The organism is Streptomyces sp. MUM 2J, from assembly GCF_022414535.1.
Classification (GTDB): Bacteria; Actinomycetota; Actinomycetes; order Streptomycetales; family Streptomycetaceae; genus Streptomyces.
Genome location: NZ_JADWYM010000054.1, coordinates 1 through 41,266 on the forward strand (window position 1 = coordinate 1; position 41,266 = coordinate 41,266).

A 41,266-nucleotide genomic window follows, 5' to 3' on the forward strand; every position below is an offset into this window, starting at 1 on the left:
GAAGCGACTGTGCTGGTCGCAGCCATCAACGAGTGGCTGTGACCAGCACTTTCGAAACACGCCCTAGCACTCGCATGGCGGCCAAGCGCTCGTGAGCAGGGGCGGAAGACCGTCCGTCGTGGCCACGGCTTGCTCCGGCCCCCAGGTCTGCCCTGAGTCGCGAGAGACCCGCATGGTCATCACAGGGCGGTCGGCGAAGAGCCTTGAGCCCGTTCCCTTGCTCATGACGCGTGCGCTTCTGCGTGGTGCCGGCGCATCCGTACGTTGGCGTCGGATACGGCGCTGTGGTCGAACGTGGAGCGGGCGTTCTCGCGGGCTACCGATATGGACAGGCAGTCAGCGCAACCGGGTTTGGGTGACGGCTCGCGAGGTGACTCCGACAGGCACGTTCGTGCTGTCGTGTGGGTTCCAGGATCGGAAGTTCTCTCTTCGCTCTCCATGGCGCCATCTTCGGCGGGCCGCGGATGCGGCTCTAGCCTGTTTCCTGTTCCCGCAAAAAGTCGTCACGGATACCTTCGACCAGGCCCCGCATGTGGTCACCGGACAATGCCGCTCGTTCGAATCCCTCGAACTTCTCGACGTGGAGGCCAACGTCCCTTGGGTCCCTCACGACTACCTCAGCGTGGACGGTCTCAACCGTGACCATTCGATCGTCGCGGATGACGAACGCATGATTCGCAATGTCGCGCTGCCGAATCCGCAACGGGACTATGCGGATGTCCACATGAGACAGGCGGGAAATGGAAACGATTCGGTCGAGCTGTGCCGCCATCATCTGTGGCGGGACAATGCGCCACCGCCGGACAGGTTCTGTGACTATGAACCGCAGCGACTTGGTGTTGTCGTAGAGGACCGCTTGACGTTCAAGCCTACCGTTGATCGTCCGGGAGAGAGTCCTCACTCAGATCATGCCGCTGGAGGACGGCACGGATGTACTCCGGTGTCTGGAGCAGCCCCGGCACCAGGGCCGGTTGGAACAGCCGGAGCGTGGACATCCGGGCCTCAAGGGCCTTGGCGGCTTGCTGGCCCTTGTGGACTCCGATGCGCTTCAACAGGCGCCATGCCGTCGCTTCCGTTGCCGATGCCCGCGCAGCCTCGGTGTACTCCGCCTTCACCTCGTCCGAGACGCCGATGGCGGTCAGGATGCGCTCTACGTCCGTCGCGCTGGCCGCGAGCTTGGCATTCTCGATCTTGGAATGCTTGGACGGAGACATGAGGGCGCCGCGGGCCACTGCTTCGGCTTCCTTGCCGGATGCCACTCACAGGGCCCGCAGCGCGGTCCCAAGCTGTGCCCTGTTCACGCCCTGTGCTTGGCCCACCATTCGGTGAACGGCTCCGCGTGCGCCAGCACCAAGTCACGGTGCCCGGCGAATTCCGGCGCGCGTTTCGGTGGCAGGACTTCCGAACCCAGGTACTTTCCGGTGCCGTCGTAGTTCATGACGGCCACGGACTCGGAGTCGAAGAGCCGGAAATCAGGTACGTTCTCTAGGGGGTTCGGCCTATCGGTGATGTCGAGAATGAAGAACTCCTCACCCCCGGACATGTTGTTCTGGTACCCCCACCCGAGTTCGAACCTAAGGTAGTCCGTGAGTGGGCGCCGTAGGATGTGAACCCGGTAGACTCGTTTCCCTTTTCCGGTGTGTGAGCGGAGTTCTTCGACCCAGCCCGCGTTGTAGTCGTCCGGCTGCGGCTCCCCGGCCAGGAACGCGTGATAAGCGTCGACGTTCCCGGACTTGCTGTAGTCGTCCAGGGTTTCCAGCCGGAACGCCTCACGCTCGAACGCGTCGAAGAGGTCGCCGAGAATCCTAGATGAGGTTGTCACGGATGGCCTTCTGGATCAGTTCCACCGGGATCTCGACGAGGGTTTCGTGAGCGGGAATCTGAAGCCCGTGATCGGTCGGAGTCTCGCCCTGCACCAGCAAGGTGCCGCGATCCGTCGCGTAGATCGTCGGGCAGTCCTTGATGTCGCACGTGCTGACCAGCTTGGTGACCTTCATGGTCCTGGTTCCCCTCTCGCGTGCTGCTGCCATTAGCCCCGCGTGTGGCTCGATGCTCCCGAGGGTGAGGTGCGTGGGTCAAGCGATCACGGTTGATGGAACAGGAAACCGCGTAACCTGCCACGAGGCCGCTCGTCTGTCGCGCGGCGTGTGGTGGCGTCTCTGGTACGGCGCCCCCTGGGCAGACTGCTGACGATCATGGGGAAATGCTGGGGAGGCCCCTCCGGGGAGGGGTGTCCGTGCAGGTCAGCGCCGTATAACCCGTAAAGCACGCAGATTTACGAGGGCACGAACCAGGTCCAGCGGATCGTGGTGGCGAGGAACCTGCCGTAGCAAGGTTTTTGCAGGTCAGCGGCACTTTTGAGGGTGCGGAGGGATGACCTCGGGCTCTTGGTCGTCTGCGTCCCGATCAGGGTCGTTCCCGGGTGTCACGCCGGGGACCGCCGGGCGCAGTCCCGGCTGGAGACGACCACTGGCCAGCACAGGCAAACAGCCCCCGGCGCGACGCCGGGGGCTGTTGCTTGTAGGAAGTCCGGCCGGCCCGGTGGAGGGCACCGGTGCGCGTGTCAGTCCTCGATCCCCTCCGCGGCCCGCTTCTCCCGCAGCTCCCGGATCGCCCTGCGCCGGGCCAGGCGGTGGGTGCGGCGGATCTGGGCCTCCTGGTAGCGGCGCTCGTCCCGTTCGGTCTCGGGGAGCACCTGCGGCACGGGGCGGGGCTTGCCGTCTGCGTCGACCGCGGCGAAGACCAGGTAGGCGGACCCGACATGGGTGGGCGGGGTGGACTCGTTCCAGCGCTCGGCCAGGACCCGCACGCCGACCTCCATCGAGGTCCGGCCGGTCCAGTTGACCTGGGCCTTGACGTGGACGAGGTCGCCGACGCGGACCGGCTCCAGGAACACCATCTCGTCCATGGACGCCGTGACCGCGGGACCGCCGGAGTGGCGTCCGGCGACGGCGCCCGCCGCGTCGTCGACCAGTTTCATGATCACACCACCGTGCACCGTGCCCAGGAGGTTGGTGTCGTTGTGGGTCATGATGTGGCTGAGGGTGGTGCGGGAGGCCGCGGTCGGCTTGCCCGGGATCTCCGGGGCTGCCGTTTCCGCGGCGGAGGCCTGGTCTGTCATGGCGTCCACCCTATGCCGGTGCCGCGCACGCGGACTTTGTGTTGAGTTCGCAACAGCAGGGCTCTGATTCTTCGACGACTCTTGTAAGGAACACGTCCATGCCCGGCACACTGGGGCGCATGAACGATTGGCCCCAGGGATGGTCCGACGACAACCGCGGCACCCCCCGCTACGGACGTGGCAGCGCCGGAGCGCAGCCGGAGGGCGCCCGCGTCATGCGCCAGGTCCGCCGCGGCCCGGCGGCACCGCCCGGACAGGGCGGCTACGGCGGCCAGGTCCCGCCCCAGCCGTCGTACGTCGACGGCGGCGAGGGCCAGGACGACCGCCGTGGCGGGTACGACAGCGGCTACAACACCGGCCAGGTCTACGGTGCCGGCCGTCGCGGTGGCGGCGGCGCGTCGGACGGCGGCGACCCGGGCGCCGGTCTTCCGCCGTCCGGGCCCCGCCCGGACTGGAGGCGCCGGATCAAGTGGACCGCGATCACGATCGCCGGTGTGCTCGTCGTCACCACCGTCGGCACCTACTTCTGGGCCGACTCCAAGCTGCGCCGCGAGGTCGACCTGTCGACCGTCATCGACCGGCCCTCGTCCGGCGAGGGCACCAACTACCTCATCGTCGGCTCGGACAGCCGCGAGGGCCTGTCCAAGGAGGACAGGAAGAAGCTCCACACCGGCTCCGCCGAGGGCAAGCGGACCGACTCGATGATGATCCTGCACGTCGGCGGCAACGGGGACACGCTGATCTCCCTGCCGCGCGACTCGGACGTCGAGATCCCGTCCTACAAGGGTTCGGAGTCCGGCAAGACCTTCAAGGGCACCGGCCGGCACGTGAAGCTGAACGCCGCCTACGCCGAGGACGGGCCCACGCTGCTGGTGCGCACGGTCGAGTTCAACACCGGCCTGCACATCGACCACTACGTGGAGATCGGCTTCGCCGGGTTCGCGAACATCGTGGACGCGGTGGGCGGCGTCGAGATCACCATCGACAAGGCCTTCAAGGACAAGTACTCCGGCGCCGACTTCCAGGCGGGCAAGCAGACCCTGAACGGCGAGCAGGCCCTGGCCTTCGTCCGCACCCGGCACGCCTTCGCCGCCTCCGACCTGGAGCGCACGAAGAACCAGCAGAAGTTCCTCGCCGCCCTGGCCCACCAGGTGGCCACCCCGTCGACCGTCCTGAACCCGTTCGCCTTCTACCCGACCGTGGGCGCCGGCCTGGACTCCCTCATCGTCGACAAGGACATGTCCCTGTGGGACCTCGGGTCCATGTTCTTCGCCATGAAGGGCGTCAACAGCGGCGACGGCACCTCCATGAACATGCCGATCTCGGGCTCCTCCGGCGGCAACCTCCTGTGGGACAAGGCGAAGGTCAAGCAGCTGGTGAACGAGCTGAAGAACGACCAGAAGGTCACGGTGAAGGGGTGAGCGGGCCGCCGGCCGGCCGGCGGCCCCACGACGCGGTCCTGTGCGACGTCGACAACGTCATCCGCTTCTACGACCCCGCCGGCCTGCACGCGCTGGAACGCACCGCCGGACTGGCCGAGGGCACGACCATGAAGGTCGCCTTCGCCCCGGACACGGACCTGCCGGTGCTGCTGGGCCGGATCACCCCGCAGGAGTGGGTGGAGTCCATCGCCGCGCAGCTGGCCGGCCAGGTGACCGACGACACCGCCTGGGAACTGGGCTCCACCCTGCTGGAGCTGCCGTTCCGCGCCGACGGCGACGTGGTCTCCCTGCTGCGCCGGGCCCGCATCCGCGTCCCGCTGGTCCTGGTCACCAACGCCACGCTCGCCCTGGAGGACGACCTCGCCGTGCTGGGCCTGACCGACCTCGCCGACGACGTCGTCAGCAGCGCCCGGGTCGGCCTCGCCAAGCCCGACCCGCGCATCTACCGGCTGGCGGCGTCCCGGGCCGGGGCGCGCCCGGAGCGGTGCCTGTTCGTCGACGACACGGAGGAGAACGTCACGGCGGCCCGGGCCCTGGGCATGACCGGCGTCCACTTCCGAGAGCCGGCCGACCTGGAGCGGGCCCTGACCCCGCTGCTGTGAGCGGGCGGCCGCGCCCGGCGCCCCCCGCCCGGTACGCCCGCCGCGCGGGTCGCGCGGCCGGGCGAGGCGGGAGGTCCACGGCAGGCCCTACGCCGTCCCGCTCGCCAGCAGCGCCCGGTGCTGCAGCCGCAGCCGGCCGTCGCCGTCGGTGATGTCGCCGGCGAGGCTGTCGTAGGCCCGGCGGATGCGGGCGATCGTCACCGGGGTCTGTGAGGTGACGATCCGCCCGATGGTGCCGATCCCCGCGGCGGCACCGGTCCACCACTCCTCGGGCGTGGCCCGGTGCTCCCAGACCGGCTCGGCGCAGCCGGTGTCCGTGAAACCGGCCCCGGCGAGCAGTTCCGCCAGGCCGTCCGTGGTGCGGGGAAAGTCCTCCTCGGGAGCGAGCCGCGGCAGGTGGGCCGGTGTGACGGCCCCGGCCGCCTCGCAGGCCCGCCCGAGCAGTTCCATCCCGCTCTGGCCGCCGCCCCACACGGTGACCGCGACGCGCCCGCCCGGCCGCAGCACCCGCCGCAGCTCGGCGAGCGCCGCCCGCGGACGGCCGACGTGGTTGAGGGCGAAGTTGCCCACGACTGCATCGAACTCGGATTCCCTGTGGGGAAGTTCCGGAAGCACTGCTTGCTGAGTGTCGACGCCCCGCGCCCGCGCCGCCGCGACCATCCCGGCATCGGCGTCCACGGCACGGACCCGCGCCCCGCGCTCCAGGGCGGCCACGGCCGCCGTCCCCGTCCCGGTGCCGACGTCGAGGACGCGCGTGCCTGCCCCCACATCCGCGGCGTCCAGCAGGGCCGGCACCGGGTGCGCGCACAGCAGCGCGAAGCTCCCGGCGTAGGCGTCCGCCCGCCCGTCCCACATCTCCCGCTCGGCCGCGTCGAAGGCCTCCGTCGTGTCGATCACGGAGCCACCCTGCCGGACGGCCCGTAGGGCGCGGATCAAGGGCACCCCGCAGGGTGCCCTTGCCTCCGGCCGCGCCGCGGTGCCCGTGTTCCGGTCGCGCCGCGGCCTGCCGGTCGTCACATCGTGGCGCCCGCCATCGCGCGGCACATCTGCGCGCAGCGGCGACAGGAGTCGGCGCAGCGCATCATCTGGGTGTCGTCCGGCATGGACATACACGCCTCGGCGCACATGTCACAGGCGCCGGCGCACATCGCGCACATCTCGGCCGCCAGTGGCGACCGCCGCATCATCATGTCGGCGCACATGCGCGTCATCTCGGAGCAGTCGATCAGCGCGCGCATGATCTGCATCCGGGCCTCGCCGCCCTTCTGCAGGCAGGAACTCATGGTCTCCTCGCACACGCTGTGGCACGCCATGCAGGCCTCGACGCAGTCCTGCATCTCCTTGCTCATGGGAGCGGTGGTTCCGGGCTGGGTCATGGCTCCTCCTGAGGGGCGAGAGGGGCCCGGGGCGGACCCCGTGCCCTTCTTGTCCTACGCCTGTCCACGGCCCGCGTCCATCGGAGTCACGCCGTGCGTCCGCGGCGGCGGAGCCCGTGACACTCCCGGTGTCCCGGGCGGACGCGGCAACTGCCTCATGGTGCGCGTCCGTCGGGCGCCCGGCGCCGCCCACCCGCAGCGCCGGACCGCCCGGCACGCTGCTCCCGCGGCGCCGAGGACGTGGGCGGCGGCCCGCGCACCGGTGCCGTCGTCCCGTCCCCGCGGCACGCGCCTCCGCCCGTCCCCGCGGACGCCGATCTGCGCCGCGTCGCTCACGTCCTGTGCGGTCCTACGAGCAGCCCACCTCGTTGCCCCGGACGACCGGCGTGTCCGTCTTGGCCGGTTCCTCGCCGCGCACCGGGCGGACCCGGGTGAAGTCCGGCCCGGCGATGACCTTCATGACGGCGCCCTGCCCCTTGACCGCGCGCAGCTCGCTGCCGGGCAGGGCGGCGGCGAGGGAGCGGGCGGAGCGGTCCCAGCGGGGGTCGTAGGAGACGACGGTGCGGCGCACCGGGTGGCCGCCGGCGTTCACGGGGGTTCCGGTGGTGCGGAAGCCGGCGGCCGCGAGCGCGGAGTCGACCCGCCGGGCCAGGCCCGTCGTGGGGGTGCCGTTCTCCACCTGGACGCGGATCTGCCGCGGGGGCACCTCGACGAGGGCGGCGGCGGTACCGCGCGGGCTGGGCGTGCTGAGCGGGTGGTCCTCGCGCAGCTTGCCGAACAGGGCGTCGGCCTTGGCCGGATCCCACTTCAGCGTCGAGCCCAGGCCCTTGACCGCGTATCCCATCCGGCCGATCGGGACGGTGGTGAACTCCGAGGAGGAGGGGGAGAAGGTGCGCATCGCCCGGCCGAGGTCGAGCAGTTCGTCCGTGCCGAACCCCTTGTCCGCCCGCACCGAGCCGAGCACCGCCCGTGTCACGTCGCGGAACTTCAGCGGGTTCAGCAGGATCCCGGAGGACGTGGCGCGGTCCACCAGGGCGGCCAGGAAACGCTGCTGGCGTTTCATGCGGCCGAGGTCGGACGCGCCGTCGACGTGCCGGGAGCGGACGTACTGGAGGGCCTGGCCGCCGTTGAGGAGGTGCGTGCCCGCGGCGAGGTCGAGGCCGGTGTAGGAGTCCTTGAGGTGCCTGGTGGTGCAGATCCTGACGCCGCCGAGCTCGTCGACCGTCTTCATGAAGCTGACGAAGTCGACCTCCAGATAGTGGTCGATCTTCACCCGGGTCATCTGCTCGACCGTGCGCACCGTCAGCTGCGGACCGCCCTCCGCGTAGGCGGCGTTGAGCTTGATGGGGTGGGCGTGGTGCAGCTCACCCGTGATCCGGTCGGTGTGCGCGGGAGCCTCGGCGTAGGAGTCGCGCGGCAGGCTCACCACGCTGGCCCGCTCCCGGTCCTCCGAGATGTGCACGATCATGATCGTGTCGGTGCAGTGGCAGGGTGCGCCGCCCAGCCGGTAGGTCCGCCGCTCCTGCTCGGTGATCCGGTCGCGCCCGTCGGTGCCGACCAGCAGGATGTTCATGCCGTGGCCCGCGCGCGGACGGTTCTTCATGTCCTTGAAGGGGTCGACGCGGGAGATGCCCGCGTCCAGGCCGCTGAGCAGGGAGTGGCCGATCCCGGCGGAGGCCAGGAGCACCACGGACAGGCCCGTCACCGCCCGCATCGCCCAGCGGGGCTTCTTGCGGCGTACGGCAGCGCGCGGGGGGCGGCGGGACGGTTGGGGGCGGCGCTGCGGCCGGGCTGGGGACCGAGGCGGCGTGGGCATGGGACACCTCCGGACGGCGGCCATACGTGGGAACCGTGAGCACGGTAGGCCGATACGATCTCCCGCCCGGTGCAGCGCACCCGGTGGGGCGTCGGGCTGTCCCCCGTTCGCGGTAACGTGAGCCCCCTATGAACGCGAAGTCCGACGTGCAGCTCCCCGCCGTGTCCGTGATCATGCCCGTCCTCAACGAGGAGCGGCATCTGCGCGGCGCCGTCCAAGCGATCCTGGCGCAGGAGTACGCCGGTGAGATGGAGGTCGTGATCGCCCTCGGCCCGTCCACGGACCGGACCGACGAGATCGCGGCCCGGCTCGTGGCGGAAGACCCGCGCGTGCACACCGTGCCCAATCCGACGGGCCGTACGCCCGCCGCCCTCAACGCCGCGATCAAGGCCTCCCGCCATCCGGTCGTCGTCCGTGTCGACGGGCACGGCATGCTCTCGCCGGACTACATCGCCACCGCGGTACGGCTCCTGGAGGAGACCGGCGCGCAGAACGTCGGCGGCATCATGCACGCCGAGGGCGAGAACGACTGGGAGCACGCGGTCGCCGCGGCCATGACCTCGAAGATCGGCGTCGGCAACGCCGCCTTCCACACGGGAGGCCGGGCCGGCCCCGCCGAGACCGTGTACCTCGGCGTCTTCCGCCGCGAGGCACTGGAGCAGCAGGGCGGCTACAACGAGGAGTTCGTCCGCGCCCAGGACTGGGAGCTGAACTTCCGCATTCGCGAGGCGGGCGGCCTGATCTGGTTCTCGCCGGAGCTGAGGGTGTCGTACCGGCCGCGTCCCAGCGTCAGGGCGCTCGCCAAGCAGTACAAGGACTACGGCCGTTGGCGGCACGTCGTCGCCCGGTACCACTCCGGCTCCATCAACCTGCGCTATCTGGCTCCGCCGGCCGCGGTGTGCGCGATCGCGGCCGGTGTCATGACCGGGGTCGCCCTGACCCCGTGGGGTCTCCTGGTCCCCGCCGGCTACCTCGCCGCGCTCGTCGCCGGGTCCGTCCCGGCCGGCAAGGGGCTGCCGGCGACGGCGCGGCTGCGGATCCCCGTCGCCCTGGCCACCATGCACATGTCCTGGGGATGGGGGTTCCTGACCAGCCCCAGGTCCCTGGCGAGGAAGGTCATCGCCTCCCGCCGCCCGGCGGTCCTCAGCGGCAGCTGAGCCGACCCGACGGACGGCGTCCGCGGCGGACCCGGGCTACCAGGTGAAGTCCGGGTTCACGTGCATGCACTGGGTGTCGTCGGAGGCGTTGATCGCCTGCGCGCTGTCGGGCGTCCTGCCGTCCTCCTCCGGCGCCCGGTACGCCGTCCCCTCCCGCCAGTCGGCGCCGACGACGAGCGTGACCCCGGAGACGTCCGTGGACCGCACCACCGAACTGGCGGGGACACCGAGGGCCTTCGCGACCTGCCGGGCGTCGCCCTCCAGATCGGCGCTCGGATAGCGGACCACCGTGGTGGTCTCGGCGGTCGCCACGGAGGGATCCGCGACGGACTGCGTGAACCCCTTGCCGGCCAGCAGTCCCGCCACCGCGGTGGCCCGCCCCGGCACCGCGGCGAGCGCTTCGGTGCGGGTGCCGTTCTGCACCTGGACGGCGATGTCGGCGTCCGGCGCGGCGGAATCCGTGGGCGCCGGCTCCTGCACGGGCCTCTTCCCGGTGTCCTTGCCGTCGAGGGGGACGTCCTCGCGGACCATGCGGAACAGCTTGGCGGCGTCGGCGGTGGGCTGCACGCGGGCGCCGACGTACTCGTTCGGCATGGTGGTCATGGTGATGCGGTCCGTGGGGACCTTCTGCAACTCGGCGGCGAGGTCGTACATCCTGCTGATGCTGGCCAGGCCCTCGTCCACGGTGATCGCCTTCGTCGCTGCCTCGGCGAGCCGGCGCAGCGCGTTCGGGTTGGTCAGTTTCGCGTTCGCGCGCAGCTGGCGGACCATCGCGTTCATGTACATGTGCTGCGCCTTGGCGCGTGCCAGGTCGCTGCCGTCCTCGAAGCCGTACCGGGTCCGCAGCCACTGCAGGGCCTGCTCGCCCTTGACGTAGGTGGTGCCCTCCCGGAGCTTCAGGCCGGAGCCGTGGCCGGTGCCGGTGTGCGAGTAGATGTTCGCGTCCGCGCACACCGGGACGCCGCCGATGGCGTCCGCCATCGACACCACTCCCGAGAAGTCGATCATCATGAAGTGGTCGATGTGGATGTCGGTGAGCTTCTCCCAGGTCGCCACGGTGCAGCCGGGTCCGCCGCGGCCGAGGGACTCGTTCGTCATCACGCGGCCGGTGGTCGCCGCGAACACCGTGCCGGTGTTCGGGTCCGTGCACTTGGGCAGGTGCAGCAACGTGTCGCGCGGCATGCTGACCACCGACATGTTGGACCGGTCCGCCGATACGTGCAGCAGCATCTGCACGTCCGCCAGCGGGGTGCCGCCGAAGGTCTCCCTGGCGCCGCCCAGCTTCTGGTTCTCCTTGGTGTCCCGGGCGTCCGATCCGATCAGCAGGATGTTCAGCGGGGTCTGCCCCGCCGCGTTCGCCTCGGGTTTCGCGGCCCGGTCCTTCTCGTCGCCGAGGTTGAGCGCATCCCTGCGGATGTTGCCGTTCAGGTGCCGGTAGTACAGGTAGCCCGCTCCCGCGGTGCCCAGTATCAGCAGCGCCAGCACCATCGCCGACCAGCGCAGCACGCGGCGTCTGCGGCCCCTGCGGTCGGTGCCCCGGCGGCCCGCGCCGCTCTCGGCACCGCGCCGCTCGCCGTCCCGGTGCCGCGCGGACGGGTCCTGCCGGTCGCCCGGCGCCCCCTGCTCCGGTCCGGTCCCCGGCGCGCCCCGGCCCGGTGCAGCCTCCTCGTCCCGCGGCGCCTCGTCGTGCGGTGCCTCGTCGTGCGGCGCCTCGTCGTGCGGTGTCTCGTCGTGCGGTGTCTCGTCGTGCGGTGTCTCGTCGTGCGGTGCCGGGGACGTCCTGTCCCCGGCCGGCGGAGCCTCCCCCCGCACACTGCTCTGCGCCACTTCTGCCTCCCCGTCCTGCGCCCGACACGGGTCCGCCCCGCGCCCGATAAGACGCGGGACGGAGCCGTCAGGTCACTACTTGGCGCACTCGACCTTGTCCGCGGTGGACTTCCCGTCCACCTCCGGCGCCTTCGCCGGGGCGGTGAGGGAAACCCCCGCACCCTTGAAGTCCTTGCCCAGGGTCAGAGTCATCGTCGGCAGACCCTGGGAGTTGGTCACGCTTTCCCCCGGCTTCAGCGCGGAGCCCGGAAGCCCCATGAGCGCGGCGAGCTTGCGTGCCTGCGCCGCCTGGTCGGGTGCGTACTCGAGCGTGGTCCTGCTCAGTGCCGTCTCGGCGTTGCCCGCGTTCTCCGACTTGGTCACGCCTTCCTCGTTCTGCAACCACTCCAGCGTCCGCTGCGCGCTTCCGGTGGCGGCGCCGCCGTTGAGGATGCGGACGCGGATCTCGGAGGCGGCCGACTGGGTGCCCTTCAGCTTGGCCGCGTCGGCGGCGGCCGCAGCGTCCTTGGAGGCCTGCTCCTTCTTCTTGACCTCGGTGAACGAGACGTCGTTCTTGATGGCGTCGTAGACCTTCGGCGCCTGGAGCTCGCTGGGGATCACGGTCTTGTGGGTGGCGCCGTCGGCCGGGTTGTCGACCACCGGGAGCGTCAGGAAGGTGATGTTCTTCGTCGGCACCTTCTTCAGCTCCAGCGCGACGTCCTTGAGCGTACCGACGTCGTCGATGCCGGTGTCGACGGTGAGCGCGCTGGTGGCCGCCTCGGCCAGTTTGTACAGCTTGGTCGGGTTGGTGAGGGTGTCACCGGACGCCATCTTGCGCATCAGCGAACCGAGGAACTGCTGCTGCACCTTGATGCGGTCCAGGTCGCCCTGGTTGCCGAAGCTGTGCCGGGTGCGGACGAAGGCCAGGGCCTGCTCGCCCTCCACCGTCGACTCGCCCTTGGGCAGCTTCAGGTGCGACTGCTTGTCGTCGACGGCGTGCTCCACACACACCTCGACTCCGCCCACCGCGGTCGAGAGGGTCTTCACGGCGTTGAAGTCGGCCATCATGAAGTGGTCGACGTGGATGCCCGTGAGTTCCTCGACGGTGCGCATGGTGCAGCCCGGGTCGCGGCCCTCCTGACCGAGGCTGGTGTTGAAGCGCACGTTCTCCGTGCCCGGGATGACCTTGGTCGAGCCGTCGGGCTGCTTGGTGGGGCAGTCGGGGACGTCCACGATCAGGTCGCGCGGGATGCTCATCGCCGTCGCGTTCGACCGGTCCTCGGCGACGTGCAGAAGGATGTTGGTGTCGGCGTGGCCGACGCTGCCCTTGTCGCCGTACCCCTCGTTGCCGTCACCGGTGCGTTTGTCGGTGCCGATGACCAGGATGTTGAAGGCCTCGTCCTTGCTGAAGCCCTTCGAGCCGGCGTCGCCGACGTCGGTCGAGCTGATGTTGCCCTCAAGGTGCTTGAGGTACAGGTAGCCCGCCGTGCCGGTGGCGAGCAGCACGACCGCCATCGTGCCGCCGGTCCACGCCAGCACCTTCTTCGTCTTCGACTTCCTCTTCGCGGGCCGTCGTCCGCGCCGCCCCGGCGGCGGCTCCACCGGTGCGCCACGGCGCCGGCGCTGCGGCGGGACGTGCTCCGGGGTCTCGCGTTCCGGCGCCTGCCGGTCCGGCGCCCTGGTGCCCGCGCGCGGTGCGCCCGCGGAGCCGCCCGCCCGCGGGGCGCTTCTGCGGGGGCCGGGGACCGGCGACTGCGGAGCGGAAGGACTCAGTCGCAGTTCGTATTCGCCGGTGTTCGGATTGATCACCCACTGGTCTGCGGGGTCGATGTTGTCCGCCCGCCCACGGCCTTGCGCGTCCACGGTTGTCCGAATCCTCCGTCGGGGCCACGCGGCGCCTTTCCCCCTCAGAAGGCGCTCGGGTCGTCTCGGTTTCTCAGTGCCTCTCGGTGCACGGGCCTGGAGTAGACCTCATGGCACGGTGCACCGGATCGCTCACACTATCCGCCCGATTCGGCGTAGAGCGACGACGGTGACAAACTCCACGTCCCTACAAGCGGGCAATTCCCCCGTTTTTTGGAACGCGAGTTCGCCGTCTTGGGGAGCGCTTTACCCGCAGGCCCTCTCGGCGGCGGTCTTGCCGCGGAAGGTGGGGGTGGGGGAAGTGTTGTCACGGCCGGGCGAATTGGGGTGATTTGCTCCGGGGGTGTGGGCGGTCTCCCCACTGACGGCGACGGGTCGGTCCCTGCGCAGCCTCTCGAAGAGCCGCTCCGCCTCGGGTTGCGCGAGCTGGTCGCGATTGGCGTCGGAGGGGTACGACTCCCGGGGAACGGTAAGGAATTGCACACGTTCCGTAGGGATGTCGCGTACTCCCCGCACGAGTTGGTACAAGCCGCGCAGACTCGCCAGATCCGGGTCGGTGGTGAGGGACGACGTGGCCGCGTCCAGGACCGGATACAGCTTCACGGGGTTCAGCAGCACGTCACTGCTCTGCACCTTGGTGACGAGTGCCGCGAGGAAACGCTGCTGCCGGTCCATTCGGTCGGTGTCGCTGCCGTTGCCGAGCGACTTCCGGACGCGGACGTAGCCCAGTGCCTCTTCGCCGTCGAGGGTGACGCGGCCGGCCGGCAGCCGCAGTTTGGCGTCCTTGTCGTCGATGGCGTGCGGAATGCAGATCTCCACACCGTCCAGGGCGTCCACCATCTTCTTGAAACCGCTGAAGTCGACGACGACGTGGTGGTCGATCCGCACGCCCGTCATCCGCTCGACGGTCCGGATGGTGCACGCCGAACCGCCCACCTCGAAGGCGTAGTTGAACATGGCGAACATCGGCTCGCTGCGCCTGCCGTCCGCGCGCAGGCAACTCGGCACGTCCACCATGAGGTCCCGGGGCAGGGACACGGCCGTGGCCGCGCGCCGGCCCGCGGCCAGATGCAGCAGGATCGTCGTGTCCGACCGCTCGGTGCCCGAGTCACGGCCGTACGCGCCGTTGCCCGCGCCCGAGCGGGAGTCCGACCCGATGACGAGGATGTTCTGCGCGTCCTTCACCAGTGCCGTCGGCCGCTCCCGGGCGTACCGGGCCAGCTCCGCGGCAGCGGCCTCGTCGGCGGTGATGTTCCCGTCGAGCTTCGCGTACAGCGCCCAGCCCGCCCCGGCCCCGGCGACCAGCAGAGCGGCCACACCGCCGCCGACGCCGCGTGTCCACCGCCGCCGGCGCCGCCGCGCGAGACCGGTACCCGTGGCGGACGCCCCCGGGCCGTACGCCCGCGGCACATCGTCCCCGCCCCCTGGAGAAGACGTGCCTCCGGTCCCGACCACGACCGACACCACCCCTCATGCCGTACGAGCGTGCCGTCCTGCCCCTACGACGATGCCGGGGGCGGCGGCGGGGTGTGGAGCGGGAATGAGCCGAACGGGTGACGGTCCGGAGAAGCACCCGTGCCCGCGGCGGCTCACCTCACCGGGTGCGGGGCTGCCGTGGCCGGGGTCCGGCCGCTACCGTGCCGTCGCCGTGACGCGCTCGCTCTCGATCCGCTTGGCCAGCGTCTCGTCCCCCGCCCGATCCAGATGCCGGCACAGCACCACGGACGCCCCGGAGGCCAGTGGCGCGTACAGCCCCGCGCTCAGCCCCTCCCACGTGTCGTAGCCCAGACCGGACAGCAGCCGGGAGCCGGGCCCGGTCAGCCCCAGCCGCTCCGCGTCCGCCCGCGCCCGTTCCGCGATCTCCGCCCCCGTGTACTCCGCCCCGGCCGCGATCAGCGCGGGCTCCTCCGGGTCCACCGGCGCGTACGCCGCGAACCGGTCGCCGAAACCCGGCGCGTCCACGGCGTAGTCGGCGTATCCCTCCGGCGGCCCCGGCGCGAACCGCCTTCCCAGCGGGGCCAGCGACAACGCGTACCGCTCCCCCCGGCACGCGAGCCCCGCCTCGAACCGTCCCGGGCCGGCCACCACGAAGTCGGCGCGCGCGGGGTCCCCGCCCATGTCCGCCACGACGCCGGCCGACGCGCACGCCAGCAGCCACACCGCCGTCTGCCAGTGCGCGGGCAGCAGCAGCGCGACCCGGTCGCCGGGCTCCGCGGACATCCCGTCCTGGAGCAGATTGGAGGTCTTGGCCACCCAATTGGCGAAGGTGGCCACGGACAATTCGACGCGCTCGCCCGTGGCGTCGTCGTAGAAGGTCACCAGCGGGCGCGAGGGGTCCGCGACGAGCGCGGAACGCAGCAGGTCGGCAGGGGTGCGATCGGTGGCATTCACCCGCGCAAGCGTACGCGGCCCCGTGCGGGGAGCCCACGGCCGGACCCCGTGCGCCGCCGCGCCCGCCCGGCCGGGGACCACCGGTTCGGCGGAACGCGGACCGGACGTGCCGTCAGTTCCCCGATGGACATATATGTATGACTATGTCCAGGATCTGGGGCATGCGTGGATTGCTTGCTTCCTCGATCGGCGCCGCCTGCGCCCTCGCCCTCGCCCTGCCGTCGACCCCGCCCGCCGCCGCGGCTCCCGCGGTGGCGGGCACGCGCCGGGCACCGGCGGCGGGCGCTACCCAGTCACTGCCCCTCGTCCCCCTCCACCGCAACCTCCACCGCAGCCGCGCCCTCCAGGGCCCGGGCGGCGAACAGGGGCTGCCGCGACGCGACGTACGCCACTTCTCGCTCCTCGGTGTGGTCTGGGACGACCCGGACGCCGAGCTGCACGGCCGCGTCCGGGTCCGCACCCGTGCCGCCGCCACCGGCACCTGGTCGGGCTGGCAGGACGTCGAGACGCACAACGCCGACCACGGCGCCGACCCCGGCAGCGCCGAACGCGCCGCGGGCCGCGTCCGCGGCGGTACGGCCCCGCTCTGGGTGGGCGACTCCGACGGCGTGGAGGTCCGCGTCCGCGCCGCGCCGACCCGCCCGGAGGGCCGGCCGGAAGCCCCGGTGGGCGGGGCGGTGGCAACCGCCGGCAGGGCGGCCGCGCCCCTGCTTCCCACGGGCCTGCGCGTGGAGCTCGTCGACCCCGGTGCCGCCCCCGCGCCGGCCGCCGCCCCCGCTCTCACCGGTGGCGCCCGCGCCGTCTCCGCCGCCAACGCGGGCCTGGCGGGCGTCTCCCCCGGAGCCACCGAGATCCCCGCACTCGACCGGGAGCGGACGGAGCTTGAGATGCGGTCCCTGCCCGGCGTGGTACCGGCCGGGCTGCGGCGGGCGAAGCCGAAGATCGGCCCCCGCCCGCGCGTCGTCACCCGGCGCGGCTGGGGTGCCGACGAGAGGATGCGGCAGAAGCGGTTCGTCTACACCGGGAAGGTCCGTGCGGCCTTCGTGCACCACACCGTGACCGGCAACAACTACCGCTGCTCACAAGCCCCTTCGGTCATCCGCGGTATCTACCGCTACCACGTCAGGAGCATGGGCTGGCGCGACATCGGCTACAACTTCGTCGTCGACAAGTGCGGAACCATCTACGAGGGCCGCGCCGGGGGCGTGGCGAAGCCGGTCCTCGGCGCACACACCCTGGGCTTCAACACCGACAGCATGGGGATCGCCGTACTCGGCACCTTCACCTCCACCCGGCCGTCCTCCGCAGCGGTCAAGGCCATCGCCCGACTGACGGCCTGGAAGCTCGGCCTCTACGGGATGAACCCGCGCGGCAAGACATACCTGAAGTCCGGCGGTGGCAATCTCTACCGCAAAGGCAGGAAGGTGCGACTGAACGTCATCTCCGGTCACCGTGACGGCTACGCCACGGAGTGCCCGGGGCGGAAGCTGTACGGAAGGCTCGGTTCGGCCCGCTCGACCGCGGCGCAGTACCAAGGACGCTGAGCGCCGGGGCCGGCCCTGACCGACCGGCGGGGAAGGGTCTGCATACACTGGCCGGCCGAAAGACAGTTCGGCCGGTCCCGGCAGGAAGCAGAGACGACAGGTGACAGAAGCCATCCTCCTGGTCGGCGGCAAGGGAACCCGGCTGCGCCCGCTCACCGTGCACACGCCCAAGCCGATGGTCCCGGCGGCCGGAGTGCCGTTCCTCACGCACCAGCTGGCCAGAGCGCGAGCGGCGGGCGTCGAGCACATCGTCCTCGCCACCTCCTACCTGGCCGAGGTGTTCGAGCCGTACTTCGGTGACGGCTCGTCACTGGGCCTGCACCTGGAATACGTCACGGAGCACGAGCCGCTGGGCACCGGCGGCGCCATCCGCAACGTTGCCTCCCGCCTCCGCTCGGGCCCGGACGACCCGGTCCTGATCTTCAACGGTGACATCCTCACCGGGCTCGACATCGGGGCCCTGGTCCGCACCCACGAGGCGACCGGCGCCGACGTCTGCCTCCACCTCACCCGCGTCGCGGACCCCCGGGCGTACGGCCTGGTCCCCACGGACCGGACGGGCAGGGTCCTGGCGTTCCTGGAGAAGCCGCAGACTCCCGAGGAGATCGTCACCGACCAGATCAACGCGGGGGCGTACGTCTTCCGCCGCTCGGTCATCGACGCCATCCCGGCGGGCCGGCCGGTCTCGGTGGAACGCGAGACCTTCCCCGACCTGCTGTCGGCCGGCGCGCACCTGCACGGCATGGTCGACTCCACCTACTGGCTGGACCTCGGCACCCCCGCCGCCTTCGTCCGCGGTTCGGCGGACCTGGTCCTGGGCCGCGCCCCGTCGCCCGCGGTGCCCGGCCGCCGCGGCGACCGGCTGGTCCTGCCCAGCGCCAGGGTCGCCCCGGACGCCAAGCTCACCGGCGGCACGGTGGTGGGCGAGGGCGCGTTCGTGGCGGAGGGCGCGCGTGTCTCCGGCTCGACGATCCTGCCGGGCGCCGTCATCGAACCCGGCGCCGTCATCACCGACTCCCTCGTCGGCACCCGCGCCCGCGTCGGCGAGCGCACCGTCCTCACCGGTACGGTGATCGGGGACGGCGCGGTCGTCGGCGCGGACAACGAACTCCGCGACGGAGCCCGCATCTGGTGCGACGCCCGCATTCCCGCGGGCGCGGTCCGCTTCTCCTCCGACCGGTAGCGGACACCCCTACCGGGGAACGGGCCCCGCCGCGCAACGACGGTCGAACCGCCCCTGCGGCATCCGGGACGACCGTTGGCCACCGTGGCGCGGGACAGCCCCGCCCGCGCCGCGGCTCCGGTGCCCCGCCCCGCCGCGGCAACCGCGCCGTCGGCTTCCCGGCGCTCCTCCGCCCGCGGCACCGGGGAGGCGGGCGGACGTCCGTCGTCGGAGCCGGCCGGTCGTGAACCGTGCGCCGCGGGCCACCGCCCCGGTCACCAGCGGCCGATGTCCACCCGAGGCATCCGCGGTGCCCGCCGCGCCGGTACCTTCCCGCTCAGCAGGATGAGCCGGGCCGCCCGGTGCCGCTGCCCCGCGTACGGCTCCAGCAGGCGCAGCATCACCGCGTCGTCCGCGTCCCGGTCCCCGGCCAGCGCCCAGCCCACGATCCCCGGCAGATGCAGGTCCCCGACCGTCACCGCGTCCGGTGCCCCGTGGCTGCGCTGCACGGTCTCCGCCGACGTCCACGGCCCGATCCCCGGCACGACCTCCAGCCGGGCCTGCGCGGCCTTGGGCGTCATCCCGGCCGTCTCCTCCAGCCGGGCGGCGAGCCGGACGGCCCGCAGGACCGTCGACGCCCGCTTGTCGTCGACGCCGGCCCGGTGCCACTCCCAGGAGGGGACCAGCGCCCACGCACGCGGCTCCGGCATGACGTACATCCGCTCGGGCACGGGCCCCGGCGCCGGTTCGCCGTGCGCCCGCACCAGCAGCCGCCACGCCCGGTAGGCCTCCCCGGTCGTGACCTTCTGCTCCAGGACCGACGGGATCAGCGACTCCAGCACCAGCCCGGTCCGCGTCAGCCGCAGCCCCGGACGCCGGTGCCGGGCGAGCGCGACGACCCGGTGCCGCGGCGCGAAGGCCGCCGGGTCGTCGGAGGCGCCCAGCAGCTCCGGCAGCCGTTCCAGCAGCCACTCGGCCCCCGGCCCCCACGCCTCGCCGCGCACCGCACCATCGGACACGGCGACCCGCAACGTCCCCGGCCCGGCCGGCGTACGGGCGGCCCGCCAGACCGACCCGTCGGGCATCGCCCGGAACGTCGGATCCCCGGTGCCGCGCCGCAGCGGCCCGAGCACCAGGTGCAGGTCGAGCGGCCCGTCCGGTACCCAGGTCCGCACCCGCCCCGGCCCGCCGCCGTGCGCGGCCCGCGGACGCGGTGGCCCGGACACGGGGACGTCCCCGCCGCGCACGGTCGTACGCGTGGGCCGGGGGGCGAAACGTCCTGCCACGATGGGGTTCCCGGTGAAGTCGAGGGGTCGGAGCGCTCCGAGGGGTCGGAGCGGTCGGGGCGGCGCCCTACGAGGGTAGTGCGACAACCGGTACGGGCCGCACACGGCCGAGTCCTCCCGGCGGCGGCTCGCCCCGGGAACGGCGGATCGACGGCGGGACGGCGACCGTGCCGCGACGAAGCTCGCCGTCCCGCGCACCTCACCGCACTTCGATGAAGGCGCCCGCCTCGCGCTCCGCCCGCGGCCGGGGCTCCTCCGCCGGGTGCCCGACGGCCACGGCGCCCATCGGGTCCCACTCCCCGGGCAGCCCCAGCACCTCGCGCACCACGTCCCGGCAGAACATCGTCGACGACACCCACGCCGATCCCAGCCGCTCCCCGGCGAGCGCCACCAGGAAGTTCTGCACGCCCGCACCCGCGGCGACGACGAACATCTCCCGTTCGGCCGCGTCCCGCCGCACGTCCCCGTAGGTGTGCGAGCCGTCCGCGACCAGGCACGGCACCACCAGGTACGGAGCGTTGCGCAGCACGTCCCCGCGCCTCACCCGCTTGGCGACGGACTCCTCGCTCTTGCCGTCGCGCCGCAGGTCGGCGATCCAGGCCTCGCGCATGGCGTCCAGTAGCCGGACGCGTGCCCCGGCCGACTCCAGCAGCACGAACCGCCAAGGCGTCGTGTGGTGCGGCGCCGGGGCGGTCACCGCCGCGGCCACCGCCCGGCGCACCGCACCCGGATCGACGGGCTCGTCGGTGAACGACCGCACCGTGCGGCGCTGGGTCACCGCGAGCCGCACCGCCTCGGAGGTGCCGAGCCGGAACATGTCGTCGCGGGCGCCGCGCACCATGGCCCGTGCGCCCTCCCCGCCGTCGCCGGCCACCACGTGCGGCAGCCCCCGCACCACCGCGACGGGTCGGCCCGCCGCCTTGCCCTTGACCAGGTCGCCCGCGGCGGCCAGCTCGTCCGCGGTCGCCACGACGGTCGCGCCGAGCGGATTGCCGTGCGCGTCGGTGCCCCCGCGCAGATCGTCCAGGACGCGCACGCCGGCCGCGCCGATCGCGACGTCCGTGAGCCCCGCGCGCCAGGGCCGCCCGAAGGTGTCGGTGACGACGACCCCTACGTCGACGCCGAGCGCCTCCCGCAGTCCGGCGCGGATCGCCCGCGCGGAGGCGTCGGGATCCTCGGGCAGCAGCAGCACGGTCCCCGAGGGCGTGTTGGAGGCGTCGACCCCGGCCGCGGCCATCACCAGGCCCTGCCGGTTCTCCACGATGCGCAGGGCGCCGCGCCGGGCCACCACCCGTACCGTCTCCGCCTCGATGGCGGCCTCACGGTCGGCGGCGCGTACGACCCGCCCCTCGGCCTTGGAGACGATCTTGGAGGTGACGAGGACGACGTCGCCGTCGGCCAGGCCCGGTTCCGCGGCGGAGACCAGCTTGGCGAGGTCGTCGCCGGGCTGCACCTCGGGAAGGCCGGGCACGGCCCACACCCGGTAGCCCTCGGCGAGGGGTGTGCTCATGCCGCCCGCACCTCCTCGGCCAGCGCCAGCGCCTCCCGCGCCATTCGAGCGGTCGCCTCGGCGTCGGTCATCATCAGCGGCACGGCCCGGCAGCGGATGCCGGCGGCCTCCACCCGCTCCACGGCAGCGGCGTCCACGGTGTCCACGAGCCAGCCGTCCAGCAGCCCGGAGCCGTAGTGCTCGGCGACCGCGGCGGCCGTGGCCTCGACGCCTACGGCCGCGAGGACCTTGTCCGCCATACCGCGCACCGGAGCGTCCCCGACGATGGGGGAGAGGCCGACGACGGGCACCCCGGCCTCCGCGATGGCCTCCCGGATGCCGGGCACGGCGAGGATCGTGCCGACGGAGACGACCGGGTTCGACGGCGGGAAGAGGATCACGTCCGCCTCGGCCAGCGCCTCCAGCACCCCCGGTGCCGGCTTGGCCTGCTCCGCGCCGACCGGGACGATCGCCTCGGCGGGCACCGAGGCGCGCAGCCGGACCCAGTACTCCTGGAAGTGGATCGCCTTCTGTTCTCCGTCGATCTCGACGGCCACGTGCGTCTCCACCCGGTCGTCGGTCATCGGGATCAGCCGCACCCCCGGCTTCCACCGGTCGCACAGCGCCTGGGTGACGGCGCTGAGCGGATACCCGGCGCCGGTCATCTGCGTCCGCACGATGTGCGTGGCGAAGTCCCGGTCGCCCAGACCGAACCAGCCGGGGCCCACGCCGTACGCGGCGAGCTCCTCCTTCAGGTGGAAGGTCTCGTCGGCCCGCCCCCAGCCCTGCTCCTCGTTGATGCCGCCGCCGAGCGTGTACATCACCGTGTCGAGGTCCGGGCAGACCTTCAGCCCGAAGAGGTGGATGTCGTCGCCGGTGTTGCCGATGACCGTGATGTCCGCGTCCGGCACGGCCCGTTTCAGACCGCGCAGGAACCGTGCACCGCCGATGCCGCCTGCCAGAACCACAATGCGCATGGGGCAAGTCTGGCAGGCGGGTACGACAACGTGTCAGGCAGTCACCGCCGGCGGCTCGGCGGTCGCCCGGCAGCCGGGCGCGGTGTGCATCGGCATCTCGGTGAGGCCGGGGAAGTAGACGTGGAGGCTGACCGCCGGCTCCAGGGTGTCGTTGACGACCTCGTGCGCGGAGCCCGGGGCGAGCACGCGCTGCGCGCCCGCCGCCAGCGTGCGCGTGCCGCGCCCGGTGCGCTCGGTCAGCGCGCCGTCCAGGACGGTCAGCACCCCCGAGGAGCGGCCGTGGTCGTGCAGTCCGCTGCCCTGCCCCGGGACCCAGGACAGCAGCCACACCTCGTAGCCGGGGCCGGTGCGCAGCCGGTGGTACCAGCGGGTGGTGGCGTCGTACTGCACGAGGTGCTCCCACCGGGAGCGGTCGGCGGCCAGGGCCAGGGCCAGGCCGGCGAACTCGGCGACGGTGGCCGGGTGCTCGCGCGGCGGCTGGAGCAGGTGCGGGACTTCGAGGATGTCGCCGGCGATCTGGAGGTCGCTGTCGCTGTTCATGGATGCGGTGGTTCCTCGGCAGAAGTGCGGATGGGGGGTGGCCGTGCCGTCAGCCCGGGTCGCGGGCGGCGGAGATGCCCCGTGGTGAGGGGAGGGGGTGCAGCGGGCCGGGTCGCGGTGGACCCGGCGGCAGCCGGAGCGGAGGTGGAGGGCTCAACAGCTGGAACAGCAACAGCTACAGCGAGCGCGGGCAGCACCGTGGGACCCGGCGGTGCGGGTCGAGGTGAGCGCCGAGTTCGCGAGCATGCCCACAAGGACAGCGGCTCACACCTTCACTGTCAACTCGGCCCCGGCATGTGGGACGTCTTTCACCCCTTCCGGTTCATCTGAGGGACGAAAGGTTTATTCACTCGGTCACCGGGACACATGCCGCACAACCCGGCACACAAGTCCCGTTGCGATCTCGTGATCCGACTGTGATCAGGTTCGCATCGCCGCGCGAGTCGGAACGGGATCGAACGCTCGGGCGTCCTTCTCCGTACAGGGTTCGCGCGGGCTCCGTGCGGACTCTCTGTGGTCCGGAAGTCCTCCCGGACCTCCTCTCTGTGTCAAGGTTTATGGCGATTTGAACACTTTCCGCGTGACCTTGGTTCCGCAGAGTGAATAAGGGGCCCAATAGCAGATCTCGGCTTGACTCGCCCGGAGCAGCACACTTGTAATTTCACTCGTGTCGTTCAGCCGGAATCGGTAACGGCCACATCACGGGGACGCGGAAAGACAGACGAGGGGCGCACATGACCGAGCTGGTGCAGCAACTGCTGGTCGACGACGCGGACGAGGAACTCGGCTGGCAGGAGCGCGCGCTGTGCGCCCAGACCGACCCCGAGTCCTTCTTCCCCGAGAAGGGCGGCTCGACCCGGGAGGCCAAGAAGGTCTGCCTGGCCTGCGAGGTCCGCTCCGAATGCCTTGAGTACGCCCTCGCCAACGACGAGCGCTTCGGTATCTGGGGAGGCCTGTCCGAGCGGGAGCGTCGCCGGCTGAAGAAGGCCGCCGTCTGAGCGCGGGGAACGGAGCGCGGCCCGGCGAACGGCACGGAGGCACCGATTCCAACGGCCCGGCGCAGGTGGGTTGTCCACAGGCGGCGGGCCGTCGCCATGGCCAGCCGATAGTGTGGCGCTCGTCCGAGACGCCCGCTGCCCCGTGGGGCACAGGTGTCCACCGCAGTCCACCGAACCGGGGCCCGTACCTCGATGTCCGTGCACAGCCACACGGCAGCGCGCCAAGACGCCGCTGCCACACCTGAGTTCCCGCGCCATGTGGTCACCGCGGTCCTCGTCTCCCACGACGGAGCCCGCTGGCTGCCCGACGCCCTCGCCGGGCTGCTCGGCCAGGAGCGGGCCGTCCAGTTCGCCCTGGCCGCCGACACCGGAAGCGCCGACGACTCCGCGCAGCTGGTCACCGACGCCCTCGGCCCCGACCACGTGCTGCACCTGGCCCGCCGCACCGGCTTCGGCCAGGCCGTCGACGAGGCCCACCGCTCCGCCCCGGTCCTCACCCCCGAGGAACTGCCGTACCTGAAGCGGCCCAGCGGCTGGGATCCGGTCACGCGCACGTGGCGCGACGACGCCTACGACATGCCGGAACTGCCGCACGGCGAGCCGATCCAGTGGCTGTGGCTGCTGCACGACGACTGCGCGCCCGAGCCCGACGCCCTCGCCGAGCTGTTGCGGGTCGCCGACCGGGAGCTGGAACTCGGCCGCGACGACGTGGCCGTCGTCGGCCCCAAGCTGCGTGGCTGGTACGACCGCCGCCAGCTGCTGGAGGTCGGCGTCACCATCGCCCACTCCGGCCGCCGCTGGACCGGCCTGGACCGCCGGGAGCAGGACCAGGGCCAGCACGACCACATCCGGCCCGTGCTGTCGGTGTCCACCGCCGGCATGCTGATCCGCCGCGACGTCTTCGAGGAACTCGGCGGCTTCGACCGCCGGCTGCCCCTCATGCGTGACGACGTCGACCTGTGCTGGCGCGCCCACGCCGCCGGCCACCGCGTCCTGGTCGCCCCCGATGCCGTCGTACGGCACGCCGAGGCGGCCTCCCGCGAGCGCCGTACCGTCGACTGCGCGGGCCGCACCACCGCGTCCCCGCACAAGGTCGACAAAGCGGGCGCCGTCTACACCCTCCTCGTCAACAGCCGCACCGCGGTGCTGCCCTGGGTGCTGCTGCGGCTGGTCCTCGGCACGCTGCTGCGGACCGTCGCCTATCTCGTGGGCAAGGTGCCCGGCCAGGCCCTCGACGAGATCCGCGGCTTGCTGGGCACCCTCCTGCGGCCCGGCCGGATCTTCACCGGACGGCGCAGGCGCGGTCGCGCGGCCGTCGGCAAGGGTGAGCTGCGGCCGCTCTTCCCACCCCCGGGCGCCACCGTCCGCGCCACCGTCGAACAGGTCGCCGGCAACTTCCTCGGCGGCTCCGACCCGGAGGTCCCCTCCGGTGGACGGCACGGCGGCGGCCTGGAGTCCGGGCCCGGTGGCGACGACGCCGACTTCCTGGAGATCGAGCAGTTCGCCCGCCTCAAGCGCATCGCCCGCAAGCCCGGCCCGGTGCTCTTCCTGGTGCTGCTGCTGGTCTCCCTCGCCGCCTGCCGCAACCTCCTCGGCGACGGTGCCCTCTCCGGTGGCGCCCTGCTGCCGGCCCCCGCCGAAGCCTCCGCGCTGTGGTCGCGCTATCTCGACACCTGGCACCCCGTCGGCGCCGGCGGCACCGCACCCGCCCCGCCCTACCTGGCGATCGTCGCGCTGCTGGCCTCCGCCCTGTTCGGGTCGACCGGCCTCGCCGTGACCGTCCTGCTGGTCTGCTCGGTACCGCTGGCCGGCTTCACCGCGTACTTCGCCTCCCGCTCGCTCGTCGAGTCGCGGCTGCTGCGCGCGTGGGCGGCCGTCGCCTACGCCTTCCTGCCGGCCGCCACCGGCGCCCTCGCCGACGGCCGGATCGGCACCGCCCTCCTCGCCGTCCTGCTGCCACTGGTCGCCCGCGCCGGCCTCGCCGCCAGCGGCCTGGCCAACCCCTCCGGCATCCGCGGCACTTGGCGCGCCACCTGGGCGTACGCGCTGCTGCTGACCGTCACCACCGCCTTCACGCCGGTCGTGTGGCCCATCGCGCTGATACTGGGTCTCGGTGTCCTCGCCGTCCGCCGAACCGACATCACGGCCTACGGCCCCCGCTTCCTGGCCCAGCTCGGCACGCCCCTGCTCGTCCTCGCGCCCTGGTCGCTGACCCTGCTGCCGTTCGGCTTCCTCACCGAGGCCGGCCTGCCGGGCACCACCTCGGCCGCCTCCGCCCTCGACCTGCTCGGTGCCAGTCCCGGCGGGCCGGGCACGGTCCACGGCATGATGCTCCTCGGCATCGTGCTGGCCGCGCTCGCCGCCCTCCTGCGCACCGAACGCCGCGCGGCCGTCCGCACGGCCTGGGCGGCCGCCCTGGTGGGCCTCGTGCTCGCCGTGCTGTCCAACGCCTCCGCCTGGGCCGGCCCCGCCACGCTCGTCTACGGCATCGCCCTGCTCTGCGCGGCCGTCATCGGCGCCGACGGGGCACGCGCGCGGGTCGCCGAGCAGAGCTTCGGCTGGCGGCAGCCGGTCGCGGCGCTCATCGCCTTCGCCTCGGCCGCGGGCCCCCTCCTCGTCGCCGCCGGCTGGATGATCGGCGGTGCCGACGGCCCACTGGAGCGGCGCGACCCGGTCCAGGTCCCCGCGTTCGTCGCCGAGGACGGCAACAACAGTGACCAGGCCCGCACCCTCGTCCTCGACAGCGACACCACGGCCCACGTCCGCTACATGCTGGTCCGCGGTTCCGGCGCCCGCCTCGGCGACGCCGAACTCGCCGCGGCCGACGGCGGCAACGAGCAGCTCGACACGATCGTCGCCAACCTCGTCGCCGGATCCGGTGCCGACCAGGCCGGCGAGCTCGGCGGCTTCGCCGTCCGCTACGTCCTCGTCCACAAGGGCGCGCCCCGCGAGATCACTCGCATCCTGGACGCCACGCCCGGCCTGAAGCGGCTCAGCCAGCAGGACGGCAGCGCCCTGTGGCGCGTCGACCGGCAGGTCGCCCGTGCCGCGATCGTGCCCGCGGCGGGCGGCGCGAACGCGGCGCAGAGCCCCGGGCAGCCGCAGACGGTCGCCGCGGGCCCGGTGGGGATCCACACCGACATCCCGCCGGGCTCCGCCGGCCGGATCCTGCGCCTGGCCGACACCGCCGACGACGGCTGGACCGCCACCCTCGACGGCAGGCCCCTGACCCCGACCACGGTCGACGGCTGGGCCCAGGGCTTCAAGCTCCCCACCTCCGGCGGCAGGCTGGACGTCGTCCACGACGACACCGTCGGCCACACCGCCTGGCTCTGGGCGCAGGGCGCACTCGCCGTCGTCCTCGTCGTCCTGGCCCTGCCGGGCCGCCGCCGCGACATCGACGACGACCTCCCCGAGGAGCCCGTCGTCCCGGCCCAGGCCGTCGCCGGCGAGGGCCGTCGGGCCCGGCGCCTGCGCGCCCAGGCGGAGGCGGAGGCCGCAGGCGCCGTGGACCCCTCCTTGCCGGTCCCGCCGCAGGAGCCCCCGGCCGCGGTGCCGCAGCAGCCTTCCGGCGGAGTATGGGACACGTCCGGCCACCCCGGCGCCGCCGAGTACGGCGGCCACGGCGGCGAGCAGTACCAGGGCGCGGCCCAGCAGCACCCTCAGGGCGGCGTGTACGAACCCGCCGACCCCTACCAGGCGGACCCGTACCAGGCGGACCCCTACCAGGCGGACCCGTACCGTGCCGATCCCTACCAGGCGGGCCAGTACGACCCGTACGCGTACGGCGGCACCGCGCAGACGGCCGGGTACGACGGGACGCCCTACCCGCAGCCGTACGACCAGGGCTATGACGCGACCGCGTACGACCCGGCGCAGCCGCACCCCCACGGCACCGGCAGTGAGCGCCCCGACGGGAGTCAGCAGTGAACCGCACCACCCTCTCCCTGATCGCCGCCACGGCCGCGCTGGCCGCCGTGACGTCGGCCGCCGCCCTGGTCACCCCGGACGCCGCGGGCGCGGACAGCGCGGCAACGGCCACCCGGCGGCCCGTCCAGCGCACCACGCTGCTCTGCCCGGCGCCCAGCACCTCCGACGTCGCCGAGACGTCGTACACGTCCTACACACCCGTCACCCGGAGTACGGAGGGCGCGGGCAAGGCCCAGCTCCTCGCCGCCACCGAGGAGTCCCCCGGCGGCACGGGTGCGGGCAAGAGTTCCGGGGGCGCCGCGTCCGGCGGGAAGAAGACCGCGAAACCGGTCCTCACCCCCAAGGAGCCCGGCAGGCCCGCCGCCGGGAACGCCTCGGGCGCCGACGCGCCCGCGCTCGTCGGCACGGCGGAGGGGAAGTTCGCCCCCGGCTGGACCGTCCAGGCCACCACCGAGGTCACCGTCGGCACGGGCCGCGGCCTGCAGGGCGTCACCTGCACGCCCGCGGACACCGCGTTCTGGTTCCCCGGCGCCTCCACGGCCGCCGACCGCACCGACTACGTGCACCTCACCAACCCGGACGCCGCCGCCGCCGTCGTCGACATCGAGCTCTTCGGCAAGGACGGCGAGCTGAAGGCGACCGCGGGGGAGGGCATCACCGTCGCGCCGCACGCCAGCGAGCCGATCCTCCTGTCCACGCTCACCGGCGAGAAGCAGGACGACATCACCGTGCACGTGAACGTGCGCAGTGGACGGGTGGGCGCCGCCGTCCAGGCCCTCGACGACAGACTCGGCGGCGACTGGCTGACCGCCTCCACGGACCCGTCCGGAAGCCTCGTCCTGCCCGGCATCCCCAAGGACGCGACCTCGGTCCGCCTGGTCGCCTTCACCCCGGGCGACGACGACGCGGACCTGAAGGTACGGCTGGCCTCGGCCTCCGGCGCGATCACACCGGCCGGGCACGAGTCGCTGCACCTGAAGGCCGGCATGACCACGGCGGTCGACCTGGGCGACGTCACGCGGGGTGAGGCGGGCTCTTTGATACTGACCCCCACGGGCCGGTCCGTGCCGGTCGTCGCCGCGCTGCGTGTGGTGCGGGGCAAGGGCGACAAGCAGGAGACGGCGTACATCCCGGCGACCGCCCCCGCCGGCGCGCGGGCCACGTCCGCGGACAACCGCGCCAAGGGCACGACCCTGTCCGTCACCGCACCCACGGTCGAGGCCAAGGTGAAGGTCACGGCCTCCGCGGGCAGCGAGGCGGGCACCGCGGCCACCCAGACGTACACGATCAAGTCCGGTACGACGCAGGACATCCGGCTCCCGGTGCCCTCGGGGCTGAAGGGCACCTACGCCCTCACCGTCGAGACGCTCTCCGGCGGCCCGGTCTACGCCTCCCGCATGCTGTCGGAGACCGAGGGCGGTGTGGTCGGGTTCACGATCCAGACCCTGCCGGACGACCGCGGTACGGTCGCCGTCCCGGAGGCCGAGCAGGACCTGTCGGTGCTCCAGAAGTAGGCCGGAACCGCGGCGCCGCGGAGCCACGGGAGGGGAGGCGGGGACGGGGGACCGGGAGACCCGGGGGCTGGGGACGCACGCCCTGCGTCACCCGCTCCGGCATGCCGCACGCCCCGGTGCGCGGACCGTCCCGGCCCGGGTCTCCGCCCCGCTCAGTCCTCGCCGTACCGGGGGTCCACCGTCTCCGGCGTCAGGCCCAGCAGATCGGCGACCTGCTCGACGACCACCTCGTGCACCAGCGCCGCCCGTTCGTCACGCCCCTTGGTGCGGATCTCCACCGGCCGCCGGTACACGACCACCCGGGGCCGCCGCCCGTCGCGCGCCGGCATCGTCCCGCCCAGCGGCACGGCCTCGTCGTTCCACGGGCCTCCCGGCCCGTCCAGCCGGGGCACCTCCAGCACCAGGAAGTCGATCTCGGCGAGCTGCGGCCACCGGCGCTCCAGCCGTTCCACGGAGTCCTGCACCAGGTCCGCGAACGCCTCCGCCCGGCTCATCGCGAGCGGCACCTGCGGCGGCGCGATCGGCCCGCGCATGCCCCGCCCGTGGCGATCACGTCGGCGGGGCCCGGGGCCGACGGCGCGGGGCGGTACGGGGTTCTCCATCACTGGTGAAGCGTAATCCTCGGCGCCCCCGCCCGCTCCGCCCCACGCGCCGTCCCGGCCACCCGTCGGCACCTGACCGCGACCTGTCGTCCCATGACCATTTCAGCCAAGGTCGGGCTCGATTCCACATCCCTCCAGGACCGCGGATCTCAAGCCGATTGACGGTGTTTGTACCGAGTGGTGACCGTCCGGAAAGCCGCCCATGCCCCAGGGAACTGGTGCCGGTGCAGGTCAGCGGGGTATGACTGGGGTGTCATAGGGGGCGTTTCACAGCACGACACGGTGGGGTGACCTGGTGGAGAGTCGTCGCGGCCCGCTCAAGAGTGCGGTACCGTCCAACGTCGTGAGCCCTGTACGTCGCTGTTCGCGCACCGCCTGCGGCCGACCCGCCGTGGCGACGCTGACGTACGTCTACGCCGACTCGACCGCGGTCCTCGGCCCGCTCGCCACCTACGCCGAACCCCACTGCTACGACCTGTGCGCCGAGCATTCCGAGCGCCTGACCGCCCCCCGTGGCTGGGAGGTCGTCCGCCTCCTCGACGGCTCCGCCCCGGCCCGGCCCAGCGGTGACGATCTGGAGGCGCTCGCCAACGCCGTGCGCGAGGCCGCCCGCCCGCAGGAACGCGCGGCCGAGGCCGCCGGCGGCGGGGCCCGCACCGCGGACCCGATGGAGGTCGCCCGCCGCGGCCACCTGCGGGTGCTGCGCTCGCCCGACAACTGACCCTCCCCCGGCCGCCGTCGACGCCTGCCGGGCAGGAGAGCACCCGCGCCGCACCCGTGCCGGTACGGGCGGGTAGGTTGTGGGCACCGACAGGACTTTCAGGAAGGTTGGCCGTGGCTGCTGATCTGTCGCAGATCGTGAAGGCGTACGACGTACGCGGCGTGGTCCCGGACCAGTGGGACGAGTCGACGGCGGAGCTCTTCGGGGCCGCGTTCGCCGAGGTGACCGGCGCGAGTGCGATCGTGACCGGCCACGACATGCGCCCGTCGTCGCCCGGCCTGTCCGGCGCCTTCGCGCGCGGGGCCGCCTCCCGCGGCGCCGACGTCACCGAGATCGGCCTCTGCTCCACCGACCAGCTCTACTACGCCTCGGGCGCCCTGGACCTGCCGGGCGCGATGTTCACCGCCTCGCACAACCCGGCCCGGTACAACGGCATCAAGATGTGCCGCGCGGGCGCCGCACCCGTCGGCCAGGACACCGGTCTCGCCGAGATCCGGGAACTGGCCGAGCGCTGGACCGAGTCGGGCGCACCGGAACCCGTCGCCCACCCGGGCACGGTCGGCCGCCGCGACACGCTGGAGGACTACGCGGCGCACCTGCGCACCCTCGTCGACCTGAGCTCCATCCGCCCCCTGAAGGCCGTCGTCGACGCGGGGAACGGCATGGGCGGCCACACCGTCCCGACCGTCCTCGCCGGCCTGCCGCTGACCGTCGTCCCGATGTACTTCGAACTCGACGGCACCTTCCCCAACCACGAGGCCAACCCGCTCGACCCGGCCAACCTCGTCGACCTGCAGGAGCGGGTCCGCGCGGAAGGCGCGGACCTCGGCCTGGCCTTCGACGGTGACGCCGACCGCTGCTTCGTCGTCGACCAGCGCGGCGAACCGGTCTCCCCGTCCGCCGTCACCGCCCTCGTCGCCTCCCGCGAACTCGCCCGCAACGGCGGCCGGGGCACGATCATCCACAACCTGATCACGTCCCGGTCCGTCCCCGAGGTCGTGCGGGAGAACGGCGGGACGCCCCTCCGCACCCGCGTGGGCCACTCCTTCATCAAGGCGGAGATGGCCGCCACCGGCGCCATCTTCGGCGGGGAGCACTCCGCCCACTACTACTTCAAGGACTTCTGGAACGCCGACACCGGCATGCTGGCAGCCCTGCACGTCCTGGCGGCCCTGGGCGAACAGGACGGCCCGCTGTCCGCGCTGGTCGCCCAGTACGACCGTTACTCGGGATCCGGCGAGATCAACTCCACGGTCGCCGACCAGGCCGCCCGCATCGCCGCCGTCCGCGCCGCGTACGAGGGGCGCGCGGACGTCACGCTGGACGAACTCGACGGGCTCACCGTCGCCTCCGCCGACTGGTGGTTCAACGTCCGTCCGTCCAACACCGAACCGCTGCTGCGCCTGAACGCGGAGGCGACGGACGAGGCACTGATGGCGAAGGTCCGCGACGAGGCCCTGGCCATCATCAGAGGCTGACCGGACCCGGGGCCCGGGCGGACCGGCACGCCAGTCGGCGTCTCCGCCCCGACCCCCCGTCGTGCGGCCCTCGCCGGCGGTACGCTGACCAGGCACGACCGCACACGTATCGACAACCCCGCACGTCCGCCCCGAAGGGACACGCCATGCCGCTCGAAGCCGGCCTCCTGGAGATCCTCGCCTGCCCGGCCTGCCACGCTCCCCTCAAGGAGGAGGACGCCGAGCTGGTCTGCACCGGCCAGGGCTGTGGCCTGGCGTATCCGGTCCGCGACGGCATCCCCGTCCTGCTCGTCGACGAGGCCCGCCGCCCGGAGTGACGTCCGCGCCCGCCGTACCCGGCCGGGACGGCCCCGGTGGCCGTCCGCACCGCGGTGACGGCACCGGCGCCCCGGCCGGGACCGCGCGCCCGCGCACCACCCGTGCCGGTCGCCCCACGGCCGCCCGCGGACGCCGCACCGCGCCGCCCCACCCGCCGTGCCGACGGCACGGCGTTCCCGGTGCGACCGCCCCGCGGGCTCCGGCTCACCCCACGGGGCCGTCGACGACCCCGTCGAGACCGGTACCCCGCACCCCCGACGACCCGGCGATCGGAGACTGCCGACCATGCTCGACGAATCGCTGCTCGACACGCCGGAGGCCCTCGCCGAGGCCGACCGCCGCGCGCTGCTGCGCGGAGCCGCCGAGGCCGGCGCCCGCGTCCGCACCGCCGCCCGACACGCCACCGAGGCCGGCGTCGGCGACCTGAAGCCCGACGGCCGCCCCCGCGCCGTCCTCATCGCCGGGCCCGGTGCCGCCGCCATCTGCGTCGCCGACCTGCTCGGCACCCTCGCCGGCGCCGGATGCCCCGTCATCCGCCTGGACCCCACCGGCGTCGCCCCCGCCGCCGGCGCCCTGCGCTGGGAACTGCCCGGTTGGGCCGGCTCCGTCGACCTGCTGCTGATCGCCACCCCCGACGGATCCGAACCGTCCCTCTCCCTCCTCGCCGAGCAGGCCTACCGACGCGGCTGCACCGTCGCCGCCGTGGCACCCGCCCGCTCCCCGCTCGCGGAGGCCGTCGCCGGCGCCCACGGCCTCTACGTGCCGCTGGCCACAGCCCCGTACGAGGAGGACGAACCCCTCGCGGCCTCCGCCCCCGGCGTCCTCTGGGCGCTGCTCACCCCGCTGCTGAGCCTGCTGGACCGCATCGGCCTCCTCACCGCACCGCCCGAAGCCCTGCTGAAGGTCGCCGACCGCCTCGACCACGTCGCGGAACGCTGCGGGCCGGCCATCGCCACCTACAGCAACCCGGCCAAGACCCTCGCCGCCGAACTCGCCGACGCGCTCCCGGTGATCTGGACCGAGGGCACCTCCGCCGGCCCGGCCGGCCGGCGCTTCGCCGCCGCGCTCGCCGAACTCTCCGGCACCCCGGCCGTCGTCGCCGAGCTGCCCGAGGCACTCGCCGCCCACAGCGCCCTCCTCGCCGGGCGGCTCGCCGCCAGCGCCGACCCGGACGACTTCTTCCGCGACCGCGTGGAGGAGACGCCCGCCCTCCACGCGCGCGTGGTACTGCTGCGCGACCGCCCCATCGGAGGCCTCACCGCCGCTCCCGCCGCCCGTGAACTGGCCCTCAGCCACGACACACCGATCAGCGAGCTCGACCCGGAACCCGGCAGCGAGCTGGAGACCCTCGCGGAACTGATCGCCATCACGGATTTCGCCGCCGTTTACCTGGCGCTCGCCTCGCGCACCTGATCCTGACGCCGACGCCCGAGACCGTCCGCGGACGGCCTCGGGCACGCCCCGCATCATCAGGCCGCGTCGACGCCGCACGCGCGCGGGCCACCGGTGCCGCACACGCACGGGCCGCCCCCGCGCCGCACGTACGAAGGAGCAGACGGAACCCCATGGACCGCCTCGACAACACCATCCGCCCCTACGCCTGGGGTTCCCCCACCGCCATCCCGCGGCTGCTCGGCGTCGAAGCGACCGGCGAACCCCAGGCGGAGATGTGGATGGGTGCCCACCCCGGCGCCCCCTCGTGCACCGGCCGCGGCACCCTCGCCGAGGTCATCGGTGCCGACCCCGAGCGGGAGCTCGGTGCCGCGGCCCTCGCCCGCTTCGGCCCCCACCTGCCCTTCCTGCTCAAGATCCTCGCCGCCGGCGCCCCGCTCTCCCTCCAGGTCCACCCCGATCTGGAGCAGGCGAAGCAGGGCCACGCGGACGAGGAGCGCCGCGGCGTCCCCGCCGACGCCCCGCACCGCACCTACAAAGACCCCAACCACAAGCCCGAACTGATCTGCGCCCTCACCGAGTTCGACGGCCTGTGCGGCTTCAGAACCCCCGCACGGACCGCCGACCTGCTCGACGGCCTCGGCGTCGATTCCCTCAAGCCGTACGTCGACCTGCTGCACGCCCGGCCCGAGGAGGCCGCCCTGCGGGAGGTCCTCACCGCGGTCCTCACCGCCGACCGCACGGAGATGGCCCACACCGTCGCCGACGCCGCAGCCGCCTGCGACCGCCTCGGCGGCCCGTACGCCCCCTACGCCGGCATCGCCCACCACTACCCGGGCGACCCCGGCGTCGTCGCCGCCATGCTGCTCAACCACGTCCGGCTCCAGCCCGGCGAGGCACTCTTCCTCGGCGCGGGCATCCCGCACGCCTACCTCAGCGGCCTCGGCGTGGAGATCATGGCCAACTCCGACAACGTCCTGCGCTGCGGCCTGACCCCCAAGCACATCGACGTGCCCGAACTCCTGCGCGTCGTCCGCTTCGAGGCCGCCGACCCGGGGGTGCTGCGCCCCGAGGCGTCCCCGGACGGCGAGGAGGTCTACGAGACCCCGACCGACGAGTTCCGGCTCTCCCGGTACGTGCTGCCGGCCGCCGGCGCCGCCCACGACCTCACGCGCGCCACCCCCCAGATCCTGTTGTGCACGGCGGGTGCCGTGCGGGCGGGGGAACACGAGCTGACACCCGGTCAGTCGGTCTTCGTGGCGGCCGGGGAGCGGGCGGAGGTCTCCGGCACCGGCACGCTCTTCCGGGCCACCGTGATCGTATGACCGGTCCTGTGGAGGACTGACGCGCCGACGCCCCTGCCTGCTGCAACAATGTCCCACCGGCAAAGGCCGGGCAAAGGCCGGCCGGGGCGGGATCCGGGCCCCGGCCCAGGCGTCGGGGCGACTCGAAGGTGAAGGGACATCGCGGGCACATGAGCGCGTCAGGCGGTACCAGGGCGATCGTGGCGGCACTCGGCGCCAACCTCGCGATCGCGGCATCGAAGTTCGTGGCGTTCGCGTTCAGCGGCTCGTCGTCCATGCTCGCCGAGGGCGTGCACTCGGTCGCCGACTCCGGCAACCAGGCCCTGCTGCTCATCGGCGGCAAGAAGGCCGAACGCGAGGCCACCCCGCAGCACCCCTTCGGGTACGGCCGCGAGCGCTACATCTACGCCTTCCTCGTCTCCATCGTCCTCTTCTCCGTCGGCGGCATGTTCGCCGTCTACGAGGGCTACGAGAAGATCAGGCACCCGCACGATCTGGAGCACTGGTACTGGCCGGTTGGAGTCCTCCTCTTCGCGATCATCGCCGAGGGCTTCTCCTTCCGCACGGCCATCAAGGAGTCCAACGAGCTGCGCGGCAGGCTGTCCTGGTCGCAGTTCATCCGGCGCGCCAAGGCCCCCGAGCTGCCCGTGGTCCTCCTGGAGGACTTCGGCGCGCTCATCGGCCTGGCCCTCGCCCTCGGCGGCGTCGGCCTGTCCCTGCTCACCGGCGACGGCGTCTGGGACGGCGTCGGCACCGTCTGCATCGGTGTCCTGCTCGTCGTGATCGCGCTCGTGCTCGCCGCCGAGACCAAGTCGCTGCTGCTCGGCGAGGCCGCCGGAGTGGAAGAGGTCAGGAGGATCGAGGCCGCGGTGGTCGACGGCGACACCGTGACCGGCATCATCCACATGCGCACACTGCACCTGGGCCCCGAGGAACTCCTGGTCGCCGCCAAGATCGCCGTCCAGCACGACGACACGGCCGCCGAGGTCGCCTCCGCCATCAACGCCGCCGAGGCCCGCATCCGCACGGCGGTCCCGATCGCCCGCGTCATCTACCTGGAGCCCGACATCTACAGCGAGGCCGATGCCGCCAAGGGCCCGGACCGCGAGGCCACCCCGGGCGGTCCGGCGCGGCATCCCGTCGAGCCCTGAGCAGCGCACCCGCCATCAGCCCGACGTCCCGCAGGGCCTCGCCGAGCCGTCGGCCGGACCCGGCGGGTCGGCTCCCGTCCCGCCAGGCGTGCACGGCCGCCTCCTCCCGCACCGCGTCCCCGTCACCCTGCCGAACGCGCCGGGTTCCGGGACCCGTCCCGTGCCGCGATCGGCGTGATCTGTTCGGAGGCGGACTGGGGACGGCCATGCGTACCGGTGTAGCTTGGAGGGGAGCCAGACGTCGCTGCTGATGGCGGTCGGGCGGTCCCGGAGCGGACCGGCCGAGGGAGAGAGGGCCTCCGACGGACTGCGCTGCGCGCACGCGGGCATGCCTGTGTCCTCCCGGGCACTCCTGTGTCCGCCGCCGCGCAGACCAGCCGTACCCACCTCGACCCACACCCCCGAGGAGCAGCTCGCAATGACGACTGTCGACAGCCGACAGGACTTCAAGGTCTCCGACCTCTCCCTGGCCGAGTTCGGCCGCAAGGAGATCACGCTGGCCGAGCACGAGATGCCCGGCCTGATGTCGATCCGCGAGGAGTACGCCGAGGCGCAGCCGCTGGCCGGCGCCCGCGTCACCGGCTCCCTGCACATGACCGTGCAGACGGCCGTACTGATCGAGACCCTGGTCGCCCTGGGCGCCGAGGTCCGCTGGGCGTCCTGCAACATCTTCTCCACCCAGGACCACGCGGCCGCCGCGATCGCCGTCGGCCCGGACGGCACGCCCGACAACCCGCAGGGCATCCCGGTGTTCGCCTGGAAGGGCGAGACCCTGGAGGAGTACTGGTGGTGCACGGAGCAGGCGCTGACCTGGCCGGACAGCCCCACCGGCGGCCCCAACATGATCCTGGACGACGGCGGTGACGCCACCCTCCTCGTCCACAAGGGCGTCGAGTACGAGAAGGACGGTGAGGTCCCCTCGCCCGACACCGCCGAGTCCGACGAGCACCGCGTCATCCTCGAACTGCTGACCCGCACCCTGGGCGAGAACCCCCAGAAGTGGACCCAGCTGTCCTCCGAGATCCGCGGCGTGACCGAGGAGACCACGACGGGCGTCCACCGCCTGTACGAGATGCAGCGCGACGGCACCCTGCTGTTCCCGGCGATCAACGTCAACGACGCCGTCACCAAGTCGAAGTTCGACAACAAGTACGGCTGCCGCCACTCCCTGGTCGACGGCATCAACCGCGCCACCGACACCCTGATCGGCGGCAAGACCGCGGTCGTCTGCGGCTACGGCGACGTGGGCAAGGGCTGCGCGGAGTCCCTGCGCGGCCAGGGCGCCCGCGTCATCGTCACCGAGATCGACCCGATCTGCGCCCTGCAGGCCGCCATGGACGGCTACCAGGTCACGACCCTCGACGAGATCGTCGACCAGGCCGACATCTTCATCACCACGACCGGCAACAAGGACATCGTCATGGCCGCGGACATGGCCAAGATGAAGCACCAGGCGATCGTCGGCAACATCGGCCACTTCGACAACGAGATCGACATGGCCGGCCTCGCGAAGGTTCCCGGCATCGTCAAGGACGAGATCAAGCCGCAGGTCCACACCTGGACCTTCCCGGACGGCAAGAAGATCATCGTCCTCTCCGAGGGCCGCCTGCTGAACCTGGGCAACGCCACCGGACACCCGTCGTTCGTGATGTCCAACTCCTTCGCGGACCAGACCCTGGCCCAGATCGAGCTGTTCACCAAGCCCGACGCCTACCCGACCGGCGTCTACACACTGCCCAAGCACCTCGACGAGAAGGTCGCCCGCCTCCACCTGGACGCGCTCGGCGTGAAGCTCACCCGGCTGCGCCCGGAGCAGGCCGCCTACATCGGCGTCGAGGTCGAGGGCCCCTACAAGCCGGACCACTACCGCTACTGAGCAGCGCGAGCCCGGCCCGCGGGACCTGCCCGCCGCGGGCGTGCCGTCCACCGGCACGCCCGCAACAGCAGGCCACGGCCTTCCCCGCGGCACCGTCCTTTGAGGCAGGCCCCCGCACCCCCGTGTCGGGGGCCTGCCCCGTCGGCCTCCCCGCCGGCCCGGCTCCCCGCGACGACCGGACCGGCCCGTCGAGATCCAGGACAGATCCCCATGCCCCGCGGTCGCTATGCACTCCACGACCCGCACGACCACACCCCCCTCGCAGAAGAACACTTCCAGTGCGCCCCCGGCCCCTCCGGCTGGCGCTACGTCTCCCGGCTGACCACCCCCTCGGGCGATCACCGCGGCTCCGTCGACCTGACCCTCGACGAGCTGGGCCGCCCCCTCCGCCTGGAACTCCACGCTGCCGGATGGCAGGTGCGCGGCGCCGCACTCGACGGCGTCACCTGGGTCCGCGCCGACCCCACCGGCGGCCACGCCGACGAGGGCAACGTGCGCGCCCATGCCTTCACCGGCACGTCCCCCGCCTTCCTCGTCGCCACCACCCGGCTGCTGCGACTCACCCCCTCCGCCCCCGCCACGCGTCTACGCCTCGTCGCCTTCACGGACCCGGTCCTCGCACCACGCACGGTCGACCAGTCCTGGGCCCTGATGGGAAGAGAAACACACACCACTGACAACGGCCCCCTCACCGTGGACGAGTACCAGGTCACAGCCCTCGACACGGGCGAACGGCACACCGTGCACATCGCCGGCGACGTCGTACTCGCCGCACCCGGCATCGAGTTGGAGGACCTGGAGTCACCGCCGTCGTCCTTCGCCTGACCGCCGCTGCACGGCAGGCCGCCCCGGACTCGTCACGCCGGCGGCACGAACCCCGTGCCGGACGCCGCCCCGGACCCCTCGCCCGTCCCGGACGCCGGCTTCGGCGCAGGGCCCGGAACACCCGCGGCCGGACCGGCGGCGAACGGCGGCATCGCCGCCCCCGGGGCCGTCTCCCGCGGCACACCCTGCGGCGACGCGCCCGCACCGTGGACCTCGGGCACCCCGCCCGCCGCCGCGGGCCCGTAGGACGGCGCGGGCCCGTAGGACGGCGGCACCCAGCCGACCACCGGACCTCCCACCGCCCGACCGTCCCCGTAGGCCCGCCGCACCTCCCGCGCCTGCCGCTCCTGGAGCACCGCCGCCAGGAACGCGGCCGGCGGAACACCCTGCGGGGCCGGAGCACCCGTCAGCGCCACGACGTCGGCCGCGAGCCGCTCCGCCATCGACCAGCCGACCTGCGGGTCCAGTTGCTGCATCCGCGTCAGGTACTGCCGGACGGCCAGCCACAGCCCGTCCGGCACCGCCGACAGGTCGAGCTCGGTGAAACGACCCGCCAGCCAGGGCGGGGGAGGCGGCACGAAACCGGCCCGGGCCTCGGGAATCCGCTCCCGCACCACCAGGGTCCCCGCGAACACGTCACCGAGCCGCCGCCCCCGTGCCGACACCAGGGACGCGACACAGGCGATCACACCGAACGTCAGCAGAATCTCGACGACCCCGATCGCGCCCCGCACCAGGGCGTGCCGGAACCGGATGGGACCGCCGTCGTCCCGCACCACGCGCAGACCGCACGCCAGCTTGCCGAGCGACCGCCCGTGACTGAGGGTCTCCACCGCGATCGGAGTGCCCACCAGCACCAGGAGGAACGTCGCGATCGACACCGCGACCTGTGCGGCCTCGTCCAGGGACGCCGTGGCCATCACCAGGGCCACGGTCACCACGGTGTACGCCACGACGGCCACGGTCAGATCGATCAGCACGGCCAGCGCCCTGCTGGGCAACCTCGCGGGGCGCAGCTCCAGCGCCACAGCCTCGCCCGTCACCAGCTCACTCACGCCTGCCGTCCCTTCCCCTGACCTGCTCCTCGATCAGCCAGTCTGCCAAGCTGAGGGCGCATCGCGCCGCAGTACGACAAGCTGACACTCCGGACGAGCCGCCGACGAACAGCCCAGGAGCAGGCACACCGATGGACCTCGACGTCTTCGTCTCCACGCACCGAGCCGAGTGGAACCGCCTCGACGCACTGCTCCGCCGCCGGCGCCGCCTCACCGGCGCGGAGGCCGACGAACTCGTCGTCCTGTACCAGCGCACCGCCACCCACCTCTCCCTGATCAGATCCAGTGCCCCCGACCCGCAGCTCACCGGCCGGCTCAGTGGGCTCGTGGCACGCGCGCGCAGCACGGTGACGGGAACCCGCCGCGCCTCCTGGCGCGATGCCGTCCACTTCCTGACCGCCGGCTTCCCGGCCGCCGTCTACCGCTCGCGCCACTGGTGGGTACCCACCGCGATCGTCTCCACGATCGTCGCGGCCCTGCTGGGATGGTGGATCGGCACCCACCCGGAGGTGCAGTCGGCCATCGCCGCCCCCACCGAACTGCGCGAGCTCACCCGCCCCGGCGGCGGGTACGAGACCTACTACTCGAGCCATCCGGCCGCCGCGTTCGCGGCCCAGGTCTGGACGAACAACGCCCAGGCCGCGGCGATGTGCCTGGTCCTGGGCATCTTCCTCGGACTGCCCGTGCTGTGGATCCTGTTCCTGAACGTGCTCAACCTGGGCGTCGGGCTCGGCCTGATGTCCTCCGCCGGGCGCCTCGACACTTTTCTCGGCCTTCTGCTGCCGCACGGTCTGCTGGAGCTGACAGCCGTCTTCGTCGCCGCCGGGACCGGACTCCGGCTCGGCTGGACCGTCATCGACCCGGGACCCCGCACTCGCAGGACGGCCCTCGCGGAAGAAGGGCGCGCTGCCGTCGGCATGGCGATGGGCCTGGCGCTGGTGCTGCTCGTGTCCGGCGCCATCGAGGGCTTCGTGACGCCCTCCGGCCTGCCCACCTGGGCCCGCATCAGCATCGGGATCGCAGCCGAGCTGGCCTTCCTGGCCTACGTCTACGTCCTGGGCGGACGCGCATCCCGCACGGGAGACACCGGTGACCTCGACGCGGCCGAGCGCAGCGCGCGCGTGCCGACGGCCGCCTGATGTGCGAACACCCCCGCTGAGCTGTTAATGTCTCCCTCGCCCCACAGGAGCCGTTGACACGGCGCCTACAGGGAGGTAGATTTGAACAGTTGCCTGGAACTGGACAGAGTCCGGTCGGCGATCAGTTGACATCTAGCCGCTTCCAAGATCGACGTCGAGACGTCGCCTCAAAGGAAGCACTCTCCGCACAGATTCGGAAAGGGACGGCCGATCAAACGGCCCGAAACTTCTGATAAAGTCGGAGCCGCCGGAAAGGGAAACGCGAGAGCGGGAACCTGGAAAGCACCGAGGAAATCGGGTCGGAAAAGATCTGATAGAGTCGGAGACACCGAAGGGAAGCGCCCGGAGGAAAGCCCGAGAGGGTGAGTACGAAGGAAGCGTCCGTTCCTTG

General features: G+C 72.7%; 33 protein-coding genes and 1 pseudogene. 17 read left to right on the forward strand and 17 right to left on the reverse strand.

Features of this window, described 5'->3' with window-relative positions; genetic code table 11:
* Positions 1-472 precede the first annotated feature (472 nt).
* From I3F54_RS28955 to I3F54_RS28970, 4 genes and pseudogenes are all read right to left on the reverse strand, one after another.
* A pseudogene (locus tag I3F54_RS28955) lies at positions 473-1,214 on the reverse strand (DUF5753 domain-containing protein).
* Positions 1,215-1,297: 83 nt separating this feature from the next.
* A complete protein-coding gene (locus tag I3F54_RS28960) occupies positions 1,298-1,822 on the reverse strand; it encodes a DUF6879 family protein (protein WP_240121884.1) in 525 nt (174 codons plus the stop codon).
* On the reverse strand, positions 1,806-1,997 hold the full coding sequence (locus I3F54_RS28965; protein WP_240121885.1) for a hypothetical protein: 192 nt from the start codon (positions 1,995-1,997) through the stop codon (positions 1,806-1,808). The genes I3F54_RS28960 and I3F54_RS28965 overlap by 17 nt, the downstream gene beginning before the upstream one ends.
* A gap of 566 nt (positions 1,998-2,563) precedes the next feature.
* Positions 2,564-3,121: an acyl-CoA thioesterase gene (locus I3F54_RS28970; RefSeq protein ID WP_240121886.1), complete on the reverse strand. Its 558-nt coding sequence runs from the start codon at positions 3,119-3,121 to the stop codon at positions 2,564-2,566.
* A gap of 119 nt (positions 3,122-3,240) precedes the next feature.
* On the opposite strand from I3F54_RS28970, the gene I3F54_RS28975 reads away from it, so the two are divergent.
* Both I3F54_RS28975 and I3F54_RS28980 read left to right on the forward strand, forming a co-directional pair.
* A complete protein-coding gene (locus I3F54_RS28975) occupies positions 3,241-4,542 on the forward strand; it encodes an LCP family protein (protein ID WP_240121887.1) in 1,302 nt (433 codons plus the stop codon).
* On the forward strand, positions 4,539-5,165 hold the full coding sequence (locus I3F54_RS28980) for an HAD-IA family hydrolase (protein WP_240121888.1): 627 nt from the start codon (positions 4,539-4,541) through the stop codon (positions 5,163-5,165). The genes I3F54_RS28975 and I3F54_RS28980 overlap by 4 nt, the downstream gene beginning before the upstream one ends.
* Positions 5,166-5,252: 87 nt before the next feature.
* Here I3F54_RS28980 and I3F54_RS28985 read toward each other — a convergent pair whose 3' ends face one another.
* The 3 genes from I3F54_RS28985 to I3F54_RS28995 form a co-directional block, all read right to left on the reverse strand.
* Complete coding sequence (locus I3F54_RS28985; RefSeq protein ID WP_240121913.1) at positions 5,253-6,020, reverse strand: class I SAM-dependent methyltransferase; 768 nt, start codon at positions 6,018-6,020, stop codon at positions 5,253-5,255.
* A 158-nt stretch (positions 6,021-6,178) separates the two neighbouring features.
* Positions 6,179-6,541, reverse strand: coding sequence for a four-helix bundle copper-binding protein (locus I3F54_RS28990; protein ID WP_240121889.1), 363 nt, complete (start codon positions 6,539-6,541; stop codon positions 6,179-6,181).
* A gap of 349 nt (positions 6,542-6,890) precedes the next feature.
* The gene (locus I3F54_RS28995; protein WP_240121890.1) at positions 6,891-8,357 is read right to left on the reverse strand and encodes an LCP family protein; all 1,467 of its coding nucleotides are present in this window, start codon (positions 8,355-8,357) and stop codon (positions 6,891-6,893) included.
* Positions 8,358-8,485: 128 nt separating this feature from the next.
* Here I3F54_RS28995 and I3F54_RS29000 point away from each other — a divergent pair, with 128 nt between their 5' ends.
* Positions 8,486-9,514, forward strand: coding sequence for a glycosyltransferase family 2 protein (locus I3F54_RS29000; RefSeq protein ID WP_240121891.1), 1,029 nt, complete (start codon positions 8,486-8,488; stop codon positions 9,512-9,514).
* A gap of 36 nt (positions 9,515-9,550) precedes the next feature.
* On the opposite strand, the gene I3F54_RS29005 is transcribed toward I3F54_RS29000, so the two are convergent.
* The 4 genes from I3F54_RS29005 to I3F54_RS29020 all read right to left on the reverse strand — a co-directional run bounded on the left by I3F54_RS29005 (position 9,551) and on the right by I3F54_RS29020 (position 15,574).
* The gene (locus tag I3F54_RS29005; protein ID WP_240121892.1) at positions 9,551-11,341 is read right to left on the reverse strand and encodes an LCP family protein; all 1,791 of its coding nucleotides are present in this window, start codon (positions 11,339-11,341) and stop codon (positions 9,551-9,553) included.
* A 75-nt stretch (positions 11,342-11,416) separates the two neighbouring features.
* On the reverse strand, positions 11,417-13,183 hold the full coding sequence (locus tag I3F54_RS29010; protein WP_240121893.1) for an LCP family protein: 1,767 nt from the start codon (positions 13,181-13,183) through the stop codon (positions 11,417-11,419).
* Between the two features lie 246 nt (positions 13,184-13,429).
* Positions 13,430-14,593, reverse strand: coding sequence for an LCP family protein (locus I3F54_RS29015; protein ID WP_240121914.1), 1,164 nt, complete (start codon positions 14,591-14,593; stop codon positions 13,430-13,432).
* A 222-nt stretch (positions 14,594-14,815) separates the two neighbouring features.
* Positions 14,816-15,574, reverse strand: a complete 759-nt coding sequence (locus tag I3F54_RS29020) for a TIGR03089 family protein (protein WP_240121894.1) — start codon at positions 15,572-15,574, stop codon at positions 14,816-14,818.
* Between the two features lie 161 nt (positions 15,575-15,735).
* Here I3F54_RS29020 and I3F54_RS29025 point away from each other — a divergent pair, with 161 nt between their 5' ends.
* Together I3F54_RS29025 and I3F54_RS29030 are read left to right on the forward strand one after the other, a co-directional pair.
* On the forward strand, positions 15,736-17,118 hold the full coding sequence (locus tag I3F54_RS29025) for a peptidoglycan recognition protein (protein WP_240121895.1): 1,383 nt from the start codon (positions 15,736-15,738) through the stop codon (positions 17,116-17,118).
* 100 nt (positions 17,119-17,218) lie between these two features.
* On the forward strand, positions 17,219-18,301 hold the full coding sequence (locus tag I3F54_RS29030) for an NDP-sugar synthase (protein WP_240121896.1): 1,083 nt from the start codon (positions 17,219-17,221) through the stop codon (positions 18,299-18,301).
* A 254-nt stretch (positions 18,302-18,555) separates the two neighbouring features.
* Here the strand turns inward: I3F54_RS29030 and I3F54_RS29035 are convergent, their stop codons facing one another.
* From I3F54_RS29035 to I3F54_RS29050, 4 genes are all read right to left on the reverse strand, one after another.
* Entirely contained in the window at positions 18,556-19,566 is a 1,011-nt protein-coding gene (locus tag I3F54_RS29035) for a DNA-3-methyladenine glycosylase (protein ID WP_240121897.1), read from the reverse strand.
* A gap of 199 nt (positions 19,567-19,765) precedes the next feature.
* Complete coding sequence (locus I3F54_RS29040) at positions 19,766-21,076, reverse strand: coenzyme F420-0:L-glutamate ligase (RefSeq protein WP_240121898.1); 1,311 nt, start codon at positions 21,074-21,076, stop codon at positions 19,766-19,768.
* Positions 21,073-22,032 carry a 2-phospho-L-lactate transferase gene (gene cofD / locus I3F54_RS29045; protein WP_240121899.1) on the reverse strand — a complete coding sequence of 320 codons (960 nt, stop codon included), beginning with the start codon at positions 22,030-22,032 and terminating at the stop codon, positions 21,073-21,075. The genes I3F54_RS29040 and cofD overlap by 4 nt, the downstream gene beginning before the upstream one ends.
* Before the next feature lie 33 nt (positions 22,033-22,065).
* Complete coding sequence (locus I3F54_RS29050) at positions 22,066-22,572, reverse strand: cysteine dioxygenase family protein (RefSeq protein WP_240121900.1); 507 nt, start codon at positions 22,570-22,572, stop codon at positions 22,066-22,068.
* 734 nt (positions 22,573-23,306) lie between these two features.
* Between I3F54_RS29050 and I3F54_RS29055 the strand changes: the two genes are divergently transcribed.
* From I3F54_RS29055 to I3F54_RS29065, 3 genes are all read left to right on the forward strand, one after another.
* A complete protein-coding gene (locus I3F54_RS29055) occupies positions 23,307-23,570 on the forward strand; it encodes a WhiB family transcriptional regulator (RefSeq protein ID WP_003975777.1) in 264 nt (87 codons plus the stop codon).
* Between the two features lie 192 nt (positions 23,571-23,762).
* Complete coding sequence (locus tag I3F54_RS29060) at positions 23,763-27,500, forward strand: glycosyltransferase family 2 protein (protein WP_240121901.1); 3,738 nt, start codon at positions 23,763-23,765, stop codon at positions 27,498-27,500.
* Positions 27,497-29,014, forward strand: coding sequence for a DUF5719 family protein (locus tag I3F54_RS29065; RefSeq protein WP_240121902.1), 1,518 nt, complete (start codon positions 27,497-27,499; stop codon positions 29,012-29,014). Before I3F54_RS29060 ends, I3F54_RS29065 begins: the two co-directional genes overlap by 4 nt.
* A gap of 152 nt (positions 29,015-29,166) precedes the next feature.
* On the opposite strand, the gene I3F54_RS29070 is transcribed toward I3F54_RS29065, so the two are convergent.
* The gene (locus I3F54_RS29070; RefSeq protein WP_240121915.1) at positions 29,167-29,616 is read right to left on the reverse strand and encodes a metallopeptidase family protein; all 450 of its coding nucleotides are present in this window, start codon (positions 29,614-29,616) and stop codon (positions 29,167-29,169) included.
* Between the two features lie 295 nt (positions 29,617-29,911).
* Here I3F54_RS29070 and I3F54_RS29075 point away from each other — a divergent pair, with 295 nt between their 5' ends.
* The 8 genes from I3F54_RS29075 to I3F54_RS29110 all read left to right on the forward strand — a co-directional run bounded on the left by I3F54_RS29075 (position 29,912) and on the right by I3F54_RS29110 (position 38,681).
* On the forward strand, positions 29,912-30,337 hold the full coding sequence (locus I3F54_RS29075; RefSeq protein WP_240121903.1) for a DUF3499 domain-containing protein: 426 nt from the start codon (positions 29,912-29,914) through the stop codon (positions 30,335-30,337).
* 113 nt (positions 30,338-30,450) lie between these two features.
* On the forward strand, positions 30,451-31,815 hold the full coding sequence (locus tag I3F54_RS29080) for a phosphomannomutase/phosphoglucomutase (RefSeq protein WP_240121904.1): 1,365 nt from the start codon (positions 30,451-30,453) through the stop codon (positions 31,813-31,815).
* Positions 31,816-31,961: 146 nt separating this feature from the next.
* Entirely contained in the window at positions 31,962-32,132 is a 171-nt protein-coding gene (locus tag I3F54_RS29085) for a Trm112 family protein (RefSeq protein ID WP_240121905.1), read from the forward strand.
* A gap of 286 nt (positions 32,133-32,418) precedes the next feature.
* Positions 32,419-33,546: an SIS domain-containing protein gene (locus I3F54_RS29090; RefSeq protein WP_240121906.1), complete on the forward strand. Its 1,128-nt coding sequence runs from the start codon at positions 32,419-32,421 to the stop codon at positions 33,544-33,546.
* 152 nt (positions 33,547-33,698) lie between these two features.
* The gene (gene manA / locus I3F54_RS29095) at positions 33,699-34,850 is read left to right on the forward strand and encodes a mannose-6-phosphate isomerase, class I (RefSeq protein WP_240121907.1); all 1,152 of its coding nucleotides are present in this window, start codon (positions 33,699-33,701) and stop codon (positions 34,848-34,850) included.
* 149 nt (positions 34,851-34,999) lie between these two features.
* Complete coding sequence (locus tag I3F54_RS29100; protein WP_240121908.1) at positions 35,000-35,980, forward strand: cation diffusion facilitator family transporter; 981 nt, start codon at positions 35,000-35,002, stop codon at positions 35,978-35,980.
* Between the two features lie 418 nt (positions 35,981-36,398).
* Positions 36,399-37,856: an adenosylhomocysteinase gene (ahcY, locus tag I3F54_RS29105; protein WP_240121909.1), complete on the forward strand. Its 1,458-nt coding sequence runs from the start codon at positions 36,399-36,401 to the stop codon at positions 37,854-37,856.
* A 210-nt stretch (positions 37,857-38,066) separates the two neighbouring features.
* Positions 38,067-38,681 (forward strand): hypothetical protein, encoded by a 615-nt coding sequence (locus tag I3F54_RS29110; RefSeq protein WP_240121910.1) that lies wholly within the window; start codon positions 38,067-38,069, stop codon positions 38,679-38,681.
* Positions 38,682-38,713: 32 nt separating this feature from the next.
* Here the strand turns inward: I3F54_RS29110 and I3F54_RS29115 are convergent, their stop codons facing one another.
* Positions 38,714-39,736, reverse strand: coding sequence for an RDD family protein (locus tag I3F54_RS29115; RefSeq protein WP_240121911.1), 1,023 nt, complete (start codon positions 39,734-39,736; stop codon positions 38,714-38,716).
* A gap of 131 nt (positions 39,737-39,867) precedes the next feature.
* On the opposite strand from I3F54_RS29115, the gene I3F54_RS29120 reads away from it, so the two are divergent.
* Positions 39,868-40,875: a stage II sporulation protein M gene (locus tag I3F54_RS29120; RefSeq protein WP_240121912.1), complete on the forward strand. Its 1,008-nt coding sequence runs from the start codon at positions 39,868-39,870 to the stop codon at positions 40,873-40,875.
* Positions 40,876-41,266: the final 391 nt, after the last annotated feature.

Bases quoted from the DNA above. Each gene is read 5' to 3' on its own strand.
- manA (WP_240121907.1), top strand. From the start codon at position 33,699: ATGGACCGCCTCGACAACACCATCCGCCCCTACGCCTGGGGTTCCCCC.
- I3F54_RS28990 (WP_240121889.1), bottom strand. From the start codon at position 6,541: ATGACCCAGCCCGGAACCACCGCTCCCATGAGCAAGGAGATGCAGGAC.
- I3F54_RS29100 (WP_240121908.1), top strand. From the start codon at position 35,000: ATGAGCGCGTCAGGCGGTACCAGGGCGATCGTGGCGGCACTCGGCGCC.
- I3F54_RS28970 (WP_240121886.1), bottom strand. From the start codon at position 3,121: ATGACAGACCAGGCCTCCGCCGCGGAAACGGCAGCCCCGGAGATCCCG.
- I3F54_RS29025 (WP_240121895.1), top strand. From the start codon at position 15,736: ATGCGTGGATTGCTTGCTTCCTCGATCGGCGCCGCCTGCGCCCTCGCC.
- I3F54_RS28985 (WP_240121913.1), bottom strand. From the start codon at position 6,020: ATGTGGGACGGGCGGGCGGACGCCTACGCCGGGAGCTTCGCGCTGCTG.
- I3F54_RS29070 (WP_240121915.1), bottom strand. From the start codon at position 29,616: ATGGAGAACCCCGTACCGCCCCGCGCCGTCGGCCCCGGGCCCCGCCGA.
- I3F54_RS28995 (WP_240121890.1), bottom strand. From the start codon at position 8,357: ATGCCCACGCCGCCTCGGTCCCCAGCCCGGCCGCAGCGCCGCCCCCAA.
- I3F54_RS29060 (WP_240121901.1), top strand. From the start codon at position 23,763: ATGTCCGTGCACAGCCACACGGCAGCGCGCCAAGACGCCGCTGCCACA.
- I3F54_RS29055 (WP_003975777.1), top strand. From the start codon at position 23,307: ATGACCGAGCTGGTGCAGCAACTGCTGGTCGACGACGCGGACGAGGAA.
- I3F54_RS29090 (WP_240121906.1), top strand. From the start codon at position 32,419: ATGCTCGACGAATCGCTGCTCGACACGCCGGAGGCCCTCGCCGAGGCC.
- I3F54_RS28965 (WP_240121885.1), bottom strand. From the start codon at position 1,997: ATGAAGGTCACCAAGCTGGTCAGCACGTGCGACATCAAGGACTGCCCG.
- I3F54_RS29050 (WP_240121900.1), bottom strand. From the start codon at position 22,572: ATGAACAGCGACAGCGACCTCCAGATCGCCGGCGACATCCTCGAAGTC.
- I3F54_RS29040 (WP_240121898.1), bottom strand. From the start codon at position 21,076: ATGAGCACACCCCTCGCCGAGGGCTACCGGGTGTGGGCCGTGCCCGGC.
- I3F54_RS28975 (WP_240121887.1), top strand. From the start codon at position 3,241: ATGAACGATTGGCCCCAGGGATGGTCCGACGACAACCGCGGCACCCCC.
- I3F54_RS29000 (WP_240121891.1), top strand. From the start codon at position 8,486: ATGAACGCGAAGTCCGACGTGCAGCTCCCCGCCGTGTCCGTGATCATG.
- cofD (WP_240121899.1), bottom strand. From the start codon at position 22,032: ATGCGCATTGTGGTTCTGGCAGGCGGCATCGGCGGTGCACGGTTCCTG.
- I3F54_RS29120 (WP_240121912.1), top strand. From the start codon at position 39,868: ATGGACCTCGACGTCTTCGTCTCCACGCACCGAGCCGAGTGGAACCGC.
- ahcY (WP_240121909.1), top strand. From the start codon at position 36,399: ATGACGACTGTCGACAGCCGACAGGACTTCAAGGTCTCCGACCTCTCC.
- I3F54_RS29085 (WP_240121905.1), top strand. From the start codon at position 31,962: ATGCCGCTCGAAGCCGGCCTCCTGGAGATCCTCGCCTGCCCGGCCTGC.
- I3F54_RS29110 (WP_240121910.1), top strand. From the start codon at position 38,067: ATGCCCCGCGGTCGCTATGCACTCCACGACCCGCACGACCACACCCCC.